The organism is Vibrio bivalvicida (assembly GCF_001399455.2).
In the GTDB taxonomy this organism is placed as follows: Bacteria; Pseudomonadota; Gammaproteobacteria; order Enterobacterales; family Vibrionaceae; genus Vibrio; species Vibrio bivalvicida.
Genome location: NZ_LLEI02000043.1, coordinates 114,817 through 172,487, shown reverse-complemented (window position 1 = coordinate 172,487; position 57,671 = coordinate 114,817). Strand labels below are relative to the sequence as shown.

General features: G+C 45.7%; 49 protein-coding genes and 2 pseudogenes (2 of these 51 only partly in view). 17 read left to right on the top strand and 34 right to left on the bottom strand.

The annotated features are described in order from the left end of the window. Positions 1 to 1,045 carry the 3' portion of a S8 family peptidase gene (locus tag APB76_RS15160; RefSeq protein WP_054961794.1) on the top strand. The gene continues 539 nt to the left of window position 1, outside the view, so the window shows 1,045 of its 1,584 coding nt (coding positions 540-1,584); its start codon lies beyond the left edge, outside the window; its stop codon occupies positions 1,043 to 1,045. 199 nt (positions 1,046 to 1,244) lie between these two features. After that, positions 1,245 to 2,366, top strand: a complete 1,122-nt coding sequence (locus APB76_RS15155; RefSeq protein ID WP_054961793.1) for a hypothetical protein — start codon at positions 1,245 to 1,247, stop codon at positions 2,364 to 2,366. A 68-nt stretch (positions 2,367 to 2,434) separates the two neighbouring features. Here the strand turns inward: APB76_RS15155 and APB76_RS15150 are convergent, their stop codons facing one another. From APB76_RS15150 to puuE, 7 genes and pseudogenes are all read right to left on the bottom strand, one after another. Then, complete coding sequence (locus APB76_RS15150; protein ID WP_054961792.1) at positions 2,435 to 4,354, bottom strand: methyl-accepting chemotaxis protein; 1,920 nt, start codon at positions 4,352 to 4,354, stop codon at positions 2,435 to 2,437. 140 nt (positions 4,355 to 4,494) lie between these two features. After that, positions 4,495 to 4,764 (bottom strand): annotated as a pseudogene (locus APB76_RS23540) (urate hydroxylase PuuD); the annotation flags it as partial. An 89-nt stretch (positions 4,765 to 4,853) separates the two neighbouring features. Beyond that, positions 4,854 to 5,796: pseudogene (locus APB76_RS15145) on the bottom strand (urate hydroxylase PuuD); the annotation flags it as partial. An 11-nt stretch (positions 5,797 to 5,807) separates the two neighbouring features. Next, positions 5,808 to 6,371, bottom strand: coding sequence for an ureidoglycolate lyase (locus tag APB76_RS15140; RefSeq protein WP_049843425.1), 564 nt, complete (start codon positions 6,369 to 6,371; stop codon positions 5,808 to 5,810). Between the two features lie 14 nt (positions 6,372 to 6,385). Further along, positions 6,386 to 7,372 carry an allantoicase gene (alc, locus tag APB76_RS15135; protein ID WP_049843426.1) on the bottom strand — a complete coding sequence of 329 codons (987 nt, stop codon included), beginning with the start codon at positions 7,370 to 7,372 and terminating at the stop codon, positions 6,386 to 6,388. 102 nt (positions 7,373 to 7,474) lie between these two features. After that, positions 7,475 to 7,990: a 2-oxo-4-hydroxy-4-carboxy-5-ureidoimidazoline decarboxylase gene (uraD, locus tag APB76_RS15130; RefSeq protein WP_049843427.1), complete on the bottom strand. Its 516-nt coding sequence runs from the start codon at positions 7,988 to 7,990 to the stop codon at positions 7,475 to 7,477. A gap of 1 nt (position 7,991) precedes the next feature. After that, positions 7,992 to 8,915, bottom strand: coding sequence for an allantoinase PuuE (puuE, locus tag APB76_RS15125; protein ID WP_049843428.1), 924 nt, complete (start codon positions 8,913 to 8,915; stop codon positions 7,992 to 7,994). 352 nt (positions 8,916 to 9,267) lie between these two features. On the opposite strand from puuE, the gene uraH reads away from it, so the two are divergent. From uraH to APB76_RS15105, 4 genes are all read left to right on the top strand, one after another. Further along, complete coding sequence (gene uraH / locus APB76_RS15120) at positions 9,268 to 9,621, top strand: hydroxyisourate hydrolase (protein WP_054961790.1); 354 nt, start codon at positions 9,268 to 9,270, stop codon at positions 9,619 to 9,621. 136 nt (positions 9,622 to 9,757) lie between these two features. Further along, positions 9,758 to 11,101, top strand: a complete 1,344-nt coding sequence (locus APB76_RS15115) for an NCS2 family permease (protein ID WP_006880329.1) — start codon at positions 9,758 to 9,760, stop codon at positions 11,099 to 11,101. 158 nt (positions 11,102 to 11,259) lie between these two features. Then, a complete protein-coding gene (locus APB76_RS15110) occupies positions 11,260 to 12,666 on the top strand; it encodes a nucleobase:cation symporter-2 family protein (RefSeq protein WP_054961789.1) in 1,407 nt (468 codons plus the stop codon). A 164-nt stretch (positions 12,667 to 12,830) separates the two neighbouring features. Next, positions 12,831 to 14,192 (top strand): 8-oxoguanine deaminase, encoded by a 1,362-nt coding sequence (locus APB76_RS15105; RefSeq protein ID WP_054961788.1) that lies wholly within the window; start codon positions 12,831 to 12,833, stop codon positions 14,190 to 14,192. A gap of 47 nt (positions 14,193 to 14,239) precedes the next feature. Here APB76_RS15105 and APB76_RS15100 read toward each other — a convergent pair whose 3' ends face one another. Continuing rightward, entirely contained in the window at positions 14,240 to 14,950 is a 711-nt protein-coding gene (locus APB76_RS15100; RefSeq protein WP_049843027.1) for an NAD(P)-dependent oxidoreductase, read from the bottom strand. A 115-nt stretch (positions 14,951 to 15,065) separates the two neighbouring features. On the opposite strand from APB76_RS15100, the gene APB76_RS15095 reads away from it, so the two are divergent. Both APB76_RS15095 and APB76_RS15090 read left to right on the top strand, forming a co-directional pair. Then, positions 15,066 to 15,953: a LysR family transcriptional regulator gene (locus tag APB76_RS15095; protein WP_054961787.1), complete on the top strand. Its 888-nt coding sequence runs from the start codon at positions 15,066 to 15,068 to the stop codon at positions 15,951 to 15,953. A 163-nt stretch (positions 15,954 to 16,116) separates the two neighbouring features. After that, positions 16,117 to 17,079 carry a transposase gene (locus APB76_RS15090; protein WP_193395089.1) on the top strand — a complete coding sequence of 321 codons (963 nt, stop codon included), beginning with the start codon at positions 16,117 to 16,119 and terminating at the stop codon, positions 17,077 to 17,079. A gap of 233 nt (positions 17,080 to 17,312) precedes the next feature. Here APB76_RS15090 and APB76_RS15085 read toward each other — a convergent pair whose 3' ends face one another. From APB76_RS15085 to APB76_RS15045, 9 genes are all read right to left on the bottom strand, one after another. After that, entirely contained in the window at positions 17,313 to 18,290 is a 978-nt protein-coding gene (locus APB76_RS15085; RefSeq protein ID WP_408058711.1) for a hypothetical protein, read from the bottom strand. Positions 18,291 to 18,690: 400 nt separating this feature from the next. Further along, the gene (locus APB76_RS15080) at positions 18,691 to 19,491 is read right to left on the bottom strand and encodes a hypothetical protein (RefSeq protein WP_054961785.1); all 801 of its coding nucleotides are present in this window, start codon (positions 19,489 to 19,491) and stop codon (positions 18,691 to 18,693) included. Positions 19,492 to 19,539: 48 nt separating this feature from the next. Further along, entirely contained in the window at positions 19,540 to 20,007 is a 468-nt protein-coding gene (locus APB76_RS15075) for a hypothetical protein (RefSeq protein ID WP_049845738.1), read from the bottom strand. Between the two features lie 12 nt (positions 20,008 to 20,019). Then, positions 20,020 to 20,940, bottom strand: coding sequence for a patatin-like phospholipase family protein (locus APB76_RS15070; protein WP_049845739.1), 921 nt, complete (start codon positions 20,938 to 20,940; stop codon positions 20,020 to 20,022). 251 nt (positions 20,941 to 21,191) lie between these two features. Beyond that, the gene (locus tag APB76_RS15065; protein WP_054961784.1) at positions 21,192 to 21,887 is read right to left on the bottom strand and encodes a VC0807 family protein; all 696 of its coding nucleotides are present in this window, start codon (positions 21,885 to 21,887) and stop codon (positions 21,192 to 21,194) included. 195 nt (positions 21,888 to 22,082) lie between these two features. After that, the gene (locus tag APB76_RS15060) at positions 22,083 to 22,556 is read right to left on the bottom strand and encodes a PaaI family thioesterase (protein WP_049845741.1); all 474 of its coding nucleotides are present in this window, start codon (positions 22,554 to 22,556) and stop codon (positions 22,083 to 22,085) included. Between the two features lie 191 nt (positions 22,557 to 22,747). Next, on the bottom strand, positions 22,748 to 24,004 hold the full coding sequence (locus APB76_RS15055; protein ID WP_049845742.1) for a PTS ascorbate transporter subunit IIC: 1,257 nt from the start codon (positions 24,002 to 24,004) through the stop codon (positions 22,748 to 22,750). A gap of 9 nt (positions 24,005 to 24,013) precedes the next feature. Beyond that, entirely contained in the window at positions 24,014 to 24,301 is a 288-nt protein-coding gene (locus APB76_RS15050) for a PTS sugar transporter subunit IIB (RefSeq protein ID WP_004744110.1), read from the bottom strand. Between the two features lie 56 nt (positions 24,302 to 24,357). After that, complete coding sequence (locus tag APB76_RS15045; protein ID WP_054961783.1) at positions 24,358 to 24,801, bottom strand: PTS sugar transporter subunit IIA; 444 nt, start codon at positions 24,799 to 24,801, stop codon at positions 24,358 to 24,360. A 250-nt stretch (positions 24,802 to 25,051) separates the two neighbouring features. Between APB76_RS15045 and APB76_RS15040 the strand changes: the two genes are divergently transcribed. Next, complete coding sequence (locus APB76_RS15040) at positions 25,052 to 26,080, top strand: LacI family DNA-binding transcriptional regulator (protein ID WP_054961782.1); 1,029 nt, start codon at positions 25,052 to 25,054, stop codon at positions 26,078 to 26,080. 49 nt (positions 26,081 to 26,129) lie between these two features. On the opposite strand, the gene APB76_RS15035 is transcribed toward APB76_RS15040, so the two are convergent. Next, on the bottom strand, positions 26,130 to 26,990 hold the full coding sequence (locus tag APB76_RS15035; RefSeq protein ID WP_054961781.1) for a LysR family transcriptional regulator: 861 nt from the start codon (positions 26,988 to 26,990) through the stop codon (positions 26,130 to 26,132). A 101-nt stretch (positions 26,991 to 27,091) separates the two neighbouring features. Between APB76_RS15035 and APB76_RS15030 the strand changes: the two genes are divergently transcribed. The 6 genes from APB76_RS15030 (at position 27,092) to APB76_RS15005 (ending at position 35,605) form a co-directional block, all read left to right on the top strand. Further along, a complete protein-coding gene (locus APB76_RS15030; RefSeq protein WP_054961780.1) occupies positions 27,092 to 27,703 on the top strand; it encodes a LysE family translocator in 612 nt (203 codons plus the stop codon). 183 nt (positions 27,704 to 27,886) lie between these two features. Then, the gene (locus tag APB76_RS15025; RefSeq protein WP_054961779.1) at positions 27,887 to 29,068 is read left to right on the top strand and encodes a glycosyltransferase family protein; all 1,182 of its coding nucleotides are present in this window, start codon (positions 27,887 to 27,889) and stop codon (positions 29,066 to 29,068) included. Positions 29,069 to 29,136: 68 nt separating this feature from the next. After that, complete coding sequence (locus tag APB76_RS15020) at positions 29,137 to 30,321, top strand: glycosyltransferase family 4 protein (RefSeq protein WP_054961778.1); 1,185 nt, start codon at positions 29,137 to 29,139, stop codon at positions 30,319 to 30,321. Positions 30,322 to 30,342: 21 nt separating this feature from the next. Continuing rightward, entirely contained in the window at positions 30,343 to 31,518 is a 1,176-nt protein-coding gene (locus APB76_RS15015) for a glycosyltransferase family 4 protein (protein WP_054961777.1), read from the top strand. Continuing rightward, positions 31,505 to 33,328 carry an ABC transporter ATP-binding protein gene (locus tag APB76_RS15010; protein ID WP_049845749.1) on the top strand — a complete coding sequence of 608 codons (1,824 nt, stop codon included), beginning with the start codon at positions 31,505 to 31,507 and terminating at the stop codon, positions 33,326 to 33,328. Before APB76_RS15015 ends, APB76_RS15010 begins: the two co-directional genes overlap by 14 nt. Then, positions 33,329 to 35,605, top strand: a complete 2,277-nt coding sequence (locus APB76_RS15005) for a phosphotransferase (RefSeq protein WP_054961776.1) — start codon at positions 33,329 to 33,331, stop codon at positions 35,603 to 35,605. Positions 35,606 to 35,609: 4 nt separating this feature from the next. Here the strand turns inward: APB76_RS15005 and APB76_RS15000 are convergent, their stop codons facing one another. The 7 genes from APB76_RS15000 to APB76_RS14970 all read right to left on the bottom strand — a co-directional run bounded on the left by APB76_RS15000 (position 35,610) and on the right by APB76_RS14970 (position 44,209). Next, complete coding sequence (locus APB76_RS15000) at positions 35,610 to 36,776, bottom strand: nucleotide sugar dehydrogenase (RefSeq protein ID WP_054961775.1); 1,167 nt, start codon at positions 36,774 to 36,776, stop codon at positions 35,610 to 35,612. A gap of 166 nt (positions 36,777 to 36,942) precedes the next feature. Continuing rightward, on the bottom strand, positions 36,943 to 37,674 hold the full coding sequence (locus APB76_RS14995) for a DUF3726 domain-containing protein (protein ID WP_054961774.1): 732 nt from the start codon (positions 37,672 to 37,674) through the stop codon (positions 36,943 to 36,945). Then, positions 37,671 to 39,407 (bottom strand): hypothetical protein, encoded by a 1,737-nt coding sequence (locus tag APB76_RS14990; protein WP_054961773.1) that lies wholly within the window; start codon positions 39,405 to 39,407, stop codon positions 37,671 to 37,673. The genes APB76_RS14995 and APB76_RS14990 overlap by 4 nt, the downstream gene beginning before the upstream one ends. Before the next feature lie 94 nt (positions 39,408 to 39,501). Continuing rightward, entirely contained in the window at positions 39,502 to 41,106 is a 1,605-nt protein-coding gene (locus tag APB76_RS14985) for a BCCT family transporter (protein ID WP_054961772.1), read from the bottom strand. A 103-nt stretch (positions 41,107 to 41,209) separates the two neighbouring features. Then, positions 41,210 to 42,205 (bottom strand): membrane dipeptidase, encoded by a 996-nt coding sequence (locus tag APB76_RS14980; protein ID WP_049845755.1) that lies wholly within the window; start codon positions 42,203 to 42,205, stop codon positions 41,210 to 41,212. Between the two features lie 70 nt (positions 42,206 to 42,275). Continuing rightward, positions 42,276 to 43,736, bottom strand: coding sequence for an aldehyde dehydrogenase family protein (locus APB76_RS14975; RefSeq protein ID WP_054961771.1), 1,461 nt, complete (start codon positions 43,734 to 43,736; stop codon positions 42,276 to 42,278). Positions 43,737 to 43,810: 74 nt separating this feature from the next. Beyond that, positions 43,811 to 44,209, bottom strand: coding sequence for a RidA family protein (locus tag APB76_RS14970; protein WP_054961770.1), 399 nt, complete (start codon positions 44,207 to 44,209; stop codon positions 43,811 to 43,813). A gap of 155 nt (positions 44,210 to 44,364) precedes the next feature. Here APB76_RS14970 and APB76_RS14965 point away from each other — a divergent pair, with 155 nt between their 5' ends. Continuing rightward, positions 44,365 to 45,240, top strand: coding sequence for a LysR family transcriptional regulator (locus APB76_RS14965; protein WP_054961769.1), 876 nt, complete (start codon positions 44,365 to 44,367; stop codon positions 45,238 to 45,240). 55 nt (positions 45,241 to 45,295) lie between these two features. Here the strand turns inward: APB76_RS14965 and APB76_RS14960 are convergent, their stop codons facing one another. The 5 genes from APB76_RS14960 to APB76_RS14940 are packed head-to-tail and all read right to left on the bottom strand — an operon-like array spanning position 45,296 to position 53,026. Next, positions 45,296 to 46,570 carry a sensor histidine kinase gene (locus tag APB76_RS14960; protein ID WP_049845759.1) on the bottom strand — a complete coding sequence of 425 codons (1,275 nt, stop codon included), beginning with the start codon at positions 46,568 to 46,570 and terminating at the stop codon, positions 45,296 to 45,298. Next, complete coding sequence (locus APB76_RS14955) at positions 46,567 to 47,250, bottom strand: response regulator transcription factor (protein ID WP_054961768.1); 684 nt, start codon at positions 47,248 to 47,250, stop codon at positions 46,567 to 46,569. Before APB76_RS14955 ends, APB76_RS14960 begins: the two co-directional genes overlap by 4 nt. Before the next feature lie 40 nt (positions 47,251 to 47,290). Next, positions 47,291 to 50,452 (bottom strand): efflux RND transporter permease subunit, encoded by a 3,162-nt coding sequence (locus APB76_RS14950; protein WP_054961767.1) that lies wholly within the window; start codon positions 50,450 to 50,452, stop codon positions 47,291 to 47,293. Between the two features lies 1 nt (position 50,453). Next, positions 50,454 to 51,638, bottom strand: coding sequence for an efflux RND transporter periplasmic adaptor subunit (locus APB76_RS14945; protein WP_054961766.1), 1,185 nt, complete (start codon positions 51,636 to 51,638; stop codon positions 50,454 to 50,456). After that, the gene (locus APB76_RS14940; protein ID WP_054961765.1) at positions 51,635 to 53,026 is read right to left on the bottom strand and encodes a TolC family protein; all 1,392 of its coding nucleotides are present in this window, start codon (positions 53,024 to 53,026) and stop codon (positions 51,635 to 51,637) included. Before APB76_RS14940 ends, APB76_RS14945 begins: the two co-directional genes overlap by 4 nt. Before the next feature lie 195 nt (positions 53,027 to 53,221). Here APB76_RS14940 and APB76_RS14935 point away from each other — a divergent pair, with 195 nt between their 5' ends. Continuing rightward, positions 53,222 to 53,716 carry a peptidylprolyl isomerase gene (locus tag APB76_RS14935; protein ID WP_049845764.1) on the top strand — a complete coding sequence of 165 codons (495 nt, stop codon included), beginning with the start codon at positions 53,222 to 53,224 and terminating at the stop codon, positions 53,714 to 53,716. Positions 53,717 to 53,753: 37 nt separating this feature from the next. Here APB76_RS14935 and manA read toward each other — a convergent pair whose 3' ends face one another. The 4 genes in view from manA to APB76_RS14915 are tightly spaced (at most 14 nt apart) and all read right to left on the bottom strand, a layout consistent with a single transcriptional unit that may run on beyond the window. Then, on the bottom strand, positions 53,754 to 54,941 hold the full coding sequence (manA, locus tag APB76_RS14930; protein WP_054961764.1) for a mannose-6-phosphate isomerase, class I: 1,188 nt from the start codon (positions 54,939 to 54,941) through the stop codon (positions 53,754 to 53,756). Between the two features lie 9 nt (positions 54,942 to 54,950). Then, positions 54,951 to 55,559, bottom strand: coding sequence for a fructose PTS transporter subunit IIA (locus tag APB76_RS14925; protein WP_054961763.1), 609 nt, complete (start codon positions 55,557 to 55,559; stop codon positions 54,951 to 54,953). A gap of 12 nt (positions 55,560 to 55,571) precedes the next feature. Continuing rightward, positions 55,572 to 57,272 carry an alpha-amylase family glycosyl hydrolase gene (locus APB76_RS14920; RefSeq protein ID WP_054961762.1) on the bottom strand — a complete coding sequence of 567 codons (1,701 nt, stop codon included), beginning with the start codon at positions 57,270 to 57,272 and terminating at the stop codon, positions 55,572 to 55,574. A 14-nt stretch (positions 57,273 to 57,286) separates the two neighbouring features. Continuing rightward, positions 57,287 to 57,671: the 3' portion of a glycoside hydrolase family 38 N-terminal domain-containing protein gene (locus APB76_RS14915; protein ID WP_054961761.1), read on the bottom strand. The gene runs 2,237 nt beyond the window's last position; only the last 385 of its 2,622 coding nucleotides appear in the window; its start codon lies beyond the right edge, outside the window; it ends in the stop codon at positions 57,287 to 57,289.

Sequence of the window (57,671 nt, the reverse complement as noted above, 5' to 3'; positions counted from 1 at the left end):
AACGACAACGCACGCAGAGTTTGGTGGTCGCGCAACATCAGGCTACGACTTTGTCGACAATGACAGTGATGCGACTGACTGTAATGGGCACGGAACCCACGTTGCTGGTACCATCGGCGGTACACAGTATGGCGTGGCGAAGAACGTCAATATTGTCGGTGTCCGCGTTTTGAGTTGTAGCGGTTCTGGTTCAACTTCTGGGGTGATTGGCGGTGTTGACTGGGTCGCAGCTAACGCATCGGGCCCTTCAGTCGCCAACATGAGCTTAGGTGGCGGCGTGTCTACCGCGCTCGATAGAGCCGTTGCTAACGCTGTTCAATCAGGTATTAGCTTTATGCTAGCGGCTGGTAACTCTAATGCTGATGCTTGTAACTCGTCTCCTGCACGTGAACCTAGCGGTGTAACAGTTGGCTCAACCACAAGTAATGATAGCCGCTCTAGCTTCTCTAACTGGGGCAGCTGTGTTGATGTATTTGCACCGGGATCGAGCATTAAGTCTGCTTGGTATGATGGTGGCTACCGTACAATCAGTGGCACGTCTATGGCAACGCCACATGTGGCCGGTGTTGCAGCCTTATACCTTCAAGAAAACAGTTCTCTCTCTCCAGCACAAGTGGCAACGCTGATCAGCGAGCGTGCAAGTGTGGATAAAGTGAGCGACACACGCGGTACAGTGAATAAACTACTTTATAGCCAAACAGATGGTGGCTGTGAGCCTGACTGTACAACTCCAAATCCTGACGGCGAACTCAAAAATGGAATCCCTGTATCTGGAATTAGCGGCTCTCGTGGAGAGCAGAAGCATTTCTATGTTGATGTAGCTGCTGGGCAAACCCTTACTGTCACGACAAGTGGTGGTAGCGGTGATGCAGACTTGTTCCTCCGCTATGGCGCTAAGCCGACCACTAGCTCTTGGGACTGCAGACCATATCGTTACGGTAACAATGAAACTTGTACTGTCTCAAACACCCAGACTGGTCGTTATTACATCATGCTCAACGGATACACCAGTTTCAGCGGTGTTAGCGTAGTGGCTAACCACTAGTTCATCCAAAAAGTCACGTTTACTAATCAAGGCTAGTTAGGCAATCTGACTGGCCTTTTTTAAGTCCGAGCAATTCACTTTCAGTATTTGACGTACCCCTACAGACAAATACAAAACCACTACATACTCATACATACGCCTACCAGTCAAACAAGTAGCATAATAAAACCAAATAAATCAACCAACAAAGCGCCTCCCCATGAATGTTATCAAATCTAAATTGACAACTATTTTCTGCTCATTTATTGCCGTAATTCTTTTTGGCTGCAATAGTAGCGGCAGTTCTACTAAACCGAGTACTGAAAAACAGACACTGAAACCAAAAGCAGATTTTGTCTTTAATGACAGCAAAAGGTCGAAATTGCTAGCGGAAAGAAATCAAGTCATACAAAGCTCGAAACTTACTTATGACAAGGCGGTATATTCCGTAATCTATGCGATGGAGACTGACGATGATTACATTCTTATAATGAAGAGTTCTGTAGGTAATCAAGAACTAGCTGTTATGGCTCCGTTAAAACCGAAAGCAAACTCAAGCTGTTCCATTACTAAACTCAGTGGGACAGATAAACATAGTTATACTTTCGACTGCTCTTCAGGCCAAGTGTCTAAAAACCAAGATCTGACAACTTACAACGGGAAATATATCGGAAAATCGCCTTCAACCATCGCAGACTCACCTGATTTGATACTTGAGTTGCAAGACGGTATCGGCAGTATGGGTAGCACAAAGCTAAAACTAGATTTAGTCGGTTCAACTGCCACGATTACCACTCAAAATCCGTTCGCCGTATACTTCGGGATTGATTCGACCGATCTCGGTGTCACAACCTATTCTCAACTTGAAACTGTGGTTAATCAATCCGGTGGTCGTGAAACCACTTTAGTCTTTGACACCGAAATTAATGGTTCTTCGGATGACGAGATTAATATGTATACTGGTCTACTAATCCACGATAAAGGGATTAATACCAAGGTCAGTAAAACAGGTAGTGTTTTCTCAGGTGGCACCGATCTATTTACAGCAGGAAAATCACGTACTTTAGAGCTAAAAAACCCAAATGTTCCAGTGGAAAAAAATAAGCAAGTGGGTGTTCATTCATGGGCGGAAAAAGACAGTTCAGGAAAGATAGTATCAGCGACTAGTATTCCATACACCAATGACTCACATCGAGCACAAGCGACTTATTTTCAACGTATGCTAGGAGATAAAGGGATCGACTTTTATCTATTTACTTTAAGATCTGCTCCTGTCAATGGTGAACATCATATGACACGGTCAGAATTGCAGTCCTACCAAGTGACTACAAGTATTCAATAAAGAGTTAATCCCGCCAATTAGGAACTTGCGCTTGTCAAAAACAAGCGCAAGGAACGCTCCATCAGAAATTAAAATTTGAACTTAGCCACCAATTGACTTAAAGACTCTGCATTTCTCTTCAAACTAACGCAGTGTTGTGATGTTTGCGTGACCATCTCTGTATTGTTTTTTGCTACATCGGCAATACTTTCGACGTGCGGTGCAATCTCATTGATCACCTGAGACTGTTGACCTGTTGCGGTGGCAGTCTGTGCACTGAGTTGATTGATCTCCTCAACAATATTGCTAATGGAGGCAAGGTGGTGTTCAGACTCTTGAGCTGCCTCGAGGCATTCGCTACCAATTTTGTGGCTCTGGCTAACTTCACTAACGACTGTGTTACTCAGTCCTTGTAAGTTTTCAATGATGGTACGAATTTCACTGGCGGACTCATGGGTTCGAGAGGCTAATGTTCTTACTTCATCGGCAACAACAGCAAAGCCACGGCCTTGCTCACCTGCTCGAGCGGCTTCGATTGCAGCGTTTAATGCCAGTAGATTGGTTTGCTCTGATACACCACTGATAACATCCAGCACTGTATCAATGGCATTGATATCATTAGATAGCTTTCCGATACTTTGATTACTCTGCTCTAACTGCTGGCTCATAGCTTCAGTACGTGCGTATGTTTTGCTCACTGAGCTGAGTCCGTTTTTCACCTCTAACGTGGTTTTATGGACGTTGTCTGAAGTATGGTTGGCGTTATTGGCAATCTCTTCAGAGCTGGCACTCATCTCATGAACCGCGGTTGCTACCTGGTCAATATTGTGTTCTTGACCATGGATCTGCTGTTTCATTTCGTTAGCTTGTTGATCTATCTGATTGATGGTTACAACCAGTTCTTTACGCGCTCTTTCTATTTCTTGTAAAACGTTGCCCATATAGGCGACAAACTGATTGTACCCCTTGGCAATGTTACCGACTTCATCACGGCGACTTTCATCCAATCGTTGAGTCAGATCGCCACCGCCGCCACCAATTTCAAGCAGTAGTTGTGCTGTGGTTGAGAGTGGTTTAAGCAAGATATGCGTCATATATGCGCTGATAATGATAAACAGCAATGCTACAGAGCCGCCGACCCAAATCATCGTTTCGATGAAATAGTTGATCTCGGTGAGCACTTCAGCCGTCGGTTGAACGGAAATCAGCACCCAATCAAGTTGTGGCAGGGCCATCAAACCAACGATCGTCGATGTTTGTTCAAGCTTTGATTCATGTATAACAGGCGCTGTTCCAGCTAAAGTTTGCAGCTCAGGTGTCAATGCACCAAGACCAATATCAGCCAACTGCTTTCCAACTTGCTGCGTACTAGGGTGCACCTTCACCTCACCGCTCTTGTCGACCAACATAAGTCGACCTGAATCGCCTAGAGAGTAGTTAGCAACAGTATTGCCTAAATTTTCGAGCGACAGACCAATCCCCGTCACTCCCACGCGGCGGCCTTGGCTGATCACAACATGGTTAACAAAAACCGTTGCGATACCTGTAGCATCATCGATATCAATCGACAGCTCGACCTGCTTATCGCCATTGAGAAAACCATAAAACCATTGGTCATCCGCTGATGAACTCGACATAGATTTGAGCTTTCCACTTGGCAAATAGTAGCTGTCGTCGACAGTGGTAACGAAAAAGGCCGTTAAGGCATTAAACTGCTGCTTGATCGAGGCGAGTTGTGCACTGATTTTTCCACTATCTTGACCGTCAAAATCCGTAAGTGGTTGTAGCTGAGACATCACTTCAGCAACAACCAACGGCTTTTCTAGCTCCAGTTGAATTTGGTTACTGACCTCTCCCAACGCCGCTGGCATCTGCTGTGAATAAGTTTTGTCGAGGATAATCTTCTGCCCCTGACTGACGGTAATGCTAATTAGCACCACTATGACAAGAATCACTGCCATCACCGTAGCCAAGATAGTCTTGTGTCGAATACTTAATGCAGTTGCCATCACTTGTCACTCCTTCTAGCGGTATAAAAAACCCCGGAACAGGGGCCGGGGGATCTCACTTGAGATAAATAGCGGGAAATACCACGTTTGCATGAATCACGCTTATCGGGCTTGCAATCCGATAAACGAGATAAGTTGGGTTAGTTGATTACTGACCCTTGTTCTACCCAATTGCCAACCAGAACACGTTCGTCATCTGTCATTTGGGTCAAATTACCTAATGGCATGTATTTAGTATTTACGGTTTGCGCTATACGTGGACCATTGGCTTGAATCTCTTGAGGTGTATCTAAGATCACTCCGGCTGGTGCAGCGGCAAAGGCAGCATGGGTTGGTGTTGCAGAGTGACATACCGAGCAGCGCTCTTGAATGACCTTATTGATTGCTGCAAAACTGACACCGCTAGGAGCCGCAGCCTCCGACGAAGACGCTTGTGTTTGCCCATGATTTTCTGATGCCGCTGCCACCGTGTCTGCTGAGCTTGTTGCAGGTTGTGCTGTTGCTTCAACCGCAACTGGCGCTTTAGCCACTGGGGCAGCCGCTTTCTTAGCATACGGTGAGGTTACAAACGCAAGTGTCACCATACCTAACGCAGCGACAGGAACCGTCCATGCGAATTTCTGGCTACCATGACGAGTATTGAAGTAATGGCGCACTAAGATACTGAAGATCGCCAAACCTGCGAGTATTGCCCAATTGTACTCCGAGCCATAGGTGCTCGGGAAGTGGTTACTGATCATAATGAACAGCACTGGCAAGGTTAGGTAGTTATTGTGACGAGAACGCAGTAAGCCTTTCGCTGGTAGCGCAGGATCTGGCTCGCGGTTTTCTTCAATAGCACTCACTAAGTTGCGCTGTGCAGGCATGATAACGCGGAACACGTTACCGACCATGATCGTACCGATGATTGCACCAACGTGAATATAAGCGCCGCGACCACTGAAGACTTGAGCTAAACCATAAGCCGCGCCAACCAAGAGCACGAATAGAACCGCACCTAATAGCATTGGCGTTTTACCTAGTGGTGAATCACACAACAAGTCATAGATAAACCAGCCAGCAACCAAAGCACCTACACCAATGGCAATCGCCGTCGTTGGTGATAGACCCGAGCCTGGTGCAATCAAATAGATCTCAGCGTTTAAGTAGTAAACCACTGCCAATAGCAACACACCGGTGATCCAAGTGAAGTACGCTTCCCATTTAAACCAGTGCAAATGCTCTGGCATTTCTGGTGGCGCAAGTTTGTATTTTTCTAGGTGGTAGATACCACCGCCGTGAATCGCCCAAAGGTCACCAGAAAGGCCCGTTTTTGGGTTGACGCGGTTTAGGTTGTTCTCCAACCAAACAAAGTAGAATGAAGCACCAATCCATGCGATGCCAACTATCATGTGAACCCAGCGAATCGCTAGATTCAACCACTCCGTGATATGTGGATCCATAATTTACTCCTTTACAGCGCTTGTTCCATGCGCTGTTTTTCTTCCAGCTTGTTGTTGCTCGGTAGATCGTCCAAATGCAGTGAGACTAAGTCGTTCTCGAAGTAGACTTCATCGCAGTTATGCCCTTCACCACCTCGGTCGACGATAAGAAACTGATCTTGGTCAGTTAGGGCTAACACTGGGTGATGCCAAACGCCTTTGTGGTAGTTCACACCTTGACGTCCACTGCTCAAGAACGCTCGGCATGACTTCAGACTTGGCTGATCCCCTTTTGGCGCAACAACAATAAGATACGGTTGACCAAGCAACGGAACGAAAGCTTGCGATCCTAAAGGATGGCGCTCTAACATTTTTATCGTTAACGGATAGCTAAGCGGCGTCGCTTGAAAGATACTGATGATGGCTTCACCACCTTGTTCTTGTACATCGGTGCTCGCTAGCTTGTGATAACGACGAGTCGAGCCATTGTTGATCATAAAGTAGTCGCTATTGTCTACTTCAATCACATCCCCAAACTCAGCAAATGCTTGCTTGGTCAAAGGTTCGATAGTTAAACGGCGAATTCCATTGCTCATATTACTTCCCTCGCTTATTTCGCTTTAGTGCCAAACAAACGCAAACGGCTGATACCGCCATCAGGGAAAATATTGAGGCGAATATGAGTCACAGCGCCAAGATCATTCACCTCTGAGCTGAACTCGTGAATGTCATGTGCCTTGAGCTTTTGCGCAGGCAAGAGCTCGCGCCAGAAGAGACTCTGAGTCGCAACTTGATCATCCGTTCCACCTTTCACATACGCCGCTTGAATTGAGCAGCTGTCAGGGAAGTTACCTTTAAAGTGAGCCGTATCGACAACCACTCGGTCAATGTTGCCAGCATGTCCCAGTGCAACAATCACCCAGTCATTGCCCGGAGTACGGCGGCGGGCTGTTTCCCAACCATCACCCATATTCTCACCGCGACCTGGGCCAAGAATGTTAGACTTGTTGCCGTAGTGTTCATCACTACATACCAAAGCGCGACCGCCATTTTCAACCGCAGCAAGGTCGACTTTCTGTTGGCTATCGATGCGATCCCAATCAACGCTAGGTCGACCATAAACACGTAAACGCGCAACACCACCATCTGGATAAATGTTGAGACGCAAGTGAGTAAACACTTCATCACTTTCTATTTGTTCAAGATGATGATGATCGCCTTGCAAACCCATAGAAGGCAGAATCTCTTGCCACTCGGTTGCGTCAGTTGGATCACCGTCTGGGGAATAACAGGCATCTATCGAAGCCGACGGCGGGAAGTTACCCGTGAAGAAAGAAGTGTCAATATCGACACCTGCAATCGTCCCCGCAAGACCTAAACGAATGACACAGTAATCGTAGCCTTCACCACGCTTACGGCGGCTTTCCCAGCCATCCATCCATTTGCCATTGTCATCGTAAAGATCATCTTTCCATTCCGGTGCTTCACGGCGCAAAAGTCGGCTCTTATCAGCAAAGAAGTCGTCGGTAGCGTAGATAGCTTCTGCGCCCAGTTTATCGTCAGCAAGGTTAATGTATTGTTCTATATCTAAGGACATGTCCTTATCCTTCCAATTATTCAAAAATAGGTTAAGTGAGTAAGCTCTTATCGAGCGCTATACCAATTGGTATTAAAGCGAGATAGTCGACAACTCTGTGACTTACATATCTCGTAGGCGAAACAGTGCGATCTTGTTGATCTCTTGAATCGCGGTAGCAAACTCAGTGTCACTATCATTGCCTAATCGCTTCTCGAAGGATTCAAGAATTTGGTAACGATTGGCCCCTTTCACTGCCATGATGAAGGGAAAGTTGAAGCGGCTTTTGTAACTGTCGTTGTACGTAGTGAATTTTTCGAACTCTTCTGCTGAGCACTGATCAATGCCTGCACCAGCTTGTTCCGCAGTGGATGCGGCGGTAAGTTCGCCGTTAATTGCTGCTCGCCCCGCTAAATCTGGGTGAGCATTTATAAGTGCAAGTTGTTTTACTTTCTCTGCTTCTAATAGCGTTTCAGCCATTCTTATGTGCAAGTTTGAAACAAAGTTATCCTGATCTGATAGTCCTTGATCGTAAACGGCTTCTGCCACCCAAGGGCTATGCTCATACACATCGCCAAAGTGGGAGACAAATTCCGTACGTTCCATTTGAGATGGTTTGCAAAAACGAAATTCAGTCATGCTATTTTCCCTTTTTTGGTGTGTATGGATGGTGCTCGTGCCAATGGCGAGCAATATCAACACGGCGACATAACCACACGTCGTCATGTTGTTTAACGTAATCTAGGAAGCGCTTTAACGATGCGATACGACCCGGTCTACCGATCAGGCGGCAATGCAGACCAACCGACATCATCTTGGGGGCAGTCGCACCTTCAGCGTATAGAGTATCGAATGTGTCCTTTAGGTATTGGTAGAACTGTTCACCTGAGTTAAAGCCTTGCACAGTGGCAAAGCGCATATCGTTGACGTCAAGCGTGTAAGGAATCACTAACTGAGGCTGACCTGCTTCGGTATGCCAATACGGTAAATCGTCGTCGTAGGCATCAGAGTCATAGAGGAAACCACCTTCGTCTGCGACTAACTTGCGGGTGTTAGGGCCAGTGCGACCTGTATACCAACCAAGCGGCCTTTCACCAGTGATCGCTTTGATGATTTCAATCGCTTTCATCATATGGTCGCGCTCTTGCGACTCATCCATGTATTGGTAATCAATCCAGCGATAGCCATGGCTACAAATCTCATGCCCCGCTTGAACCATGGCCTCTGCTACATCGGGATGACGTTCAATCGCCATCGCTACTGCGAATACGGTCAGTGGGATCTCGTACTCATCAAAGAGCTTTAACACACGCCACACACCTGCGCGGCTGCCATACTCATAGATTGATTCCATGCTGATGTGTCGCTCACCTTTAATCGGCTGCGCGGCTGGAATCTCTGACAGAAAGGCTTCGGACTCATCATCCCCATGTAAAAGGCAGCGCTCACCACCCTCTTCGTAATTCAACACAAACGACACGGCGATACGAGCACCACCTGGCCATTTAGGGTGAGGAGGATTCGCCCCATAGCCAATCAGGTCTCGTGAATAATCCTTATCCATTCAGGCTCTCCTTAAATACAAGACACTTTGTCTTTATGCCTTCTTAAACTTCATACATTCATTGTATACAATAAATTATCTTAATGTAAAGATTTTGTTGCTAAAGTTAATTCACGTAAACAAAAGCTATTTTATCAATAAGTTACCTACGCTTAGGCTCAAATAGTTATCTAGCTCGATCTCACAAAACTGATTTTTGCTCACTTTCGTTAGTAACAAAATTATAACATCAAGCTTTACTATCCGAATATTTTGTGTACATATATAGGTAACAGAAGCAAGTTTAAAACAACTTTGTGTACAATTTAAAATCAATAAACGCTAAGGAGAGCGCTGGGCGCGAATAACAATTATGGGCAAATTAACTACACACGTATTGGATACAATGCACGGCGTTCCCGGTGCAAATATTCAAGTTGAGCTGTTCCGTGTTGAAGAGGGCAGCCTGACCAAGATTAAAACGGTCACCACCAACTTTGATGGTCGAACTGATGAACCAGTGCTAGAAGGCGACGAGCTTGTGACAGGCAAATATCAACTGGTATTCCATGTTGCCGATTACTACAAGAACCAAGATGTCGACCTTGGTGAAATCCCATTCCTAGATGACGTTGTGATTCGCTTTGGCCTCGGAGAAGCGGGGGCACATTATCACGTGCCTTTGCTTGTCTCACCGTATAGCTTCTCTACCTATCGTGGTAGTTGAGGCAAGAAATTACCAATAGATAACCCTAACAACGTCATACATATCAATCGGGAGAATTGGAGTCTGCAACAACACCATCAAGATGCAGAAAGCGGTATTCAATTTCAGAAACACCAAAACAAAAGGACTTGCTGACATGAATGAAAGCAAAGCAGAAGTGCTTAACAACGAAAGCCAATCGGGTGGCTTACTAGAGCGCTTTTTCAAACTGAAAGCACATGGAACCAGTGTTAAAAACGAAATGATCGGGGGGATCACCACTTTTGCCACTATGGCATATATCATTTTCGTTAACCCTCAAATCATGGCGGCTTCAGGGATGGATTCTGGCGCGGTCTTCGTTGCAACCTGTATTGGTGCAGCGATTGGCTGTCTGTTAATGGGACTCTTTGCCAACTGGCCTGTCGGTTTGGCGCCGGGCATGGGCCTTAACGCCTTTTTCTCTTTCACTGTGGTTAGTGAAATGGGCTACAGTTGGGAAGTGGCGCTTGGTGCGGTATTCCTCTCTGGTATCCTATTTGTCGGGATGAGCTTCTACAAAATACGTCAATGGATCATTGAAAGTATTCCAGAGAGTTTACGCTTCTCAATGACCGCAGGTGTTGGTCTTTTCTTAGGTCTTATCGGGCTTAAAACCGCAGGCATTGTTGTAGAGAACCCAGCTACTTTGGTTTCACTTGGCGACTTCACTAAACCTGATGCCATGCTTGCCGCTATCGCTTTCTTAATCATTGCGGTACTCAGTGAGCGTAAAGTGTTCGGTGCGGTACTGATCGGGATTTTGAGCGTCACTGTCGTTGGCATGATGTTAGGTCTCGTTCAGTACAACGGCTTCTTTGCTGCACCGCCAAGTATTGCACCTACCTTTATGGCAATGGACATCTCTGGCGCGTTTAACATCTCAATGGTCAGCGTCATCTTAGCCTTCTTGTTCGTTAATATGTTCGACACCGCAGGCACACTGATGGGTGTTGCAGAACGTGCGCATCTGGTAAACAAAGAAACAGGCAAGATCGAAGGGCTTAGCAAGGCGTTAAAAGCCGATTCTATCTCTAGTGTTGCAGGTGCATGTGTCGGCTGTCCACCTGTAACTAGTTACGTAGAGAGTGCTGCAGGTGTAGCTGCAGGGGCTCGTACAGGTCTGTCAGCCATTGTGGTAGCAGCACTGTTCTTAGCCGCTATTTTCCTTTCACCTTTGGCAGGTATGATCCCAGCTTACGCCACTGCAGGTGCACTAATCTACGTCGCGTTCGTAATGATGAGCAGTATGCAGCATGTCGATTGGAAAGATTTTACCAATGGCGCTCCGGCTGCGATTACGGCCCTGATGATGCCGCTTACTTTCTCAATTGCAAACGGTATTGCTCTTGGCTTTATTACTTACACAGTACTGAAAGTCGCGACAGGAAAAACCAAAGATGTCTCCATCTCAATGTACATCCTGACTGTCGTCTTCGTCGCTAAGCTTATCTACATCTAATTTCTAGGGTCTGATGACCCTAATTATCCTTGTGAAAACTAGCCTGAGCATGGGTTCGGGCTAGCTTCCTATACGAAAAATTCGTGACCCTACGTAGTTTGTAGAAGTCAATTGTCCAATCTACGAGAGAAAAATGGATTCTCTCTGAGGTATAACCAATGAAACTTCTGTATACACTCAACCAAAAGCCGCCACACGGCATTACCCTGCTGCTGGCTTTGCAACACATGCTGGCATCCATTGGTGGTATTGTGGCTGTCCCGCTCATTGTTGGCGCATCCATCGGACTGCCTAATGAAGAGATTGTCTCGCTAATCAATGCTGCCCTACTCGCTTCGGGTATCGTCACCATGGCGCAATGTATTGGTGTCGGCCCTATTGGTATTCGTTTACCTGTTGTCATGGGCTCTAGTTTTGCTTTCCTAGGTGTGGCGATTGCCATTGGCCGCGAAGGCGGTGTCGCTAGCATCATGGGCTCGGCTTTAGTCGGTTCTCTAGTAGTGATTGTTGCTAGCTTTTATATGGACAAAGTCCGCAAGCTATTTCCAACGGTAGTGAGTGGCGTTGTTGTCACCCTAATCGGATTAACCATTTTGCCCGTTGCGATGAATTGGGTGGGTGATGCGCCCGCAGCGAGTGAAAACTTCGCAACTCTACCAAAGCTTTTCTTAGCCATCGTTTCACTGGGCATCGTGGTTGCGGTCTCGGTTTACTGTAAAGGCGCCGTTGCTGCATCTGCCATTGTTATTGGTCTGGCGGGCGGTTACATCGTCGCGCTATCTCTAGGTATGGTAAACCTCGATGATATTACTTCTGCCGCTTGGGTCGGTGGACCAGAGCCTCTTAAATACGGATTAAGCTTTCAAGCCAGCGCCATTGTGAGCATGAGCTTGGTTTATATTGTCGTCATTGCTGAAGCAACGGGTGACTTTATGGCCCTAGCAAACAACTGTAATAAACAAATCTCGGGCAAAGATCTGCAACGCGGTCTGCTTGGTGATGGCTTAGGCAGTACGCTTTCTTCGATCTTAACCGCTATGCCACTGGCTTCTTTCAGTCAAAACGTTGGGATAGTGGGCATTACTGGTGTAGCGAGTCGATATGTTGTTGCAGCAACAGGTGGACTACTGATTTTAGGCGGCTTGTTCCCTAAACTTGCGGCCGTTGCGGTGACCATTCCTAAACCGGTTCTTGGCGGTGTTGGTTTTGTTATGTTTGGTATGATTGCCTACGCAGGTATTCGCATGCTGATTATGGCCGCAGACACCAAACGAAATGCACTGGTTATCTGTGTTGGATTGGCATCAGGCTTAGCCGTGACTTTTGAACCTCGTTTACTTCAACACTTACCGCACGATATTGCTAATTTCCTGCACTCTGGCATTACCACGGGCACCATAGCAACGGTTCTTCTTCATCAACTTCTTCCTAAGTCTTCCAACAAAGAAGTTCGTGAAGCACTGACAGAAAGTAAGGTTCAAGTCGAAGAAAAGATCATTCGAAAATCCGATGATGAAGCGCCACAAGTGGTAGAAAGTAAACTTGAAGCAAAGACCACTGAATAAACTCACTTTAATCACAACAAAGGCATCAAAAGGAGACCTAAGCTCACTGACATCAATCTGAGCTTAACAACAATAACACCGCTAGTACTTGCTAGCTTAACTGTAACTAAAACGTTTAAGACCCTCTCCCCTGAAATGGCTGAGATGGCTAAGGACTATTATGAATGGAAACCATCTGGATTAAGAATCCACTGGCAATTTATACCGGAAACACGCAAGACGCCCAAGGTGGTCTCGTGGTTCAGGGAAACAAAGTTGTCGAACTTATCCCAAAGCATGGGACGCCGTCCCACTCAATTGATTATGTGGTTGAGGCCTCTCGGCATGTCGTCACACCTGGGCTCGTTAACGCCCACCACCATTTTTATCAAACCTTAACGCGCGCTTACCCTGACGCGTTAAACAAAGAACTGTTTCATTGGCTCAAAAGCCTGTATCCCGTCTGGGCAAACCTAGATGAAGAGATGATGAGTGTCGCGACTGAGCTTGCCTTAGTTGAGTTGATGCTGTCGGGTTGTACCACTGCTTCCGATCATCACTACTTGCTGCCAAACGGTTTAGAACACGCGATAGACTTGCAGGTCGAAGCGGCGCAAAAACTTGGCGTCAGAGCCATCTTCACTCGTGGCTCAATGAGTTTAGGTGAAGAAGACGGCGGCTTACCGCCACAGCATACCATTCAAACCGAGCAAGCGATTGTTGATGACAGCTACCGTTTGATTCGCCAATACCACCAGCAACAAGAAGGGGCAATGACCCAAATCGCGCTCGCGCCATGCTCTCCTTTCTCCGTCACGACAGATTTGATGAAAGAAACTGCCCACATCGCCAAGCAAGAGAATGTCATGATGCACACCCATTTGTGCGAAACGCTGGATGAGGAAGATTTCTGTGTCGAGCAATTTGGTATGCGCCCGGTCGATTATCTCGAAGACGTCGGCTGGCTCAATGACAAAACTTGGCTTGCCCATGGTATCCATTTCAATAATGAAGAGATTCGCAGGCTAGGCCAAGCGGGCGTAGGCATTAGCCACTGCCCTACATCAAACATGATGCTTGCTTCAGGGATTTGTAAAAACAATGACCTAGAAGCCGCAGGTGTTAAAGTCGGCCTAGGCGTTGATGGCTCAGCCTCAAACGATGGCTCAAACATGATTGCCGAAGTGCGTATGGCGATGTACTTACAGCGCCTACAGTATGGCTCGGCAAACGTATCCCATTTTGATGCGCTGCGTTGGGCGACCAAAGGCTCAGCACAAGCGATGGGACGTAATGATATTGGCGAGCTTAGCGTGGGTAAACAGGCCGATATTGCGATGTTCAAACTCGACGATATTCGTTTCTCTGGCAGTCATGATCCTCTTGCTGCACTGCTATTATGTGGCGCTCAACAAGCCGACCGTGTGATGGTTGCAGGTCACTGGCGAGTAATGAACAGTGAAGTGATTGGTGTTGATATTCATCAATTGATGGAACGTCATAAAGCGGCAGCATCGAGGCTAGCACGTAAAGCTTTAGGTGAGTAAGTCATATAGCCCCAGTCACTTACTGGGGCTCTTTGCTTTTAGGCTTGCTAGTTTGCTTCTACGTTGTAGATGACGGGCATTTCCCCCCGCCAATCTAGCCAAAGCTGAGAATCAGTCACTAAGCGAGTTAGCGCATTGGCGACATTGATTCGGCTGGTTTCTCCAGCATTAAACAAAGCACTGCGAGTCGGGCTATTGTGCCATGAATATGGACTTACGTCGCAGCGGTCAATCAAGGTATCTGGTCGCAAGATAACCCACTCTAACAGAGTGCTCAGTTTACGACTTCTGCTTAAGAGCTCAGCTGCTTTTTCATTGTCACGGTGCGGCGGTAACAATGCTCGTAGCAAAAGGCATAGCAATCTCTCCTGCCTAGAAACTTGTTCATTGATTGTATGGTTGCTCACACCTGTTGAGCCCATTAGAGCTAACTTTAGCGGCTCGTTTCGTTGAGGTGATATCACTGAAGCAATACGCAATATGCTGTCTCGAACCAACAGTCGCGGTGCTCCATAAACACCTTGCAAAGTGAAGTTGTGGCCTAAACAACATATGCACGCTTGGCAATCAGCAACGATCATTTCCAAATCATCCACTTCAATCGCCAAAACGGTCGTTCGATGTTGAGTCAAATTTGAATGATCCGGTAACACATTACAGTCCCTAACCAAAGCAACCACTTCATGGTTGGCTTCAAGAAGCTGATTTACGACCAATTTACCCGTAGAGCCCGTGGCGCCTAGTACCAATATCTTCATTTTAAACCCTTTGCCTTCTGTACTTATTCAATAGCTTATCAGTTCATAATTGTTTGGAAATCCATCAAAAATGCATGACAATCATTCATATTTGAATGACAAACGGAAAATCAACATGGACTGGAAGCACATCCAATTTGACTGGAATCGCGCACGAGCATTTCTGGTCGTTGCTGAAGAGGGATCATTCTCAGCTGCTGGTCGCGCCTTAAATATGAGTCAACCCACCTTGGGCCGCCAAATCGCTGCGTTTGAACATGAACTAAAGCTCACTCTGTTTGAACGAGTTGGTAAAAAGTTGGTTCTTACCAACAGCGGCCAAAAACTCTACCAACATGTCAGCCAAATGGCCGAGTCTGCAAATCAAATGCTGCTCACCGCACTGGGGCAAGATGAAAGTATCGCAGGCAAGGTGAGTATTTCTTTAACGGAGCTCGATGCATTTTTTCGCTTTCCTCCCCTAGTTAATCAATTAAAAGAATACGCACCGCATGTCGATATCGAGCTCATTGTCTCCAACCAAGTGAGTGATCTGAAACGCCGTGAGGCCGATATCGCCATGCGCTACAAAAGACCAACCGACTTAGATCTGATCGCTAAGAAAATTGGCCATGAAACGGTTTATCTCTACGGACATAAAGATTTGGTAAAGAGCTTTCAAGACAGGTCCCCCAATGAGGTTGCAAACGTAACCATCATCGGATTTGATCAGGAAGAGTATCTACGCCAGCACCTAAAACGATCCGGTTGGGATCTCAAACACAACCCTTTTACCCTGGTCTGTAACAACCAGTTAGTGCAGTGGCAGTTAGTACTGTTAACTCGATCACTAATTCTTTTGCCAGAGCACATTGCTCGTAATAATCCGGATTTACGAATTGCGTTTAAAGAACATTTTCAGCCCTTTGAACTAGATGCATGGCTTGTTTGCCACCGAGAACTACACACGAGTAAAAGAGTACGCATAGTGTTTGATTTCTTGGCTAAGCACTTAAGCTTATGAACTAACAAGAAGAGTAGAATGAAAGTAGAAAGGACACACGCTTTAAAGGATGAAATAAGAGTGAGTTGTTGATACCTACGCCAAAGGTTCACTTAATGCGGGTTGCAGCTTTTTGGTGGCATTCTTAACCTCAATGGGTAAATCACCAAAGGGAGGCTTAAAGATGACAACTGCGAGAAAACAACAGATATGCGTTGATGCTACACCTTATTATCACTGCGTGTCTCGCTGTGTCAGGCGCAGCTTCCTGTGTGGGACTGATCCTGTCACCAAGCAAAATTATGAGCACCGTAGAGCGTGGGTGAAGCAAAAAATGATGGCACTAACGCAACTTTACTGCATCGACATCTGCGCCTACGCCATAATGAGTAACCACTACCACTTGGTCTTACACATCAATCGAGACAAAGCCCTAAACCTATCGTATCTTGAGGTGGTTGAGCGTTGGCAGAGGGGGCACAAACTGCCAAATATAGTAACGCGATGGTTAGAAGGGCAGCTAACCAGTAAGGCCGAACGTGAAGCGTGTTTAGCAATTATCGAATCTTGGCGCGAGCGACTATGGAACCTGAGTTGGTTTATGAAAGAGCTTAATTTTGAGATTGCCTGCCAAGCCAACAAAGAAGACCAATGCAAAGGACATTTCTGGGAAAGCCGCTTCAAAAGTCAGGCCTTGCTTGATGAGCAGGCGCTCGCTGCGGCTATGACGTATGTCGACTTAAATCCATTAAGAGCAGGAATAGCCAAAACACCAGAAACCTCCGACTACACATCGATTAAAGCGAGGATTGATGCATTAAATAATCAGCAAGAGACTGCACCTTGTCTTCACCCTTTTGTTGGTAATACCAGCAATCATCAACTTGATGGTATTCCCTTCCGACTGATGGATTACATCAAGCTGGTCGATTGGACAGCACGTCAATACCGAGAAGGTAAGGCGAGCTTAAGTGAAGATACGTTGCCGATATTACAACGACTTAAGGTCAATCAAGTAGACTGGTTTGAAGCTTGTACTCAGTTGGAGCGTCTGCGCTGCACCACAGTAGGTTGCACCCAAAGTGCAATGATTGCTAAACAGATGATGAATCGAAAGAGAATCAATTTACTTCGGTTGGATAGTTAGTTCTTAGCCAGCCCTTAGATTTTTAGTTAGGAAACCACACCAAACCACAAGTGAGTTTGGTGAGTCACTCATTACTCAAATAAGCCTTAATAGACTCAATCCCGTAGAATAGCGACTAACAGACCGCAGTTCTCCCTCCAGTTGCACAAATTGATACCGATTTCACCCTTAATTTATGCCAGGAGTATTAGTATCATTTTATGGTGCCTGTCCTTATAATCTTAATCTTAATCTTAATCTTCGTATCTAAGTAAAACTTCATTATCCAAAACAACATTTGTGGACCAGATGAAGCTTGCTCCAGCCCCACTGAATTTATCAATAAAGTTCATGTAAGATTTTTTGTTATTTACACCAATTTCATCTTCTGAATATTCAGTCGCTTGAGGCCATGAAACTGCATCGAAGTCTTTTGCCATCCAGTTACTTGGGGTCTCCCAATGAGCAGCATAAGCATTTGCACCGTTATCTGTGCCTTCTGTTATGCAGTTCTCAGATAAGCGTTTACCATCAACCTCACTTAGGCAGCTTAAATCATAGATTGGTGCAGTATAAAATGTCTGTGCTTGCCAGTCGGAACCCGTCACTGTGCCATCACTAAAGCTTGCGATAAAGCCACCATCACCTGGGTGGAATGCCTTGCCACGGTTATCTTCTGTACCTAAACCTAAGTTTTCTTCCCAATCAATTACTTTTACAGCAATAGTGTATGGTTTGTTTACTTTAAACTTTACGATACTAGAATTAAACGGCGTGAAAGGTACCGTGTCTACTGCAACGAGCTGACCATTAATATATAACTCGAAATAGTTGTCAGCAAAGATGTAACCAGTGATCTCTTCACCATCTGAATCGATAACAGTCACAGGGACTGAGTCTTCATCCACATCGGCTATACTTTCAGGTTTGATGTTGGTGCACTCTTCATAAAGATCGACCGCATTTGGTGCAGTTGTGAAATGGTTTTGAGCAGGAACTGTCCATACCTTTCCGTCAGCATCAACAATTTCACCAACGCCTGCAACACGGCTTCGACCATTCGCACAATCAAATAGGTTTTTTTCTATTGTTTTTGCAAGACCTTGGGTAATGCTAGCTGAACCTTTGTAGTCATTCGCGCTTCCGCTTACAGTTAGGTCGGAGGATGGGGAGCAGCCAGCCAACAACAAGGCGATAGACGAAAGAGCGAATACTTGATTGTTTGTAGCCATCATCAATAAAAGTCCAGAAGTAAGTATGAAGTTTAAGTGTAGTAATTAACCTCAACAGAACAATGCATTGGGCTGGTTACATAGCTGGCATATATAATAGTCTGTGTAATGTAAATCAACGTAAACGATGTGCAACTTTCGGTAAAAGGGCTTCTGCTCCGAACTTTAACAGATAGCACTTCGTAACTCATAAATGGCCACAAACGCGTAACAAAAGCATTTTTCATATGTGATACTGATGGTCAGGAAAAATCACAAATCCTTAGCGAGTAATAAGCAGGACTAGCGTGAAGAGCGGCCTTGTTTTTTACTTAACCATCATTCTCATAAATACCCTTTTGACAGGGTGATGTCTTCACGCACTGAGGCCATCTCCTCACTAGGCCCTGCTAAATCAATATTACGCAATTGCCTGATGATATATGTGGTCTGCTACCACACCAAAACCTTCTGACGTAGGGTGAATTTCATTGCGCCATTGATCACTATTGAGCAAGCCTTGCGTATCAACTACCGTCAGTATCTCGTAGTCATTGGCTACCTCGATTAACCGCTGTTTAAATCGCGTTAATAGGTGATTAATGATCTTTTCTTGATCACTTGCATCAGTAATCTTCTTAGCTTTTAGGTACGGGTAAACCCAAGACTTGCCCACCGGAATGATATCGAACAGTTCAAACCCCGTCGGATTAGGCTGAACAAAATCATAAGTATGTGTGACAATTTTAATATCTGGATTCTTTGAGTACTCCATCGTTAGCTCGCACAGCACGCGATAAGCATTTTCTATTTGCTTGAGCTTCATCTCTACGCGATGTTCGAGTATGCATTGTTGCCAATCCATACCTGGCTGCTTTTCTCTAATAAAGAACCCAAAGTCATACCGACCTACGATGTCATTCCCACCACCAGAAAAGAGTAGTAGATCAAACTCATTGTGCGAGAGGCGCTTTAACAGAGATAGCTTTTCATCACCGGAGATCATATCAATTGCCTCATCTCCGTTAGACGATGTGTTATAAATTAGCAAGTTGTTCCTATCTGCTAAATGGTCGACAACATTGGCATCTTTACCGAAGATAAAATAGCGTCTTGGGTAGTTAAGCCAAGAATCACCTTCGGAAAGAATACGTATTTTATCAGGTGTGTAACGATCCTGAATGAGTTGCTTGTAGGCTCTTGAATCGGATGTCGCTGGCATAATCTTGCCTCCTACTATGATTAAGCACTAAGTGCACTTGTCCCATTTCTAAGCTGGCAATATCTTGTCAGACTCCATTGCTTCGCTAGCCTTGAAGAAATCCCAATGTTTGCGAGCGGAGTTAACAATGACACCAATAACAAATTTGATTGCAAAATATTCCCCGACTTCCGGAATGTAAGGGATATCAATTTTATCATTCGCAAGCGAGGTCAAACGTTTCACTAGCCTCTCTGCTTCTTGATCGTCAATGCCTTGATCAAGGCTTCTCACCAAGTCATAGAACTCATTAGGCAAGTTGTCGTATAGAAAGGTGTCTACTTTAATCACCACCTTCAGCAGTATTTTCTCCTCTTTAGTCTCACTCACTAGTGGAACATTAATTTCAGTATTCAGCTTCTGAGCGAGAATTTTTGCTTCATCAGCCGTGAGTTTCATACGCTTTTCTGGTGGCGCAAAGTAGTCATCCAGTAAATCTCTAAACTCATCCTTGGTTAAATCTTTGATCGTATTCATATTCGCCTCCTACTATGACAAGAACTCTAAAAGAGTATTTACTTGTTGATCGATAAGTTGCTCTGCCAAGCGACTTAAAGCACTGATGTTGCTCTTGCTTACGTTGTCCATATCATCATCCGCATCCGTTAAGACGGTTTGTAAACGTAAGTAGTCTTGGCCTAGCAATACCTTCAATTGGTGATCAGCAGCATCAGATACGCCATCGAACATGCAGCTCATTACAGGCAGAGCCCAGCCGACTTTGCCCCAATCTTTGGCTTGATTGAATGGAATAGATCTTACTAGCTCTCCGGTGCCCAAAGAGAGCAGCTTGATTTCATCATTTGGGAAAAGTTTTTTTGCCTCTACATAGGCTGAAACCGCAGGGTTGTTAATAAATACACCACCATCGACTAGTGCTCTGCGCTTGTTATTAACCTTGACCAAAGCAGGTTCAAAATAAGTTGGTGCCGCACTCGTTGCTCTGGCCGCTAAGCGCATAGATACTTGCTGAGTATTTGAGTTCCAACTTTTTAGAAAGAAGGGTTCGCGCGCTTCAATATCATAGCTTGTAACCATGACCTTAGTTTGGGCGCTCTCTAACGGCTCTGAACGAAAATACTTCATCAGCACGGATTCGATGCCATCTGAAGGATATTTTTCATCGCTTAAACCACCGACAGACGTCACACCTTTCCATCGACTGCGTGGAAAGATATCTGATCCATGCTCACGATAAATCTCAACCAGCTCTGCGGCACTGTAAGGTTCGTTAGTTCCAGGAACATTGATACTTAAGCCCATAGATAAAATGCCGCCAGTTGAAGTGCCACACATTAAATCAAAGAGCTGGCAGCATGGTTTACCCGTTTCTTGTTCCAATTTAGTAAGAACTAACGCAGGGATGATGCCCCGAATACCACCTCCGTCAATCGATAAGACTCGTCTCATTTTGATCTCCTTTTCATCGAGTTTATAAAATCCGATATAAACATAGATGCTATAAGTGCATATGCATCTGGCAGGGATCACAAATATCCATTTGGTTGAGTATCAACTCTAAGATATGAAATGTTGGTGAACGAACCATGTGATGAAGAGCAGCTAAAGCGGAGCAAGGTGAAACAGACAAGATGATTGGCAGCGGAAAGTTGCCCATAAAAAAGGGACGTTATCCGTCCCCTTCTATTGTTCAACTATTCCTATCTAGAATGGAAAATCTGCTCGGTCTCAAGTGACGTCATGGTGCGAATTTGACGCCAAACGTAGTAGAAGATACCAAACATCATCAACATGCTAGGGATTGCGATAATTGGGTAGCTGTATAGGGTGAGTTTACCTAGCTCTTCATTGAACTCTGCGGTTCCGGCTGGGCTAGTCACAATCCAAGTTGCAAGGAAATAATTCATCGCTGAAGAAAATGCAAACGTACTAGCAAACAAATAGTTCGATGACATCAGGCAACGTTCAAACGCGTCCGTCTTACCGTTTTCTTTTAAACGCTCAGTGATCACCGCGAGGTTTAGTACTGTATCGTTAAGAATCATCTTCTGCATAAATGGATAACGGGTAAAGGTAGAACCTAAAACCGCTAATCCAATAAGGCCGGGAATCAAAGCTTCTTTCAAGGCTAGCCAACGCGTATCAAGTTCAAGCAAGCCAATACCACCAGTCAATAGCACACTGACAAAGCCAAGCGCAGCAATGAAATTGAACTTCTTATTACGGATAAGATCCATACCGCCGTAGACAATAGGGAATGCCAATGCCACCACAAGTGCCATGACAGTACCAAGGTGCTCTTCGCCACTAAACTTCATCAGGATGAAGGAAGGAATAAATACGTTAAACAGGATCTCAAATAGGGGGTTCGACTTTTTCGTCGTGGTGTTACTCATAATTGTTACTGGCTCTACTCTGTCATCTTTGTTTTAGTTTCAAAGCGAAGTGTTCAATGCTTAGCTTAAGATGTAAAGCGTTTAAACCCCGAGTTGTGTAACGACTTATGAAATAGAAAGCTTGTGAGTATTTTTTCGTCTATAAGTCTCGCCTTGCCATTCTTACGCGATGCGTAATATTGTAAGGAGCGAGTATCAACCAGAAAACCACTCATTTGGCACTTTGACGGCAATCACCTCTGCTCGGCAACAAACGCTGTCTTGTGAGTGAAGCTCGCACTCCAGCACTATCTTTTTCTCAAATGCTTCGACAACCTTGGCTTTCAATGTAACGGTAGAATCCATAGCGACAGGTTTAAGGAATGAGATATTTAAACTCCCCGTGGCAAACCAAACGGGTTCTCCTTTGCCGACTTCTTGCCCGCTGAGTTGATATCCCTTCGCGATAGCCATACACACACAATGGCAATCGATTATGGTTGATATGATGCCACCATTTAGGAAATGAGTTGGTCCCGCGCAATGATGTTTGTGAGGAACAAACTCACAGCTCGCCTCACTGTCTGATTGCCAATAGCTCTTAATTTGCAGTCCGTGTTCATTTTCAGCGCCACATCCATAGCAGTGGTTGTTCGGTATTTGGTCTTGAATCGCAATAGAATGAGTCATTTCATACTCCCATAGCCAAGCTTGTCTTAATTCGAATAAGTGAATAGTTATCTTATAGTTATAGCTTACTTCCTCGATTTAATATCTACACCGAACTGAGTGGGTACTCGTCGATTCAGCTTGATTGTTCTCTCGCTATCAAAAAAGCCTCCACTTCAACAGGGAGGCTTTTATGTTTCTGAAGTTTGATATTAGCGAACAATCAAACCAAGTAAGATACCAACTGCACCGAAGTCTGCGTCGCTGAATGTTGTGTTAGCAAAGCCTAGGTCGCCTAATACTGGCATTAGGAATACTGGTAGGAAGGTAATCAGTAGACCTTGTGCAAAAGCACCTAAGATTGCACCACGGCGGCCACCTGTTGCGTTACCAAATACACCCGCTGCTGCACCGACGAAGAAGTGCGGTACCACGCCCGGAATAATCACAGTTAAGCCCATCACGTAAAGTAGGAACATACCTAGCAAACCCGCAGAAAAACTGGATAAGAAACCAACCAGTACGGCATTTGGCGCATACGGGAATACCACAGGACAATCGAGAGCCGGTTTAGCGTTTGGCACAAGCTTGTCTGAAATACCTTTAAATGCAGGAACGATTTCAGCGATAACCATACGCACACCTTGCAAGATAACGTAAACACCACCAGCAAACGTAATCGACTGCATCAGGGCAAACATAAACCAGTGTTTACCACCACTCACTTCGCGAACAAAGTCACCGCCAGCGAAAATACAGGTCACCATAAAGATGATGCCCATAGTGAAAGAGATAGCGACTGGCGTATCACGCAAGAACAACAAACTCTTTGGTACGTTCATCTCTTCTGTCGAGTGCTCTTTATTACCAAACTTGCTGCCAATAAAGCCCGCTAGCACATAGGAGAGTGTCGAGAAGTGACCAATAGCCACATCATCAGAACCTGTAACTTGCTTCATGTAACGGTGCGCGATAGCTGGGAAAAACACCATCACTGAGCCAACAACCAAAGAACCTAGTGCAATAAGAGGTACACCACTCATTCCGCTTGAAGAAAGGATCGCTGCCACCATCATCGACATAAATAACGTGTGGTGACCTGTCAGGAAGATAAATTTCCATGGCGTTAGACGAGCGATCAGAATGTTCACCAGCATCGCAAAGAACATGATCATCGCCATCTCTTTACCAAATGCTTCTTGAGCAATTGACACAATCGCTTCGTTGTTTGGTACAACACCTGTAATACCAAACGCTTGTTGGAAGATAGTCGCAAAATCACCTAGGGAGGTAACAACTAAGCCAGCACCAGCGCCCAAGATGATAAAACCGAGAATGGTTTTTACTGTGCCTTTAATACATTCTGTCACCGACTTTTTCTGAGCGATTAGGCCGATAAGAGCGATAAGACCGACCAGAACCGCAGGTTCTGATAGGACATCGTTCATTAAGAAACTAAAGAATTCCATAATGGCTCCCTATAGTGCGCCAAGTTCTTGTAAAGCCGCAGATAAACGCTCTTTCATTGCCACTTTATCAACCATGTTGTCTAGGCTGACGATTTTCGGTTCAACATCGAGTGCTTTCAATTGGTCAGTAATATCGTTAGTACCAATAAAGATGTCACAATCTGTGCCTTTTGCACTGCCTAAATCAATGTGATCAACCGCTGCATTAATCTCAAGCTCTTTGACAATGCCCTTGATGCTCATTTCCATCATCAGGCTCGTGCCAAGACCGTGTCCACAAACAACCATAATTTTCATAATTCAGTACCTTTTTATTCTTGATATCTATAGGGGTGATAGTCAGGAGTGATGTTTTAGTAATTCTTGATGACGGCTAAAACGTCATCGACAGATTGAGCGTTGCAGATTTGCTCTACATGCTCTTCATTCATAAACAGCTCAGCCAGTTTTGAAATAGCACCGACATGGCTATCGCTATCCGTTGCCGCTAGCGTCACCAACATCTTCACAGGGTCATTACCTTCAGAGTCAAAGTTAACGCCGTTTTGAATCACAGTGATCGCAAGTGATAAACGATTAACGCCATCTTCTGGTCTTGCATGCGGCATCGCCATACCAGGGCCAACGACATAGTAAGGACCTAGCTCTTGATGCGAGCGAAAAATCGCCTCTACGTAGCTTGGCTCAACAGCGCCATTATCAAGCAATGCCTGACACGATTTTTGAACAGCGTCTTCCCAGTCACTGGCTTCAGCATGGACTCGAATCACATCTGAGGTAATCAGTTCACTTAGCATTGGATCTTTCCGATTTGTTGTTTTGATGGCGCTACTCTAACGATGTTCCCTGTGGAAAAACCGGACAATGATCACAAATGATAGCGCTATCTGGTAGCGCTATCATAAACTGTGATAGCGCTACCATTTATTAATCTTAATGCGGTTTCATATGCTTGTGATCACCATCTAATGCGCTAATATCATTTCAACCCAAGGGCTGTGATAAGATGTCGCGGCGAATTAATAGATAAAAAACGAAAATAAAAAAATGAGCGAACCGCGAAAACGCAGAAGCACTGGAAAAGTCACACTTGCCGATGTAGCCAAAAAAGCCGGTGTCGGTTCGATGACCGTTTCGCGAGCATTAAGAACGCCAGACTTGGTGTCTGATAAATTGCGAGAAAAGATTCAACAAGTCGTTGATGAGCTAGGTTATATTCCCAATAAAGCGGCGGGTGCATTGGCCTCAGCTGAAAGCTATTCCATTGCTTTGATCCTGCCTTCATTGATCGATAAATCTTGTGCCTTGTTTCTACCTAGCTTCCAGCAAACCCTAAACAAAGCGGGTTACCAACTGATTCTCGGCTACAGTGACTACTCGGTAGATCAAGAAGAAAAACTGCTTTCAACCTTTCTCGAAAGTCGCCCTGCCGGGGTGGTACTGTTTGGTGGCGAACACAGCAAACGCACCCACCAGTTGTTAGAAGCAGCAAATACACCAGTACTTGAGATAGCCGAGCTAACGTCTACCGCCCAGTACTTGAATATTGGTGTCGATCACTTCGACATCGGGAAGTCCTGTACCAAGCATATTATCGAGCAAGGCTTTAATAATGTTGGCTTTATTGGTGCACGTGGTGAGCATTCAACCCTCCAGCGCAAACTCCATGGTTGGCAAAGCGCGATGATAGAAAACTACCTAACACCGGATCACTTTCTAACCACGCACGAGGCCCCTTCTTCACAACTTGGAGCCGAAGGTTTAGCGAAGCTACTGCTGCGCGACTCCACTCTCAATGCATTGGTATGTAGCCATGAAGAGATTGCCATCGGTGCCTTATTTGAATGCCACCGTAGAGTGCTCAAGGTGCCAACCGATATTGCGATCATCTGTTTAGAGGGATCTTCAATGGCAGAGCATGCCTACCCGAGCCTAACCAGTGCCGAAGTCGACTACGAGCGAATGGGAACCAAAGCGGCAGAAAAGCTGCTCCACCAGATCAAAGGCGACCGAGTCGAAGCCGTGACAGATATCGGTTTTAAGCTGACGCGAAGGGCCAGCACTTCGATCAATTAAATCGCGAGTTTATTCAATCAACGTCCGAATTTATAAGCTGTTCATCGAGCTAAGGTTTACATTGTTTAAAGGATTCCAGTAGCCACAATCGAAACTGCTCTTCTAATTTTGTGGCTGACTGATTTTTGCTGAGTAAGATGTAGCTATGCCCCGACGGGACAAAACCAAACGGGGCGATGAGGTTACCACGTTGCAAGTCATCAGCAACCAAGGGGTAAGAGCCTATCGTTGCTCCTAGCCCATCAACACTGGCTTGAAGTGAGAAGTAAAAATGAGCAAAAGTCTGTTGCTCATTGGATAGCAGTTTCGGTCTGTTTCGCTCGTTGCACCAATTTTCCCAAGCCAATGGACGTGTCTGACTGTGCAGCAGTTTCATGACGCTCAAATCCTGTTCGACTTGTTGCCAGTACTCTGGTGACATCACAGGTCCAACCCACTCTTCAATTAAAGGAGTTTGCTGATAGTCATGGGGAATAGCAAAGTCATCTCGTCGTATCGCCATGGATAATCCAGATCGCTCCAGATTGATTGCTCCGCCTGCGGTTGATAAGCGCACATCCGTCGCGAAGTCGTCATTAAACGTAGACAATCTAGGCATTAACCAACGCATGGTTAGTGTCGGCTCACAGGAGACTTCTAGTACGTTTTGATTTTGTGTTTCTAACTTAGCCACACCCGTTTCAAGCGCTTGAAAAGCCTGCTCTGTATAGGTTTTCAGCAGCTCACCTTGCTGACTCAAGCGGACATTTCTTCCTTGCTTCACAAATAAGGTCTGGTCGAGATAGTTTTCCAGCACTTTAATCTGCTTGCTGACTGCACCGTGCGTAATGTTCAGTTGCTCTGCAGCCTCGCTGTAATTTGAGCACTGCGCTGCAACATGAAAAACATAGAAGGATTTAAGATGCCTCATTAGTGAACTTTTCTCACATAAAACTAGAATTCATTTCGATTATAGGCACAACCAGATTTACCTACAATGCCAGCCACAATCCAATCAAACTGGGAATAAATATGGAGTTAGTAAGTTTAGCGCTATTGGGCATCTTAATCGTTATTAGTCCGGGAGCTGATTTTGTTCTGGTACTTAAAAACAGTCTTAATCATGGCCGTAAAGCGGGTGTCATGAGTGCATTGGGTATCAGTTTTGCCATCGGAGTTCATATTGCTTACTCGATGCTCGGTATTAGTTACCTAATCTCACAAAATGCCTGGCTGTTTAATCTGGTTCGATACCTAGGTGCCGGATACTTAATTTACTTAGGGTTAAAGGGCCTTTTGGCACAATCCTCAGCGCCGTCTAATCCAATCGAGCCGAGCGCAGCCAAATCCGCTTGGCGCTATCTAGGGGAAGGCTTTCTTTGCAATGTGCTCAACCCTAAAACCATGCTGTTTTTCTTGAGTATTTTTAGTCAGGTAATGACCAATGACGCATCAAGTAACAACAACGCACTGATCTATGGTGGCTATATGATGCTTCTACACGGCCTATGGTTTGTACTAGTCGCGCTGCTGTTCTCCTCTAATAAGCTGCAAACCACACTGAGTAAAGCCAAGCATCGACTTAATCAATTATGTGGCGCAGGGCTACTGCTATTCGGATTAGCTCTGGGGTTAAAAAACTAAAAATTAGAATAGGCATCAATAACATAACTAAGTCTCTCTAAAACGGTAGCTCGCCGCATTGATACTTTTCAAGTAATCCGAGCTCAAAGAAAGGAAACTCACGACTATACTTCAGAGAGTTCTAAACTTAAGTATTAACAAACTCACATTATTCAGAAGATAGTCAGAGAAGCAAAAGCTCACATGAAAAAGCTGCTGTTTTATTCACATGATAGTTATGGCCTAGGGAATATTCGCCGTATGGTGGCTATTGCCAATGAGCTGGTTAGTCGACACAGTGATCTGTATATTTTGCTGATCACTGGCTCTCCCATGTTGCACGCATTCCGCACGCATCCACAGATCGACTATGTCAAACTACCTTGTCTGCAACGTTCAAAATCGGGCCGCTACTCAGCAAAGCTGGCTTGTTATAGCGCAGAGCAACTTGTGCAATCTAGATCAGCAGTCATACATCAGATTGTGGCCTCTTATAAACCCGATCTACTTTTAGTCGATAAAAAGCCCGAAGGGCTCAATGGTGAGCTTAAACAAACGCTATTATTTCTTTCCTCACAGCATAAATCACCACGGTGTGTACTGCTGCTAAGAGATATATTGGATTCACCACAGGTGACGCAGCATATCTGGCAAAAAAATGGCTATTACCAATTAGTAGAGAAGTACTATGATCAAGTGTTAGTTGTTGGTGAACAAAAGATCTTTGATGTCACCGCGGAGTATCGCTTCCCTTCTAGCATCGCACAAAAAACCCAATTTTGTGGCTATCTACAACGCACTGAACAGCCTGATGAAAGAAATCAAGTTCAAAACGGCTTAGCCTCAACAGATCGCAAGCTTATCGTTGCAGCAGCAGGTGGAGGGGACGATGGAAGTCTTGTGCTTACAACCTACTTGCAAGCATTAGCTCAAAGTGCATGGGGTCACCAAGTCAACACAGTCGTATTTTATGGGCCTGAGATGAATGATGCTGGTGTGGAACAACTACGTCATCTCGCGAGTTCAATGCCACATGTTACTCTGTTGGAGTTCACTCCCCACTTTATTAGCTACCTTTCTGCCGCAGATTTGGTCGTAGCAATGGGAGGTTACAACACCATATGTGAAATTTTATCAGTTAAAAAGCCGGCAATCATAGTCCCAAGAGTCACTCCTGTCGCCGAACAACTGCTTCGCGCGCAGTGTTTTAGTCGATTAGAAATATTTGAATGTATTCACCCAAATGAACTTACGCCTAGTGTGTTAGGTAAGAAAATTGCCAACAAACTCTTTTCTCAGGAGGCGCTATTGCCATTTCCTGACAAGATCCATTTAAACGGAATGGAAAAGCTAGACAGATTACTTGTTGCGCAAAAAACAAACTAATAAAAACAATAGAAACATAGCGTTGGTTAGGGCTTAGCGAAAACTTACTCAATGGAAGGAATAGTCCTATGTATGTTGCCTACGTCGTCAAACGATATCCGCGCTACTCAGAGACCTTTATCGTCAATGAGATTCTGGCTCACGAACGAGCCGGGGTAAACATCCATATCTTCGCATTGTTACCCCCCCAAGATACCCATTTTCAAGATATTATTGCGCGTGTTAAGGCACCAGTAACCTATTTGCCAGCAAAAGCTGACCGCGCAAGTACCTTTTGGGAACGGCAGAAAAAAGTATCGCGTCGCTTTCCAGAGGTGTGGAACATTCTCGGCAGATACCCAAGTGCCAGTGCTAGAGAGATACTTCAAGCATTAGAGCTGTCTCTTCATATCAGCCGTATGGGCATTACTCACCTGCACGCTCACTTTGCGACCACGTCAACATCTGTGGCTCAAATCGCTTCAGCTATAACTCATGTTCCCTTCACATTTACCGCTCACGCAAAAGATATATTTCACCAAGATAATGACTTTGCAGCACTCACGGTTAAATTTTCTCAAGCACAGCGTGCCATCACAGTGAGCAATTTTAATCAAAGCTATTTAACAGAGGAACTAGGCGTAGACACGAGCAAAGTTATTCGAATATATAACGGCTTAGATCTAAACGATTTCCCCTATACCTCTCCTAATCAGCGTGAACCTCGAATTTGCGCTATTGGCCGATTAGTTGAAAAAAAAGGATTCTGCGATCTTGTTGCTGCTTGTCACTTGCTTAAACAACAAGGCGTTGTGTTTCAGTGCGAGCTAATTGGTGACGGGGAGCTAAAGACAGAGATAGAACAGCAAATTCACGCGCTCGGTGTCCAAGATGTAGTCACAATGCAAGGTTCTTTACCACAGAAAGAGGTAAAAGCTCGCCTACGTAATGCGGCAGTATTCGCCGCGCCGTGCGTAGTTGGAGAAGACGGAAATCGTGATGGTTTGCCGACCGTATTACTCGAAGCTATGGCGTTAGGGACACCATGCGTTTCCACTGATGTTACGGGCATTCCAGAAGTCATCTTCAATGGAAAAACAGGTCTGATGGTAGAGCAGCATAACCCAAACTCTCTAGCAGAAGCACTGAAGAAGATGCTTGAGAACTCAGAGCTGAGAGTTCGTTTAGCAGAACAAGCGCGCTTACTCATCGAGCATGAGTTCGACATTCATGAAAATTGTAAAAAGATACGAACTCAATTTCAGCATACATAATACAAGAATTATGGAGGCATTATGAAAGCAGCCTATGTGTGTTCCGATCGCGGCGTTCCTATTTTTGGTAGTAAAGGCTGTTCATTGCACGTACAAGAGGTCGCACGCGCCTTTACTCAAACGGATATCGATGTTGATTTTCACGTCGCTTCCATTGGAGGTGAGTGCCCTAAAGACTTACATCAGCTCGATGTTCATCGAATTAAACACGCCAAAATATCCGATAGAGCATTAAGAGAACAAGCAGATATTCAAGATAACGCCGCCATAATGTCACAGCTCATCCAGTGTGAACCTTACGATTTTATCTATGAGCGCTACTCGTTGTGGAGCCATGCCGGCATGTCTTATGCCGCGAGTAAAGGTATACCGGCGATATTAGAGGTGAACGCACCTCTCGTCGAAGAGCAACAAAAATACCGAGGCTTAGTTGATGAACAAGCAGCAAGAGACATTACTCAACAATGCTTTTCATCAGCAAGCTTAATACTTGCTGTGTCGGAACAGGTCGCTGACTATGTTGATACCTACCCCCAAGCACATGATAAAGTGAAGGTTCTTCCCAATGGCGTCAATACTGAACGTTTTATTTGCTCTAGTGCCGAGCGTTCAATTACCGACCACCTTTTCACTTTTGGCTTTGTCGGAACACTCAAGCCTTGGCATGGGGTGGACAGGCTCATTGAAGCTTTCGCAATTGTGCACACACACTTTCCAAACACACGACTTATAATCATTGGTGATGGCCCAATGCGGCAAACACTAGAGTTGCAAGTAGCACACTTAAAATTAGAGAGCAGTGTAGAGATAGTTGGAATGGTCGCCCCATCTGACATGGCAGAAATGTATACCCAAATGGATGTAGGCGTCGCCCCATATCCTAGTGCAGAGAACTTCTATTTTTCACCATTGAAAATTTATGAGTACATGGCCGCAGGGCTGGCTGTTATTGCGAGTGATATAGGTCAGATACCACAGATAGTCACTGACCATAAAACTGGGCTTACTTGCTCATCGTCAAGCATTACGAGCCTTATCGAAGCCATGGAGTTCTTAGCGGACAATCACACAATGGCAATGATATGGGGCAAAATCGGACAGGATGAAGCCCAGCGATACCATAGCTGGCAAAGTCGTGTCGAAAATATTCTAAATTGGTCAGGACTGACGGTGGAGCGAAGCAATGGCGAGACCTAAAGGATTAAAGCAAAGCTTACCCGGTCTACTGCGCTTTTATGATTACGTGCGGCCCTACATTAAACAGAGAAAATGGCTCATTGCCGGAGCGTTTGCGTGTTTATTTGGCCAAACATTAATGCGCTTGATAGAACCTTGGCCACTGAAATACATCATTGATCGCTTAGCCTCGCCAGAGTTCAACGCGGCGCAAGATCTACAAATACTGTCGACACTGCCAATTTCATCCTATTTTGCAATATTAGCTGCGACTTTAGTCATCATTATTTTAGGTCGCGCAGTTCTGACTTATGCGACCACGGTACTAATGGCTCTGGCAGGCAACCACATCATCATTAGCCTGCGTAGCAAAGTGTTCAATCATATCCAAGGGTTGTCTACAATTTACCATCAGCAACAACGTAGTGGCGACCTAGTCGTTCGCATCATTAGTGACATGGGGCTAATGAAAGAAATCGCCATAACTGCAGCGGTACCATTGATAGGCAACAGCCTGATCTTCCTTTGTATTATTGGCGTCATGTTTTGGCTGAATTGGCAACTCGCACTGGTTTCATTGTGCACCTTACCACTGCTCTGGTTTGTCACGTTAAACAAAAGCAAAAAAATCCACAAAGTCGCACGCAAAAATCGTCAACGCGAGGGAGTAATGGCAGCCACAGCATCAGAATCCATTCACTCCATTAAATCCGTACAGGCATTAACGTTAGAAGACCGATTTTCTAATATTTTCAGTGAAGCCAATAGTAAAAGCCTCAAGGAGGGAGTCCAAGGAAAAAGACTTGCCGCGTCACTACAGAGAAACGTCGAAATACTTATGGCGATATCTACCGCCTTGGTACTTTGGTATGGCGCCTTGCTGGTTATCAAAGAACAATTAAGCCTTGGTGAGCTACTCGTATTCACCTATTACTTACGACGAGTATTTCGCCCCATACGAGATTTTACCAAATATACCGCGAGACTTGCCAAGGCGTCTGCGGCGGGAGAGAGAGTATTAGATATTCTTGAGCACCAAAAAGATATCGAGAATCTACCGAATGCAGTTGAAGCACCTTCTTTCAACGGAAATATCCAGTTCCGAAATATTGAATTCTCCTATTTAGATGATGAGGTAACCAACCTCGAAAACATTACTGTAAATATTCCTAAAGGAAAAAAAGTCGCAGTTATCGGCTCTTCAGGCAGTGGAAAATCTACCCTAATTGCATTACTCCTGCGCTTACATGACCCTCAACGCGGAGGTGTATACATTGATGGTGTCGATATCCGTGAATACACCTTTGAAAGTGTCCGTCAGCAAATCTCGGTAGTGATGCAAGAAACCGCCTTATTCGCGACTTCGATTCTCAATAACATAACGATTGGTCAAGGTGACGTGAAGATAGAGCGTGTATATGAGTCAGCAAAGCAAGCAGAGATACATGATTTCATTATGTCGTTACCAAACGGCTATGACACACTCGTCGGTGAACGAGGGGTAACCTTATCCGCTGGGCAAAGACAGCGAATAGCCATTGCGCGAGCAGCACTTCGACAAGCCCCCATCTTAATTCTAGATGAACCTACAACTGGCTTAGATCCAGCAACTGAGAGTCAAGTAAGTCGTGCGCTAATGAGGCTAGCGAATGATTGCACAGCATTGATTATTACCCATAGGAGAGAGCTCGCTGAACAATGTGATTATGTGGTTTGTATGCGCAAAGGTAAGGTTATTGAGCAGGGCACTCAGGCGGAACTCACCGATAAAGCCGGAATGTACTTAACACATTTTACCTCGCCTGAAACACAATCAGCTCAAGGAGGGTAAATGCAACCTGAAGACCAACCATTGATTGGCCGAGAGTCAGAAATATTAGGTTTGCATATCATTCTAGATGAATCCAAGATGCTAGCATTGATGCGCCAGTACATGCAGGACGTAGACATATTCGCACTGACAAAAGTCTATATACGTTACAAACCAGAGACGAATTGTTTAGTTAAATACCTTATTGAGAGTGGAAGCGGATCTACTACTTGCTACGTAAAAGCCTACACTGCTAAAGACTCCGCTAAGCTTGAGAGTATAAAAACCGCTCAAAACGCCAATCAAATAATTCCGATAATAGTTAAAAAACATTTGATGATTATTTACCCGTTTCCACTCGATGCAAAACTAAAAGTGCTTCCCCGTTTATTATCACCAGAATCTTTGCCAAATTTACTAGCTCGCGCGCTCTACCCCAAGGCTCAAGTCCAACCACATATCCAGAGTAGTGAAATTCTACAATACAAACCTGAAAGACGTCTGGTACTCAAACTCCAATTAACTTCAGGTGAAGTACTGGTTGCTAAAGCCTATACAGATCAAAGGTACAAACTCGCTAACCTCTCTCGTCGAAGAAAGCTCCATTCTCAACACCTGCTTGATGTAGTAGGGCGCAGCAGCAAGCATAAATTGTTAGTTTTTCGCTGGATTGAAGGACGCAACCTAACTCACTGGTACCATATTAACCAGAACGATCTCGCGCCTTTTTATGAATGTGGTCAATACCTTAGATGTTTTCATCAAAAATCAAAACCTAAGCGTGTGATCCATAAAAACACAGCAAATTTCTTACGGAGTTTGCAAAGTCGAACAGAAGATCTGGCGCACCTTATGCCTAAGCTAAAGAGCAGGCTGACTCACCTAACCTCTCAATTATTAGAACGATTACAAGACCTAAAGGCCGATAAAACCGTTATCCACGGTGATTTCTATGCCTCACAAGTGTTAGTGACACCCAATGGAAACCGGCTGATAGATTTTGATGATGTATGCTATTGGTATTCAGCCTATGACATCGGGACATTTATCGCTCACCTAGAGTTTGATTCTCTAGGTGGCGATGTTTCTTTTGCTAGGTCACAAAGTTATCGTCGGGCTTTACTACAAGGGTATGGCGAACTCAAAAAAAACCATAGTTATGAAATTGAACTATTTACAGCTTTAGCGTTACTGCAGCTTGCACATCAGCCTTTTCGTGATGCCCACCCTCAATGGGCAGCTTCCATTTACCATCTGATTGAACGCTGTGAACAACATTTACAAAGTTTCAAATTACTATCCGAAGTCAATAACTTAGAGGGAAGGCTGACGTTTTCCTCCGAGCTGTTTGACCTACCCTATGCCAGGCAATTGCTGCTAAGGAGCATCAAGGATTTATCGAGCGCGGATCGCCTAATTTGCATTGCAGTTACACGGTATAAAGCCAATAAGCGAGTCATGATTGAATATACGCTAGAGCGTGCGAACGGAGAACGAATTTCAATACTCGGTAAGGTCAGAATCAAAGGCTTTGATAAACGGACTTGGCATGCCAATAAAGCCCTTTATAACGCTCAATTTGGCCCCAATGGCAATGATGGGATTCAGGTCCCCAAACCTTTAGGATGTTCATCCGATCATCATATTTGGTTCCAAAGCAAAGTGGCAGGTAAAAGCTGCTTTGATCTATTTTGCCAACAAAAAAGTCATTCTGTTTCACAACGAATTGCCCAAGCACTCCACAAGCTTCATTTCCATCACATTGATACCGATCGTCATCATAGCAACCAAGATGAAATTCGATTGCTTGAAGAGTATTTGACTCTTGCCGCCAATCAATTGCCAACCAAGGCTCCAACCATCCAAAATATATTACACAATTGCAAGACACTGGCTGACGAGCTTTGCACAGCAACCCAGCCAACACTTATTCATCGTGATTTTTACCATGACCAAATCTTAGTGGCAGATTCTGAAGTCTATCTTTTGGACCTAGACCTTCTCTGCTATGGTTCCCCTGCTCTGGATGTCGGTAACTTTGTCGCTCATATTGAAGAACAATGCTTACGTGAATTCGGCCAAGTTAACTATGCACAGCAACAAACATCCAAATTTGTCGAGCATTACCTAGAACTCTCTGGCCTAAATTTAAACAGAGATATCGAGATATATACATTACTAAGCTGGGCAAGGCACATATATATAAGCCAGAGGATCGCTCAACGGAACGATTGGACAGAACAAATTATCGAGCTTTGCGAACAACGGATTACCCGGCTTCGCTACCGTTATCTATAATAGCTCAATCAGTACCATAGATGTCTCTCGAATAAATTTTATTCGAGACATCTAATAGCTCATCAGTTAGTCGGTTGGCTAGAATCACGCTCGAAACTTGCTTAAATTCATCGAGCTGATGGATAACTTCGCATTGGTGATAGACCGAGTCTGGATAAGTTGGCTCATAGATAACGACACGAACACCTCGGGCTTGAAGCCTGTCGACCACACCAATGATCGACGAGGAGCGGAAGTTATCCGACCCGGATTTCATCACTAACCGATACACACCAACCACTTCTGGCTCTCGCGCTAATATCACTTGGGCAATATGATCTTTACGGATTGAATTAGACTCCACAATGCCGCAGATCATTCGATTTGGGATATTTTCAAAGTTAGAGGAAAGCTGTTTGGTATCTTTCGGTAAACAATAACCACCATAGCCGAAAGAAGGATTATTATAGTGCTGACCGATCCGAGGATCGCAACAAACGCCTTCAATAATATCTTTGCTGATCAAGTGGTTAAGCTCTGCATAAGTATCAAGTTCATTAAAAAACGCAACGCGCATGGCTAAAAACGTATTGGCAAACAGCTTTATTGCTTCGGCCTCACAAGAGTGAGTATAGATGAGAGGCGGGTTCGGCGTTTTCGCACCTTGTTGAAGCAAAGCCCCGAAAACCTTCGCACTTTCATTCTGCCCCCCAACAATAATCCGAGCTGGAAATAAGCAGTCATACAATGCTTTACCTTCCCTAAGGAACTCTGGCGAAAAAAGAATATTGCTATGCTGATAGCGCTTACGGGCTTGGTGAGTAAAATTCACCGGTACAGTACTCTTAATGACGATGGTTGCGGCAGGATTTATGCTAATCGCACGTCGCATGACAGCTTCAACAATGGCGGTGTTGAATGAACGAGATTCTGTGTCGTAATCCGTCGGGGTAGCGATGACGATAAACTGAGCTTCGCAATAAGCAATATGCTCTTCCGTCGTCGCCATTAAGTTTAGTGTATGACTGGTAAGGTAATGTTGGATGTCACTGTCATCGATGGGGGAGATCCGCTTATTAATCTTGGCAACTTTTCCCTTGTCGATATCTAGTAATGTCACATCGTTGTGCTGTGCTAACAAAATAGCATTGGCTAGACCAACATAACCAATTCCTACCACTGCAATTTTCATATTCTACCTACAGAATAAATATAATTGATGAGGATTAGAAAAGAGTTCTTGTTATTACCTAGCCTGACTAGAGTATAGCTAAACTTTCGTACCAACTAACACAATATAAAAACAAACAGCCTCATTCGAGGCTGTGTCATGTAGTATTTAATCAATGAGCAGGCTGTTAGACCAGTTCGCCTGCTCCTTGAACTGAACGGGCACTGTTTTCAACCAAGAACACTGTGGCCGCTTGTTTTAATGTCTCCCACTCAGCATCTTCAACGAAGATACCTTCTTGCCATGATGCTTGTTGAGCGCGGCTTAACTCTGCACTGTCAACATGGATAGAATAGCCTTGCGCACTTTGGTTAACATCAAAGTCGCGAACCGATAGCTCAATCAGCATTGAATGTACGTCCTCATCACCATTTACAAGGCTGTCGGAAAAATACACCTCCGGTGCGATGCAACCACGGTTAAGCACATACAAGGCGCGTTGAGGGCTGCTGCCATTAACCCATTGCGCACGACAAGCGATGCCTTTTGCAGCCAAACGAACCAACTCACTGTAGGCTAACCAGCGGTTATGGCACTGTTTTAGCGTGATTGAGATGGTTTTGTTATCCACCATTTGCTCTAAGGCAAAATCGAGTACCGCAGGCAGTTGACATGCGATACTGCTGTTATGAAAATCAACCTCGAAACTCGATTCACTTTTATTGGAAATTGATACGGCGCAGTCTGAGTCTAAGCTTAGAAACTGACTGGCATTGTTAAAATGCCTCACGCCACTAAGCCCCACCATTTGCAAATCCGCCACCATATTGGCGATGACATCCGCTTCACCACAATGACGACGCATACCTAAAAATGCCTTATTTACTGCGGCAACCAATTCATTGTGTGAAACGATCATGATGCCAATCCTCCATTGATCTTTTGTGGCTCTGTGTGGGTAATCTCTTGACTACTTGGCATGGTCGGAAAAATCCATGTATCGCTATATTCTGGGTCACTGATTTCTTCTAATAGCGGAGCACCTTGGAAGAAGGTCACTCGAACCCAGCGATCAGAGCGCGGGTCAAATTTGGTTGCACCGAACATTGCTAGCTTGCAGCGTAGCAGGTGCATTGGTAGCGCATCTTGACGTAATACGTTCATCTGGATGTCACCCATAGCACGATTACCTAAGGTCCACACTCGACGTGTAATCGCACGGTATTGTGGATGTTGGAGCAAAAACGCCGCGACTGTTGTCTCAGAAGAGTAACCTTCCAGCGCATGGAACAACTGATTGGCCTGACGACCAATATCGAGTGGTAGTTCACGCTCTTCACCCGCTTCTTCACCGCGGACACCGAGTCTTGGCTCTTCTTTGTCTTGAGAGCGATACCAGAACCAGTATTTGTTTTCTGCCAACGAGTAATCCGCCTCGACAGCCCAGTGATATTTATCGCTGAGTAACTGACGCAACTGTTGGACGGTTTTGCCACTTGGAATCGATAGCGCTTCGCTGGTATTCATTTGGTTTTCAAACTGATCAACCACACTTGGATAGAGCTCAAGCAGGCAAGAGGTAAGGATTTCTTGGGCTTCCAAACTCACGCTTTCAGCCTGCTTAACAACATCACACCAGTGCGAATGAACCGCGATAACTTGCGACAATTGATCTATAAGCTGGGCAATATCGGTGACCGCCAATTGATTTAAGCTGTCTTGCTGTTCGTTAATGGTAATCACTTGTTCTAAATGGCGCTTAGCTTTAACCAATAAATCTCGCAATTGATCATGCATCTGGCTGTCACACGGCAACGCCAATACTTGACCAATCGCGCGCTCTCTTGACGTCATCCACTGATCAACGATGCACGGATGATTGATTAGATAAGGCGCCATGCCTAAGCCCGTTGCATTGCCCACCCCTAAATAGCGCTGCAAGCCTTTGTGTAGCAAGATAGCCTTGTCGCCACCTTTCTGCTCTGCAAGATAATGCACCCAATCTAAGCTAAACTCGCGCAGCATGTACACTGCGCACATTTGCGCGCTAAAGGACTGATTAAAATCAGGGTTATCTTCCAGCAGCTTAAAATCAGCAATGCCAAATTTACCATTGCCATACACCGCCGTAGTACGCAGTATGTAACCAACCTCTGCCAACTCGTCGGGCTGTGGCTGCTGACCTTTGGCTAAAGCGCTGACAATATGCTCAAATACTCGCACGCTCTTGTTTGCACGCGCCAACACAAGCACTTTGTTAGGGTTTCGTCCCGCTTCTTGCAGGGGAACATTAGCACGTAGCTGCTCTAACAGTTCAACATCGACATCGCCATCAACTAAAGCGAATGTGACATCCCACTTTTCCGCAATGACGCGATCATTGCGCTCTTCGTCGACAATCTCATCGCAAAAGACGACTAAGTGATAGGTTTGGGTCGGAGTCACCAGTTGGTAAATAACATGACCATAGCCCTGGGGACATAACTGCCACTCATGCTTGGTTACGCGCCAGTTTTGTGTCGCCATTTTACGAATCAAACTTCGCACAAAGCTGATTCTATTTTGGTGCATAGCGCCTAGCCTTTCCGGAGCCATAACAAGAGCTGCATTGCGCAGCTGGGTTTCAGTGTAATTAGAACGATGTGCATCCATTTTGCTCACCACCTATTTTTATTGTAAGAATAATAGGAGTTTGCGCAGACGTAGGGTACAGCCTACGCAAACTCATCGGTATTGGATTAATAAATTAAAGCCCTTGCTCCTTGGCCATCTTCATTGCGATCTGAGGTGCATTCCACAGCGAAGGCAGCAGTATTAGAGAGACAGGCACTGCCGTAATAACAATGAAAGATTGCAGTGCAGATACGCCTCCTGAGCCAAGCGAGATGAGTATCAGAGCGGTCACCCCCATCGCCACACCCCAGAAAGTACGCACAACGGCATTCGGTTCTGTTTCACCACTGATCACAACACTGATGGTGTAAGTCATCGAGTCGCCTGTCGTGACAATGAAAATCGTGGTCAAGATGAGGAACAGAATCGAGACAAGCATTGGCAGTGGTAACTGCTGTGTTACTGCAAGTAGAGCTCCCGGTAAGTTAAACCCTTCAAACGCTTTACTCACACTGCCCGGTTCTGCAATTTCAAACGCTAAACCTGAACCACCAACAATGGTGAACCAGAAACAGGTCGTCAGTGGCGCAATGATGCTAATTGTCGAAATGATCTGGCGAATGCTGCGTCCACGTGAGATTCGGGCAATGAAGATCGCCATCATTGGGCCATAACCTAGGAACCAGCCCCAGAAGAACACCGTCCACCAGCTCAGCCAACCTTCATCTCCGCGGTAGGTCGCCATTGGGATAAAGTTATCCAGCATGCTACCGACACCTTGAATGTAACCATTAAAGATAAAGTCTGTTGGCCCAAACAGTAGGATGTAGATCATCAGCGCAATCGCCAGAATCACGTTGTAGCGACTGAGCATTTGCATGCCACGATTAAGACCACTCAACGCAGATAGGGTATACAGAGCAATCGCAAACAGAATGATAATAAGTTGCGTGCTAAAGCCATCAGGAATATCAAATAGCACATTTAACGCGTAGCTAACCTGTAAGCCAAGGAAGCCAATTGGCCCAATGGTGCCAGCCGCCACAGCGATAATACAACACGCATCAATCAGTGCACCGGTATGGCCTTTGAGGGCGCGCTCACCAATCACAGGGTAAAGCAAAATACGTGGCTTAAGCGGTAGGCCTTTGTCGTAATGCAGATGCATGACAACAATCGAGGTTAAGCTGCCAACAATTGCCCAAGCGAGGAATCCCCAGTGCATGAAGGATTGCGATAGCGCATTGACCGCACCTTGCTGTGGATTATCCTGTGCCCCATATAATGGCGGTGGGCTCACGTAATGAGCGATAGGCTCAGCCGCCGCCCAGAATACGCCACCACCAGCAAGCAGAGTACAGAAGATGATCGCCATCCAGCGAAAGCCATCCATCTCAGGTTTGGCCGAACCACCAAGAATCACCTTACCTGTTCGCCCTGCAGCGAGACCAAGACCAATAAGAAAGGTGAGAAGAAGCAGTATTTGCCAGTAAGGTCCAAAGACCTGCACTGACCATGCAAAGCCAGCATTGACTAAGCTTGATAGCAGCTCACCATCATAGAGCGCGAGTGCAACGAAAAGTGCGATAAAACCGCCACTGTACCAAAAGGCTGGGTTACTCAAACCCAGCTTATCTGGAGAGTTTTCGGTGGCAGGCGTAGTGTTGTGTTTTGCTTGTGGCTTACCCGATGACACGTTCATAGGGTTCGCTTTCATGCTATTGGTTAAATCAGACATACTCTGACTCCAGACTGTTTTGCGGCAGCCGACGACTGGCAGCAAAAGTTAAATTAACACCTGCCTTATTATTGTTGTGTTGGCAGGCTGTTCCTTGTTTGGGTTACTGCTCTGAAATAGGCTCGAGTCCTTGTTTGAGGAAATTAAACCAGTTATCACCCAGTATTTGTCCCGCCTCAGATTCACTGAATCCATGGCGCATTAATCCGTTGTAGATGTTCTCCATCCCCTTACTGCCACTAAACCAAGGCAGCGCATCTGGCCAACCTGAGTTACTGGCCGAGCCTTCGCCGTAATCCATCGCTTTCGACCAGCGACCATTGCGCATCCACTCCAGAACTTGCTGTGGTTGGTTAAGGCACAAATCACTGCCAATACCCAAGTGGTCAACACCAAACAGATCAGCCGTTTTCGCCACCATTTGGCAAAAATCATCCAACGTGCACTGGCTGCCATTTGGCAAATGGAAGGGGTACAAACTAAAACCAAGTAAGCCGCCACGTTGTGTAAGTGCTTTGAGCACGGTGTTGGATTTGTTTCGCAGTGCATCATGAGCAAACGTCGGGTTAGCGTGGCTAATGCAGATTGGTCTTGAAGAGAGGTCGATGGCTTCTAGCGTTGAGCGCTCTGCACTGTGAGACATGTCGATGATCATACCAACGCGATTCATCTCTTCGATCGCTTGTTTGCCAAAGCGAGTAACGCCTGAGTCATTCTGCTCATAGCAACCTGTCGCCAATAAGCTCTGGTTGTTATATGTCAGTTGCATGATTAGCAAACCTTGGCGGCGCATTACTTCTATCAGGCCAATCTCATCATCAATAGGCGAGCAATTCTGAGCGCCGAAGAAGACGCCGACTTTGCCCTGCTGTTTCGCCTTTTCCACATCTGCCATGGAATAAATCGGCATGATGAGGTCTGCGTTTTGCTCGAAGCGAAGGTTCCATTCGGCAAAGCGAGTTAGGGTCTCACGTGCATTTTCGTGATAGACGATAGTGGCATGAACAGCAGTGATGCCACTCGCCTTAAGGGTTTGGAAATATTCACGATCCCAATTGCAGTATTGCAATCCATCTATCACAATCCGTTGTTGGTACATAACCACTCCTTAAACGTTGAATCGCCTTTAATTGGGAAGCAGATAATGTTCTGCCTCCCACGGTCAGAGCCTAATAAGGGCGTTGGTAAGCGGTTTTCACCACGGTGTAGAATTCTTTCGCGTATTGACCTTGTTCGCGCGGGCCAAAGCTAGACTCTTTGCGGCCACCAAACGGTACGTGGTAGTCGGTGCCTGCGGTAGGTAGGTTGACCATTACACAACCGGTCTGCGCTTGTTGTTTGAAGATGGCGCTATTACGCAAGCTTTGCGTAATGATGCCGCCAGTCAAACCAAAACGGGTATCGTTGGTAACAGCGATGGCTTCATCAAGGTCAGCTACTCGAATCACACTCGCCATAGGTGCAAACACTTCCTCTTGGTTCACTTCCCAACTGTTTTGGGTATTGAGGAATAACGTTGGCGACATGTAGTAGCCGTCGTGCGCTAAGTTAAGACGCTCGCCACCAAAGGCCAGCTCAGCACCACTTTGACGCGCCTTTTCAATCCACTCGAAGTTCGCTTCTAGCTGATTACCGTCTACAACTGGCCCCATAAAGATTCCTTCATCAAGTGCATGACCAACTTTCAGCTCGCCCATACGTTTGATCAGCGCTTCAACGTAGGCGTCATGAATGCCATCCATGACCACTAATCGAGATGAAGCAGTACATTTCTGACCTGCACCAGAGAAAGAGCCAGCAATGGTCGCTTCTACCGCAATTTGAATGTCTGCATCATCGGCAACCACCAAAGCATTTTTACTGCCCATTTCTAGCTGGCAGCGCACAAAGTTTGGTGCGGTGGCAGCGGCGACTTTACGACCCGTATCGACAGAGCCAGTAAAGCTCACGCCATTGACCTCTTTCGAGTTAATCAAGGTGTTGCCCACCTGTGAGCCACTGCCGAGTACTAGGTTGAACGTGCCTGCTGGCAGACCTTGGCGATGAATGATTTCGGTCAACGCCACGGCACTTGCCGGTGTCAGATTGGCAGGCTTCCAAACCACGCTGTTACCAAACGCCAGGGCCGGAGCAATCTTCCACGCCGCCGTTGCCGTAGGGAAGTTCCAAGGAGAGATAATGGCAATAACGCCAACCGCTTCGCGAGTTACTTCAACGGAGACGCCTGGACGGACGGAGGCAGCGTTATCACCAATTTGGCGCAGCACTTCCGCCGCAAAATATTGAAAGAACTGACCTGCGCGGTAGATTTCTCCGCGTCCTTCAGCAAACGGTTTACCCTCTTCACGTGAAAGCAGTCTACCTAGTTCATCACATCGCTCAATCAGCTCATCACCAATCGCTTGCAACACCGCCTGCTTGCGCTCCATTGGCGTGTTTTCCCACTCGGGCTGCGCGTGCTTGGCAACTTGAATCGCTTGCTCGACTTGAGCCTGACTCGCTTGAGCAAAATTGCCCAGATCTTCATTGATGTCCGACGGGTTGATGTTGGTTACGGTATCGACGCCTGCTTGCCATTCGCCGCCAATATAAAGTGCCTTTTCTGCTTGAACATTGTTAATAAAAGTCATTGCTCTTTCCTTGTTCTTGTTTGACTGACGAGATCAATCAGTTTCAATGATTAGGGTCTGTTGCCCTTAGACAGTTACTCTGGCTGACTTGCCGACGCGTACACCACAAACTCCACCAGCATTTCTTCGCGTGCTAAACCCGCAACTACCATGGCAGCGCGATTTGGATAAGGAGCTTCAAAATACTCGGCATAGACCTGATTAACGGTTTTGAGGTATTCGCGATCGGTCACGTAGATAAGCACCTGCAGCACCGAATCAAGCGACTCACCTGCGCACTCTAGGGTATGCACGAGATTGTTAAATGTCTGTCGAGTTTGCGCTTCAATGCCGCCGTCTACCACCGCACCAGTGTCATCGATAGGGATCTGCGCCGTGTATAGGGTTCCGTTGTTAACAATCGCCCATTCTAGGGGAGCCTTAGAGGCAAACAGAGCGGTTTTTACTGGGTGTTTTTTCGTTTGAGTATTCACGTGCCTTTCAACCTTTGTAACAACTTTGTTTCAAGATGGTTAAATCATGCCCATTGACAGGTGATAAATCTAACGGTAAATTTTTTACATTCGATAAGTTTTATTTATCACTTTCTATAACATCAGACATACTAAGGGATTGAAAAGGTGGTCAGATGAGTATCAAGCTTCAACAATTAAAGCATTTTGTGATGGTGGTCGAAGAAGGCGGTTTTCGCGCTGCGTCTCATCGCGCCAATCGCTCTCAGGCAGCATTATCCACATCAATAAAAGAGCTGGAAAAGATACTCGGGCAAGTATTATTTGAACCGGGAAACAAAGCCAAATTAACGCCATTCGGCGAAATATGTTTACCTAAGATCATTCAGTTTCTCAATATCTACAATGCACTCGACAATGACTTACGTGCCGCAGCGGCAGGTCAACAAGGCAGAGTAAGAATTGCCAGTGTCCCCTCTGTAGCAGCGAAACTTATCCCAAGTGTGCTAGGTGCGTTTTGCGAGCAGTACCCGAATGTGGAAGTGAGCTTGATTGATGACAATGCGGCTGGTGTAGAAGAGCGTCTGCTATCTGGTGAAGTAGATCTGGCGCTAGGTAATCCTTCTCACCTTGATGAAGGTGGGATTAACTTTACCCCGCTACTGTCTGACCCAATTGGTGTCGTATGTTTACACGACAACCCTATCGCCAAACAGCCAGAAGGTATCGCTTGGCAAACCTTGCTTGAGCAGCCGTTTATTCGCAACGGAACCTGTACCCTACTCGACCCAACTCCTGCGCGTGCTTTGAGCCAACAAGCGCTCTATTCGGTAGAAAACATTACCTCACTGTTCTCTGTATTGGAACTTGGGATAGGTGTAACGACTCTGCCTAAACTGGCCTTTCCAACCAATGAAACTCGCTTAGTGTGGATTCCTCTTATCGATCCACCACTGGAAAGACAGATTGGAATCTTCACCCTGAGTGATCGCACCATCTCGCCGCAAGCCAAAGCTTTTCATGATTTGTGTATTGAGTATTTAAACTACTAATTAAATAGACACTGAGCTTTATCTTGGGTCACAGCTAAGGGGCTCATGATCCAACTTATCGCAATTTATCCGGTGCTGAGTCGCGCTCAGTAAGGACAAGTTCAACCCGGTAACCTGAGTCCATCACGCGATTCTCATAATACCAACCATACTGCTTGATCAATCTTTCAGTTAATTCCAGCCCTAACCCGAAACCAAGCTCATCTTTTATGTCTCCGGGCGATATATTGTGGTTTGTGATAATCACTCGAGTGCCAGATTGCTCAATGGTAACTTCACCTTGATAGGTATGTTGAAACGCATTGCGGATCAGATTAGTAATGATGATTCGACAAAGTCCATGTGGTAACGAGAACATAGCTTCATCAACATTGATACTGACACTAACCTCTTTTCCTTGTAGCAAATATTCCAGTTCATGATCAATCTGAACAATGAGTTCACCAATAACCAGATCATCAAATGGCAGCGTTTTATCATCTTGCCGATTTAGCCAAAGCAACGTTTCGGTCAGGTCTGTCATGGTATACCCGGCTCGCTCAATTCGCTCCAATACTTCAAGCTGCTTTTCCTGCTCTAGCCGTCTGACAATCATTTTTCTCAGAAGCTCCGCGTTAGTTCGGGTAACCGCAATCGGTGTCCTCAATTCATGGCTGGCATAGCCCAAAAAGCGCTGCTCTCGCTCCAGCCCCTCCTGTACAGAGCTCAAGCTAGATTTAATGATTTCAGCCAATGTATTCAGTTCACTGTAATCAAATTCCGGAATGGGCTGACTAAGTTTTTCGTTGTCTAGCGATTTGGCCCAACCTTTAAGTTCTTCGACAGGTGTCGATACACTGCGAATAAAAGCGACAATTATCAGAGAAAATGCGGCAATGGCAGTCAATGCGGTAAAAATGATGTAGACAAACTGGGGCATTTCACCGGGGGAAAACTCATTATTGACTAGCAGCATTGAGGCATAACGCACGTCTCCATGATGTTCCATTTTCATTGCAAAGTAGCCCGCTTTAGGCGGTTCAATTAAAGGGATGCCAACTATTTTTTTGAGTACTTCATTAATGACCAAATCATCTGGGTTTAGGTTATCTTGAATTGGTTGTGGTAAGTCTTGCCAATGTCTGGCAACGGTGAGGTCATTGAATTTCACCGGATTGTCATCCACCAGTTGGATTTGATAGGCTTGGGTTCGCATGAATCCGTTCATTGCCAAGTCCAGCCCCGAGAAGAAATAACTCACAGCGACACCAGACATAGCCAGAATGGTCAAAGTTCCGGTCAGCAACATGGCAAACAAAAAATAGAGCCTCAAGCTACGCCTAATTTTCATTGGAAAGACTCTTTTTTCAAGGCAAAGCCACGACCAGCTATCGTCTGGATCAGTTTTGTCTCGAAGCTGTTGTCCACCGCCTTCCTAAGATTAAACATGTGAACCTTTAGGCTGTTACTATCTGGCTGTTCATCCCCCCAAACGCACTGCATCAGTTTTTCACGGGAAACCGTATTGGGACTCGCTCGAACTAAAGTTTCAAGTAGCTTGAAGCCGATGGGAGAGAGCTTTAGCGGTGTATTCGCCCGGGTTACGGTCTGGGTTTGTAAATTAACTTCCAGATCCGCAACACAAAGCTTATTTACCTGTCCGCTACGTCGACGGGATAATACCTGAGCACGAATGATCAGCTCTTCCATAGCAAATGGTTTCACTAAATAATCATCGGCTCCTTTCGAAAACCCCGTTAACTTGTCATCTAGAGTATCTTTTGCCGTTAGCATAAGAACAGGTACATCAACACCCTGCTCTCGTAGTTTCGCGCATACTTCCAGGCCATTCATTTTAGGCAGATTAAGATCAAGAATCACTGCGTCATATCGTCCTTGCTCGGCGAAACTAAGGCCTGACAGCCCATTTGAAGCATGGTCACATTGAATGTCTTCTAGGGCGAGGTAGTCTACTATCGCCTTTGCCAAATCCAGATCATCTTCAACCAGTAACAACTGCAAATTACCCATGACTACCTCTTACTCTATGAAACTACTATTAACTTAGACGCTATAAACTCTGAGCGAGTTTTTTCTCGCCAAATATTGTTGTCTTTATATTGTTCACGCCATTGTTAATGTCACATTGGATCATTAACAGTGATGGGGTAAGGACCAACGTGATCATGGTGGCAAACAAAATACCGTAACCCAATGCTGCTGCCGCAGGAATCAGGAATTGAGCCTGCATCGATGTTTCACTAAGCAATGGTGCCAAACCAGCAAATGTAGTCACTGAAGTCAGTAATACGGCTCTTAGTCGACTGCTGCATGACTGGACAATCGCGTCAGCCACTGGAATTTTATGATTTCGCGTCAGTTCATTAAACCTTGATACCAATAGCAGGCTGTCATTTACAACGACACCGCTTAAAGCGAGAATACCATTCAACGACAAAATACTAATAGTCAGATCATTCCACCAGTGACCCAAGATTGCTCCTACAATACCAAACGGAATCGCAACCATAATGATCAGTGGCTGAACGTACGACTTGAGTGGAATCGCCAATAAAGCAAAGATCACCACCAGAGCTATAAGGAACGTTGATTCCATAGACTCCGTTGATTCCTGCTGCTGTTCCGCTTCACCAGTAAAGTCGATTTTCAATGTCGGATAATCCGCCTTAAGCATGGGTACAAATGTTTTCTCTAACTGAGCAACCAGTTCATTCGAAGACACCACATCTTTATCGACCACTGCGGTTAGATATACCGCACGAAGATTATCTATACGTGTTATTTCTGCTTGCTGATAGTCCGAATAGACATTAGCAACCGACAGCATAGGCACAACTCTGCCTTCAGGAGTACGAACACTCGATTGCTGAATGTCAGCCAACGTTTGACGGTCACCTTCTGGATAACGGACACGAACTTTAACTTCATCCTTCCCGCGCTGGAAACGCTGGACAATATCACCACCGAAGGATTGCAGTACCTGCTTCGCGAGGCTAGAGGTATTCATGCCTAATGCACGTCCCTGCTCTGTCAGTTCAAAGCGATACTGAGGCTCCCCAAGATCTAGGTTGTCATCAATACCACTTACACCAGGTGTGTTTTCCAGAGTCTGTTTAAAGATATTGCCTGCTTGCGTGAGAATGGTATCGTCACTAGCTTTCAGTTCCACTTTAAAGTTATCCACCATTTCCTTTGAAGAGAGCACTTTAAGCTTCTTCATGCCTTCCATTTCTCCAGACATCTGCAACCATAAGTCAGCAAACTCCCCAGAGCTGTAACTGGCATCGGAAGACAGCTCTACCTGTACGGTACCTGTACGATCTTCATCGGCAATCACCTGAACACTGGAAATATACGACGTATTCTGACCACTGGATTCAGCTTCTCCCTTCAGTTGCTGGTCGGCCTTCACAGCATTGGCTTCCAGTTCAAGAAGATTTTTTTGAGTCTGACCAAAGCTAGTATCATTGTACATACTGATTTCAGCGCTTACAGTATCACCAGCGATATCAGGGAAGAACGCGATTCTTACCGCCCCTGTTATCGGCATACCAATCGCCAGAATAAACAGCGCTACAAACCCCATAACTACCGCATAGCGAAACTTTAACGCCAGCTTAATTACCTGTTTGTAAACCTTGTGGTTAAACCACTCCAATCCGCTGTCCGCACCTTGCTGAATTCGGTTCCAAATGCCCTTCTTTTCACTCCTATGCGTGTTGATATGAGCAAGGTGTGACGGAAGAATAAATTTTGACTCCACTAAGGAAAGCAACAAACAGATAGTCACTACAGTCGCAAACTGAGCGTATATTTGGCCCATTTTTCCATCAACCGCGGCAATAGAAAGAAATGCAACAACCGTCGTCAGCACGCCGAAAACAGTCGGCGCAGCAACTTTCAATGTCCCGGAGATCGTATTGTTGAGAGTATCCCCCTGAGCTCGCCGGGTTGAATAAATACTTTCCCCCACCACAACTGCATCATCGACGACTATTCCCAAAGCCATGATAAAACCAAAGGTGGTCATCTCATTGATGGTTAAACCCGTAAAGGAGTCTGTCATAAAGAACAAGGTGCCGAAGAATACGAACGGTAAGCTCGCCGCAACCCAAAACGCCACACGAATATTCAGAAACAGCGCCAGTACAATAAAGACCAAAGCAATACCGGTGAGAGCATTCTTAGCCAGCAATGACAGTCGGTCTTTGATCAGAGTGCTCTTGTCATACCAAGTTTCAATGCTGATGTTTTCAGGTAACAAATTGCCGCTTCGCCACTGCTCAACGACCTTTTTAGCCTGGTCCACAATTTGCACTACATCGCTGTACTCATCCATCACGATCTGGATGCCCATTGCATTACTTTGGTTATAACGAGACAGGCTGAACGTATCTTCCTCAAATGTATCCGTTACACGTGCTATATCGCCCAATGTGATTTGACTTCCATCAGCATTGGTCACAACCGGAATCGCTTTAAAGTCTTCGATTTCGTAGGCCTGCTCTGACACCTTTAGTCGTACCGTCTTCTCGTCATTGCGCAAACTGGTTGAAATACTGGTAGACGATTCCGCATTGATCGCATCTGACACGTCGGTCAGTGTCAGGCCATACGCTTGTAAGCGACTTTCGTTGACCTCGACAGAAATCATAGGATCAACTTCAGCTTTAATTTCCAGATCGCGAATGGCACTTTCTGCGAGCAAATCTGCTTTGAGTTGTTGTGCCAAATCTTGCAGTGTACCTCGATCAGCATCACCATAAAGTTGAACCCATAAAGCGTGATCTTGCATTCGATCCTTATCAATCACTGGGTTGTCAGCTTCTGTCGGCAGGTTGTTGATGGCGTCCACTTTCGTTTTCACGTCAGTCAGCAAAGCATCGAGACTGTAGCTGGTCTCTTTCTCGATTGAGACATGGCTACCAGAGGCACTTGAAGTAGAGGTAATACGCTTAATACCCGCGACCGTCTCCAAAGCCTCTTCAATCTTTATCGATATCCCCTCTTCTGCTTGAATAGGGTCACCACTATCATAATTAACAGACACAGTCACGATGTCCGGTTCCATACTTGGGAAGGCTTCCTTACGCAGTGAGTTCACCGAAAGCAGACCGACGATAATAACTCCTAGCATAAGTAGGTTTGCCGCAACCGGATTCTGTGCGAACCAGGCGATCATACCCTTGGGAGTACTTGGTTGTTGCTCCATATTACCCTTCCTCACTTGGCGTCACTTTCATACCTGGCTTGAAGTTACTCAGTGGTCTCAGCACCACCAAAGCAGCTTCTTCAGCCGAAATTGGAGTTACATACACTTTGCCATCACGGCCAAACTGTTTGCTGACGTTCGACTTTTGCAGCAGACCTTGCTCATCTACTGTCCAGATTTCACTTTGTTGGGAAATCGCTGATGCTGGCACTTCCCACAGCTCGTTCTTTTCTGCACCACTTAATGTCGCTTTAACGAAGGTGCCCGGATAAAGGGGGGTGCCCGCTTCAAGAGGGTTATCGACTACAACTACCAGAGAACGCTGGCGAGTTTCCTGAGTCACATGCTGGAACGACCTATCAACCTTACCAAGCCATTGATGTGCACCACTACTATCAGTCAGCGTCACCTGCCAGTCACTGATGTCATTTGAGGTCGGCAAATTCCCCCACTGTTGCTCCGAAAGCGGTACTTCCACTTCAACTCGTTCCACACTGTACAAGGTGGCAACAGCGCCACCAGCGCTCAGATAACTTCCCGGCTGGACATCTCTGCTCACGACAATCGCGGTAAATGGAGCGCGTATCACTGTATCTTTTAGGTCTTTCTCTGCGCTCTTTAATGCCTGTCTTGCATTGGCCAATTTAGCTTCGGCACTGGCGAGTTGAGGCTCTCTGAGCACCAATGGTGAGTTCGGCTCTCCACTTAGACCTGAACGCTGCCACTCAGATTTCGCCTGCTCTCCCTCACGCTGTTCTTCTAAAAGCTCAAGCTCAGCCGTCGCTACGTCAGATTTGGCTTGAGCCAACGCCTGCTGATACCCAGTATCATCCAGCTTTGCCAATATCGCACCTTTGGTCACCACTTTGCCTGTCTCAAACGCATCCGACAATGTTGCCACTCGACCACTGACTTCACTGGCGTAGTTGAGTTGATATCGAGAACGGGTTTCGCCATAACCGACAACCTCGGCCTGATAGCTGCCACTACTTGTTGTCTGCACCGCAACTTGCTGAAGTTTTAGACTTTCTTCTATTGATAGTAGCGGCGCAACGTCAGTCACTTGCTGTTCAGATGGACTGCTCTCGCTCGCTTGCGCCATGTGACTACCGATGTAGCCAATAGCTGCGAAGATACTTCCTGCAGCGGCAAGCGTAACCGCTAAGGTGATGGCATTTTTCTTCATGATGATACTCCTAGGCCCAGAGCTAGGCCTAAATCAATTCGGTTTAATAGACGTTGATAGGTGGCTTCAACTAGCTGTGCTTCTGTGTTGTAGGTCTGCTGCTGAACGGTCAGTAAATCAAAGATGTCGACCAAGCCTGTACGATACTTCTCTTCGTAACTGACAAAGCTACGCTTCGAGCTTGTGAATGCCTGATTGAGGTGCAACTGCTGCTTTTCGAGCGAATACTCTTGCCCCACTGCGTTCTCAACTTCATTGATCGCCTTCAGTAGAGTTTCCTGATAAGTCCAATAGTTTTTCTCTGTGGTGAATTGAGCAATTTCAGCCTGAGATTTGAGCTTTCCCCCCTGGAAAAGTGGTGCCGATAGTTGCCCGAGCAAACTCCATAATGGGTTAGTCAACAAAGCTTCACTTGGTGACTGCGCAATATCAGTCAGGCTTGCTGTCAAACTAAAAGACGGCAGCATAGCTTTGTAAGCCGCATCGGTACGAAGGGCTTCAGCCTCGATATTGTAGAAGGCTTGCTGCAAGTCAGGGCGACCAGCCATGTTCTGCTGAGCAAGAGAATCAAGAGGGTTCACGACTTCTGGAAATGTCATGGCTACCTCTAGCTGCTGCAACTCGGATTGCCACTGGCCGGTAAGTAATTGAAGGCTACGTTTGCTTTGTGCAAGGTTTTCCTGATACTTCGCCACTGTAGAGCGGCTAGACGCGGTACTGGTTTTGGCATTATCTAAATCTTCCAGACTGCCTAACCCCACCTGATACCGTTCTAACACCAGCACTTCATTGTTTTGCTGCACACCAAGCCTTCTCTGCTCTATATCAAGTAATTGCTGGTTAACGCTGATTTCCAACCAACCACGCATGATATTAGCGGCTAATAGATCTTTCGCGGACTGCAGGCTTGCCTGAGAGGCCGCGACATCTTTTCGTGCAGCCTCGCTACTATCTGCGAGTTTCTGCCACAGATCTAGTTCCCAGCTTACTGTCACTTCTCCTGTATAACTGTCATCTGCATCTTGTTTGGATTGACCTTTAAAGCTCGCATTAGCCGTTGGTAACTGGTCAGCAACGGTCACGCCCTGCTGCGCATAAGCAATTTTTAACGCAATAACACTTTGTTGCAGGCTTGGGCTATGCGCGAAAGCGGCATCAAGGTACTTCTCTAGTTCAGGTATTTGAATTAAATCGGTTAGCAGAGTCGCCTGCTCGGCTTCGTCAACTGCCGCATCGAGTTGTCTATCTGCTACCACTTGTTCGAGCAGCTGCTCTATCGACTGAGTGCTATTCAGTTGCGCTTGTCCGGCATAATTGGCATCGGTCCCTGTCGCACAGCCCATAACACCAGCCAGCATCAGAGCAAGGATGGAATATCGCAATGTCATTGTTGTCTTCTCCCACTATTGTGCAAGAAAAGTAACAAACACGGGGGTTAAGGCTCGGTTAAGGCTTCAAGGAAAAGTTGAAACCTTGAGTTAATGGCACGCTTCTTGGGAAAACACCTGGTTGAAACTGATTAATATTCTCTATAAGCGAACCTTGCTATAATTGTGCGGTTTCTTTCCAACTGAGTAATAACAATGATTATTTTATCAACCACTTATGGCGATATTGAAATTGAACTAAACATGGAGAAAGCTCCTGTCAGTTCTAAGAATTTTTTACGTTACTGCCAAGAAGGATTTTATGAAGGCACGATTTTTCACCGTGTGATTGACGGTTTTATGATTCAAGGTGGCGGTCATATCGAAGACATGACTGAGAAAGAAACACATGCACCTATCGCCAACGAAGCAAACCGCGGCTTAAAGAATAAAACGGGAACCATCGCTTTCGCTCGCACTGACGCCCCGCACTCTGCTACAGCGCAGTTTTTTATCAATCTAGACGACAATGACTTTCTTGATCACACCGCTAAGACCAACCAAGGCTGGGGCTATGCTGTGTTTGGTAAAGTTACCGCAGGGATGGATGTGGTAAACAACATAAGTAAAGCAATGACTGGCAGTAAGAAAGGCCACGATGACGTGCCTTTAGATACAATTAAGATCAACAAAGTGACTGTCTCTGAGTAAAAAAATCCCCAAGCTGAAACTTGGGGATTTTATAACCTTAATTGTAGGCGCGTGCTAGAGTACCGTTGCCTTGGTAACTGTACATACCCGAGTCATTGCTAATAAACACTGATTCTCCTGGTTTTAGTCGCAACGATTGCTGATTCACTTCAACCTGAACATCCCCCTCAACACAGAACAGAATCTCAGCACTACGAAGGTATTGACGCTTGATCGCGTCATTGGCAGTCAAGATATCAAAACCAAAGTCATCGACTGGAATTGGGTAACTCAACTTTCCTTCTTTGTAGATCGGTGCCAGCTTGATTTGCTCCGGATTGGTAGAGACAAACAAGGTGTTATCAATTAACTCATCCACATCAATATGCTTGGGTGTTAAGCCTGCACGCAGCACATTGTCTGAGTTGGCCATGATCTCTAGCCCAGTGCCTTGAACATAGGCATGCGGCGTTTCAGCGTGAAGGAACATAGCCTCACCCGGCGCTAATTCAATCGTGTTAAGAAACAGCGGAGAGAACAATCCAATATCACCCGGATAGTGCTTGTTAAACTCCGCCACATACTCAAACACTTCACGCATTAAGGCGGTTTTTGGGCCACGTACAAATGCTTGATCAAGCTGCTTTAAAGCGCTGGTTTTTCTCTGTTCACCCAAAGACATTATGGCAGTGAAAAACTCACGTAAGCCATCGCTGTTTGGCCTCGCTTCAAGCGCGCTCACCTCAGCATCTAAGCTTGCAATAGCCGCCTGTTGAAACAGATCGATGATCTGACTAATAGGCCGAAAGCCATTCATCGCTTTGTAAAAGGTTAACGCATACACCAGCTCAGGCTTGTGGTTCGGGTCCTTGTAATTACGATGGGCAGCGTTAAGTGCAATCCCCTGTTCATTTTCACGAGTGAATCCTGCTTCCGCTTTGTGTTTACTGGGATGAACCTGAATCGATAACGGCGCTTCTGCCGCAAGCACCTTAAATAGATATGGCAGCTCACCAAAACGCATCGCAGTGTAGTCCCCAAATATACTCTTGCTGTCTTGGGCAATCACTTCAGAAAGCAGCTCTCCCGTCGCTGCGACACGCGAACATCCATTGGGGTGTGCGCCCATCCAAATCTCCGCTTGCGGTTGGCAGTCCGAGTTATCGATTCCAAACATTTTAGAAATCGACTCTTTACTGCCCCACGCGTAGTTTTGAATAACGTTATCCAGTTTAAAAACAGACACAACGCACCATTAAAGTAATAGGAACAGGAATGCTGAAATCAGTACGCCCGCACCAAGCACCAACGGATAAGCAAAGCGACTAAGATCTTGCGCCAGCTCTTCGGTTGAATTTGGCTCTTCTTGAGCTGACTCAGGTGACTGCTCTGCGTAACTTTCTGCCTCTTGTCCTGCACCAAATAGCGCCATCACTTGTTGCGGAGAGTTTGCTGCTTGCAGTTGGTCACGAAAATCATCATCCACCAGTGAAGAAGTCAGCGTGGTAAGCACTTCCATATGGGTCGATCCAGCTTCTGCTGGCGGAATAGCCAACAGGAAGATCATGGTCACCGGCTCATCGCCATCTAGACCTTTCCACTGCATCTCATCTTTAACAAACGCGCAGGCAAACACCGGCTCTTTTACGGCTGGCGACTTACCATGTGGCACCGCTAAGTATTCACCAAGAGCCGTCGGGCCTTCGTCTTCACGTTTAAGCACGGCTTCGAGGAACTGGTCACGGTCGGTTAACTTGCCCGCTTGATTAATTTTGTCGACCAAGGCATTGATCGCCGCGAAGCGTCCATTAAAGGTAGCATCGAGCATGATTAGATTTTCAGACGTTAAGTTAGCTAGTTTCATCATAAACTCCTACTACTTCGCTTGCGGCTGAGTCAGCCAGACAAATTGATATGGTTTAAGTGTAAATTGCGCGTCAAACTCGCGCTGTGAAATCAGATCCAAACCACCTGTTGCTAGCGACACTTCCGCTGCTTGTTGCGATAGGTTGACCACAAATTGAATCGCACTTTCACCTTCACCGCGTTTAAGTCCAAACAGTCCATGACCTAGCTCTAGCACTTGCTGAGATGAGCTAGGTGAGAACGCTTTTTGCTCTTTACGCAGTTGGAGAAGACGAGTCATTTCAGTGTAAACACGTTGACGTAAAGAGCCCTCTTGGGCCAGCTCAGTTTCTAGCTGAGCAAAGTCAAACTTCTCACGGTTGATACGACGATTAATGCCCGAATCCAGCATGCCTTGTACATCATTTTCACTGCCAAGTAAGCTGTGATAGTAAACCGCAGGCACACCGATAAACGAGAGCAAAATAGATTGCGCGGCTAGGAACTTGCTCGCTTTTAACTCGTCACTATCATTAAGCTCCGTCACCGCACTCAGGTAGTTGATATTCAGTTCGTAAGGCGATTTAGTACCGTCACCGTTATTCTTGTAATTAACTCGTCCACCTTTGCGTTCAACTTGCTGACACATCATCTGACGGTCTTCATCGCTCAAAATGCCTTCTGTTGGTCGCACGCCAATCCCATCATGGCTAGCAAGAAAGTTAAAGTAGGTTGTCTTGCGTCCCGAATTGAGAGACTCCATCGCCTCTGCCGTTAAACCTTTGGCCCAAGTTGTTAATACTTGGCTATCTTGGCTTAAGAATGCGTGCAAGGTTAATGGTGGCAGTGGGAACTGATACACCATGTGCGCTTCATCGCCTTGACCAAAGTAAGAGATGTTCTCTTTGTGCGGCACATTGGTTTCGGTGATCAACAGAGAGCCCGGCATCACCTCGTCGAGCACTATGCGCCACAACTTAATGATCTCGTGAGCCTGCTCTAAGTGAATACAGGTCGAGTTCAGCACTTTCCAGATAAAACCAATTGCATCTAAGCGAACTGAGCGACCACCATTTGCCGCGTACATCAGCAAAATATCAATGCTTTCGAGCAGGACTTGTGGGCTTTGAAAGTTAATGTCGATCTGGTCTTCTGAGAAGGTGGTCCACACATGAGTTGTCTCACCCGAAGCCTTGGTAAACGGTGTTAGGAGCGATAAGGCGCGGGGGCGCGTCACACTCGAATAATCCAGGCTTGGGTCAGACTCAATAAAGTAATCTTGATAAGCTTCATCACCCGCTAAAAAGCGCTGAAACCAGTCACTGCTTTTAGAGATGTGATTAATCACGCAGTCATACATCAAGTCGAAATTTTCAGCTAATGCGTTAAGCTCGCTCCAGTCGCCTAAGTTAGGATCAACTTTGCGATAATCAACCACACTAAAACCATCGTCTGAGGTGTATGGGAACATTGGCAAGATATGAATGTTGCTCAATGCGCCATTCAGGTACTTATCAGCAAAGGTTTTCATCGTCGCTAAGGTTGGTTGACCTTGCTCTTGGACACTGTCGCCGTAAGTGATGAGATAAGATGTGGTCTCATCGACCCAGTTGGCGTACTGCGGTGCTTTGCCTTGCCATTTCTCAACTAGAGCAAGAATATCTTGGCTAATAGTATCAGCTTGCTCATCACCATAGAGCAAAGCGACTTTTTGATAAATTTTCTCGTTCATTGTGCTCTACTCCACTAGATTCTAAAGCCAATTCGCAGGTCGATGGAATTGTTCGGTTTGACTGACCACTCTTGTTCCACACTCTGTTCACGGTAGTTCACACGCTCCACCTGAGCAAAATGGGCAAATGCTGTGGTATCAAGCTTCTGAACCTCCTCTGTCGCATTAAACAGGCGCACAATAACGGCATTATCTTGATAGAAGGAGTGACCAATGCTTGAAAGCGTCAATGGCTGATTGACTTCAAATAGACTGAATGACTTAACCGCTGAACGCGCATCAAAGCGAACTTGGAAGCGTTCGAGACGGTTTTCAAAGCTGTTGAGTGACTGCTTCTGATAGCTAAATGGCATGTCTAGATATTGGCTTTCTAAGGCTCGCAGCACTTGATGGCTGGCA

Bases quoted from the DNA above. Each gene is read 5' to 3' on its own strand.
- APB76_RS14965 (WP_054961769.1), top strand. From the start codon at position 44,365: ATGAGTATCAAGCTTCAACAATTAAAGCATTTTGTGATGGTGGTCGAA.
- APB76_RS14985 (WP_054961772.1), bottom strand. From the start codon at position 41,106: ATGTCTGATTTAACCAATAGCATGAAAGCGAACCCTATGAACGTGTCA.
- APB76_RS15025 (WP_054961779.1), top strand. From the start codon at position 27,887: ATGAAAAAGCTGCTGTTTTATTCACATGATAGTTATGGCCTAGGGAAT.
- puuE (WP_049843428.1), bottom strand. From the start codon at position 8,915: ATGGATAAGGATTATTCACGAGACCTGATTGGCTATGGGGCGAATCCT.
- APB76_RS14950 (WP_054961767.1), bottom strand. From the start codon at position 50,452: ATGGAGCAACAACCAAGTACTCCCAAGGGTATGATCGCCTGGTTCGCA.
- APB76_RS14920 (WP_054961762.1), bottom strand. From the start codon at position 57,272: ATGAACGAGAAAATTTATCAAAAAGTCGCTTTGCTCTATGGTGATGAG.
- APB76_RS15055 (WP_049845742.1), bottom strand. From the start codon at position 24,004: ATGGAATTCTTTAGTTTCTTAATGAACGATGTCCTATCAGAACCTGCG.
- APB76_RS15040 (WP_054961782.1), top strand. From the start codon at position 25,052: ATGAGCGAACCGCGAAAACGCAGAAGCACTGGAAAAGTCACACTTGCC.
- APB76_RS15005 (WP_054961776.1), top strand. From the start codon at position 33,329: ATGCAACCTGAAGACCAACCATTGATTGGCCGAGAGTCAGAAATATTA.
- uraD (WP_049843427.1), bottom strand. From the start codon at position 7,990: ATGACTGAATTTCGTTTTTGCAAACCATCTCAAATGGAACGTACGGAA.
- APB76_RS14925 (WP_054961763.1), bottom strand. From the start codon at position 55,559: ATGAAACTAGCTAACTTAACGTCTGAAAATCTAATCATGCTCGATGCT.
- APB76_RS15105 (WP_054961788.1), top strand. From the start codon at position 12,831: ATGGAAACCATCTGGATTAAGAATCCACTGGCAATTTATACCGGAAAC.
- APB76_RS15030 (WP_054961780.1), top strand. From the start codon at position 27,092: ATGGAGTTAGTAAGTTTAGCGCTATTGGGCATCTTAATCGTTATTAGT.
- APB76_RS15060 (WP_049845741.1), bottom strand. From the start codon at position 22,556: ATGACTCATTCTATTGCGATTCAAGACCAAATACCGAACAACCACTGC.
- APB76_RS15090 (WP_193395089.1), top strand. From the start codon at position 16,117: ATGACAACTGCGAGAAAACAACAGATATGCGTTGATGCTACACCTTAT.
- APB76_RS15050 (WP_004744110.1), bottom strand. From the start codon at position 24,301: ATGAAAATTATGGTTGTTTGTGGACACGGTCTTGGCACGAGCCTGATG.
- APB76_RS15020 (WP_054961778.1), top strand. From the start codon at position 29,137: ATGTATGTTGCCTACGTCGTCAAACGATATCCGCGCTACTCAGAGACC.
- APB76_RS14995 (WP_054961774.1), bottom strand. From the start codon at position 37,674: ATGATCGTTTCACACAATGAATTGGTTGCCGCAGTAAATAAGGCATTT.
- APB76_RS14990 (WP_054961773.1), bottom strand. From the start codon at position 39,407: ATGGATGCACATCGTTCTAATTACACTGAAACCCAGCTGCGCAATGCA.
- APB76_RS14955 (WP_054961768.1), bottom strand. From the start codon at position 47,250: ATGGGTAATTTGCAGTTGTTACTGGTTGAAGATGATCTGGATTTGGCA.
- APB76_RS14960 (WP_049845759.1), bottom strand. From the start codon at position 46,570: ATGAAAATTAGGCGTAGCTTGAGGCTCTATTTTTTGTTTGCCATGTTG.
- APB76_RS14980 (WP_049845755.1), bottom strand. From the start codon at position 42,205: ATGTACCAACAACGGATTGTGATAGATGGATTGCAATACTGCAATTGG.
- APB76_RS14935 (WP_049845764.1), top strand. From the start codon at position 53,222: ATGATTATTTTATCAACCACTTATGGCGATATTGAAATTGAACTAAAC.
- APB76_RS15045 (WP_054961783.1), bottom strand. From the start codon at position 24,801: ATGCTAAGTGAACTGATTACCTCAGATGTGATTCGAGTCCATGCTGAA.
- alc (WP_049843426.1), bottom strand. From the start codon at position 7,372: ATGTCCTTAGATATAGAACAATACATTAACCTTGCTGACGATAAACTG.
- APB76_RS15035 (WP_054961781.1), bottom strand. From the start codon at position 26,990: ATGAGGCATCTTAAATCCTTCTATGTTTTTCATGTTGCAGCGCAGTGC.
- APB76_RS15000 (WP_054961775.1), bottom strand. From the start codon at position 36,776: ATGAAAATTGCAGTGGTAGGAATTGGTTATGTTGGTCTAGCCAATGCT.
- APB76_RS15015 (WP_054961777.1), top strand. From the start codon at position 30,343: ATGAAAGCAGCCTATGTGTGTTCCGATCGCGGCGTTCCTATTTTTGGT.
- APB76_RS15115 (WP_006880329.1), top strand. From the start codon at position 9,758: ATGAATGAAAGCAAAGCAGAAGTGCTTAACAACGAAAGCCAATCGGGT.
- APB76_RS14975 (WP_054961771.1), bottom strand. From the start codon at position 43,736: ATGACTTTTATTAACAATGTTCAAGCAGAAAAGGCACTTTATATTGGC.
- APB76_RS15110 (WP_054961789.1), top strand. From the start codon at position 11,260: ATGAAACTTCTGTATACACTCAACCAAAAGCCGCCACACGGCATTACC.
- APB76_RS14945 (WP_054961766.1), bottom strand. From the start codon at position 51,638: ATGAAGAAAAATGCCATCACCTTAGCGGTTACGCTTGCCGCTGCAGGA.
- APB76_RS15085 (WP_408058711.1), bottom strand. From the start codon at position 18,290: ATGGCTACAAACAATCAAGTATTCGCTCTTTCGTCTATCGCCTTGTTG.
- APB76_RS15140 (WP_049843425.1), bottom strand. From the start codon at position 6,371: ATGAGCAATGGAATTCGCCGTTTAACTATCGAACCTTTGACCAAGCAA.
- APB76_RS15100 (WP_049843027.1), bottom strand. From the start codon at position 14,950: ATGAAGATATTGGTACTAGGCGCCACGGGCTCTACGGGTAAATTGGTC.
- APB76_RS15010 (WP_049845749.1), top strand. From the start codon at position 31,505: ATGGCGAGACCTAAAGGATTAAAGCAAAGCTTACCCGGTCTACTGCGC.
- APB76_RS14940 (WP_054961765.1), bottom strand. From the start codon at position 53,026: ATGACATTGCGATATTCCATCCTTGCTCTGATGCTGGCTGGTGTTATG.
- uraH (WP_054961790.1), top strand. From the start codon at position 9,268: ATGGGCAAATTAACTACACACGTATTGGATACAATGCACGGCGTTCCC.
- APB76_RS15070 (WP_049845739.1), bottom strand. From the start codon at position 20,940: ATGAGACGAGTCTTATCGATTGACGGAGGTGGTATTCGGGGCATCATC.
- APB76_RS15150 (WP_054961792.1), bottom strand. From the start codon at position 4,354: ATGGCAACTGCATTAAGTATTCGACACAAGACTATCTTGGCTACGGTG.
- APB76_RS15075 (WP_049845738.1), bottom strand. From the start codon at position 20,007: ATGAATACGATCAAAGATTTAACCAAGGATGAGTTTAGAGATTTACTG.
- APB76_RS15155 (WP_054961793.1), top strand. From the start codon at position 1,245: ATGAATGTTATCAAATCTAAATTGACAACTATTTTCTGCTCATTTATT.
- APB76_RS15095 (WP_054961787.1), top strand. From the start codon at position 15,066: ATGGACTGGAAGCACATCCAATTTGACTGGAATCGCGCACGAGCATTT.
- APB76_RS15065 (WP_054961784.1), bottom strand. From the start codon at position 21,887: ATGAGTAACACCACGACGAAAAAGTCGAACCCCCTATTTGAGATCCTG.
- APB76_RS15080 (WP_054961785.1), bottom strand. From the start codon at position 19,491: ATGCCAGCGACATCCGATTCAAGAGCCTACAAGCAACTCATTCAGGAT.